This is a genomic window from Legionella waltersii (assembly GCF_001468085.1).
GTDB lineage: Bacteria > Pseudomonadota > Gammaproteobacteria > Legionellales > Legionellaceae > Legionella > Legionella waltersii.
This window is the reverse complement of record NZ_LNZB01000011.1, coordinates 1-48,469: the sequence shown is the minus strand read 5'-3', so window position 1 is coordinate 48,469 and position 48,469 is coordinate 1. Positions and strand designations below refer to the sequence as shown.

The window sequence follows — 48,469 nt, the reverse complement described above, 5'->3', positions numbered from 1 at the left end:
CCCTCTCCCCAACCCTCTCCCGCGAAAAGCAGCATCATACTATTCAAATTCCTTGCGCGGGAGAGGGGGCAGATTGGAGTAAATGAAAAAATAGGTGTACAGAGTATAGTACACAAAAAACTTTAGGGACGTTGCCTAATATTTCCACAGCTTTTGTTCTTTCCAAATTTTTAAGGCACTGCTAGAGCCATTATCTTTTGCCATGCCAATCCAATATTTTGCTTTGGAAAAACTCTTACTTACTCCCTCACCATCCAGATACATATAACCTAAATTAATCTGAGCAACGTCTAATCCTTGCTCCGCTGCCTTTTGATACCAAAAAAGCGCCTTTTTTAAATTCTTTTTAACACCCTCTCCTTTGTAATACATGACGGCTAAATTATTTTGAGATAAGTCAAACCCTTGTTCAGCAGCTTTTTGGTACCAGTAAAACGCTTGCTTATAATTTTGTTGAACCCCCATACCATTGTTATACATAATGGCTAAATTATGTTGGGCACTCGCTAAGCCTTGTTCTGCTGCCTTTAAAAACAAAGATTCGGCCATGGAATAATCGACCTTGACTCCCTGCCCTTTCATATACAACAAGCCTAAGTTATTTTGCGCTTCATCGTAACCTTGATCAGCCCCTTTTTTTAACCAAAAAAACGCTTTTTTATAATCAAGTACTTCTTTATTGTTTAAATACAAAATGCCTAAATTGCCTTGCGACATGGCATAGTTTTTATCCGCTGCTTTTTCATAAAGATAAATTGCCTTTTTAAGATCCTTTGGAAGCCCTAATCCATGCTCATAAATATATCCCAAGTTATTTTGGGCTTTTACCCCACCTTGGGCAGCCGCTTTTTTATACCAATAAATGGCTTTTTCTGTATTTTGAATCGGCAGCTCAGCATTCATATACAGTACTCCAAGATTAGTTTGTGCGAGAAGAGAGCCCTCATTCGCTGCTTTGGTATACCAACTTATAGCAGTGTTCAGATCTTTAGATACTCCATTGCCCTGCTCGTAAATAACACCTAGATTGTTTTGGGCATCCAAATCACCTTGTTCCGCTGCTTTAGTAAACCAGTTTATTGCTTGTTTCATGTCTTTGGGAATTCCATTCCCCTTCATGTACATGAAGGCCATATTGTATTGACCTTCTGAATTTCCAGCCTCAGCTGACTTCTTATACCATGCAAATGCTTTGGATAGATCCTTCTCAACACCTAATCCATTTTCATACAAAATTCCAAGATTATTATCTGCAATAGGAAGCCCTAATTCAGAGGCTTTTGTGAACCATTTCATCGCCATTTTAGGGTCTTTGGGCAGACCTTTTCCATTCAGGTATAAAACTCCTAAATTATTTTGAGCTTCTGGAAAACCACTATCCGCTGATTTCTGATACCAATATGCCGCTTTCTGAGGATCCTTAGCTACGCCATCGCCCTTTTCATATTGAACGCCCAATAGAAATTGAGACTCTGCATCGCCTTGATCGGCTTTATCCTGAGCATTGAGTTGCTGCTCAGGTGTGCGAAGAGTATCAAAATCTGTAGCTAATGTCTGTGATGGGGCAAAGAGCACTACGATGGATAGATACAGGAAATATAAATGAGACATGCTATCTCCCTGGGACATTATTCAATTATAGTACAATTTATTTACATCAGCCCTGAACGATTAGTTTGATCATCATCGAGGAACACAAGAAGATCGATGTAGCCGCTTTCGTCATGGCAATAGTGGAATAGTAGTGGCGGAATGTTTTTCGAAAGTCATGGACAAACTGGATGATGGTTTGTAGCTATATCCAGCAAGTAGTACAACACTGTTTAAATTTGACTTAATCTAACTGGCAGTCTTTTACATCCCCAATGCCCCACTGGTCCTTTGAACACCCCAGCGATTTGAGTTTGGCAATTTAAGCAATGGCCAGTATCGTCCAAACGGTAACTTAAAATCGTATACCAATCACGCACAATGACTGGCAAATTGCAATTTGGGCAATAGGTACTGCTTCCAGTTGTATCATGAACATTTCCAGTATACACGTAGTGTAAACCAGCTCGCAGAGCAATTTCTCTCGCCCTTTGTAAACTGCTGAAAGGTGTTGGTGGCTTATCCATCATTTTCCAGTCTGGGTGAAAAGCCGAAAAATGCAAAGGGACGTCTGGACCTAGATTTGTCATGATCCATTCGCACATGTTCTCAAACTCTTGATCAGAATCATTTTCATCAGGAATCACTAAGTTTGTTAGTTCAAACCAAACATTCGTTTCATTTTTCAAATAAATCAAAGTGTCTAATACTGGCTGTAAGTGAGAACCTGTAATTTTATAATAAAATTCTTCGGTAAATGCTTTCAAATCGATATTCGCAGCATCCATATAAGCGTACAACTCTTTACGCGGCTCAGGATTGATATAACCAGCGGAAACAGCGACTGAATAAATACCCTTTGCGTGACACTCCTTTGCTACATCAATCGCATATTCCATAAAAATGACAGGATCATTGTAAGTGTAAGCAACACTTAAGCAGTGCAATTCACTCGCTGCTTTCGCAATGTCTTTTGGTAAAGCCGAATCTGCTAAGGTATCAATATCTTTTGACTTACTGATATCCCAGTTCTGACAAAATTTACAGGCTAAATTACAACCTGCTGTACCAAACGATAAAACTGGACTTCCGGGTAAAAAGTGGTTTAATGGTTTTTTTTCAATGGGATCAATGCAATAGCCGCTTGATCGTCCGTAAGTGGTTAACTTGATTTGATGATCAAGATTAGCTCTGACAAAACACAGACCACGTTGTCCCTCCCGCAATTTACAATTACGTGGGCAAACGTCACATTGTATTCGTCCATCTTCAAGCGGATGCCAATACTTGGTTGGAATTGTATCAAACATCGTAATACTCTTAAGTACAACTTAGTCTATATTTATAAGTATAGTCCGTACTGCAGTAATGGAGATAGTCATTGAATGTTCATCAAGCGGCGGTAGCGGGATATTTTTATCCATCCGATCCAGCTTTATTAAAAAAAACCATCCAGGATCTAATCAATAACGCCCCTGTCTACACACCTATTCCTAAAGCCATCATAGTACCTCATGCTGGTTATGTTTATTCTGGCCCTATCGCAGCAACAAGTTATGCTTCTCTAGCCTCTAAAAAAAATAGTATTAAAAAAATTGTGATCTTAGGCCCCGCACACACCCTGTATTTTAAAGGAATTGCTTATGATCCTGTTGATGAGTTTGCAACTCCTTTGGGTCTTGTAGATCAAGATAACGAATTATTACAACGGATTACCGATCTACCCTTTGTTCATTCATTAGCTGAAGCACATCAGAGAGAACATTGTTTAGAAGTTCAATTACCCTTTTGTCAAATGATTTTTGAACAATTCAAAGTACTGCCTTTGGTGGTCGGCGATACAAAACCACAAGAAGTAGCCGAGGTTCTGAGGAGAGTTTGGGGAGATGAAGAAACGCTGATCATCATTAGCACTGACTTAAGTCATTATTTACCTTATGAGATTGCTTGTTTGGAAGATAAGAAAACCTGTTTCTCAATCGATACCTTAAACTATGAAGCCATACTGCATGAGGGTGCCTGTGGTTATTTTCCTTTACGTGGTTTTTTGCACTATGCGCGTCAACATAATATTGTTGGCCGGTTATTGGATTTAAGAAACTCGGGAGATACAGCCGGTGATAAAGACAGAGTGGTAGGATACGCTGCTTTTCATTTTTATGATAAATTGAGCGTTAAAGATCACTGTGCAGAAGAGCTCAAAAAAATAGCCAAAGATAGCATTCGTTTAAAAACTGAAGAAAATAAGTTACTACGGATTAATTACAAAGAATACCACCCATTCTTGCAACTCAGGCTTCCCACTTTTGTTACTCTTAAAAAGCACGGCATGCTTCGAGGATGCATGGGGAGTTTGGTCGCAAAAGACTTGCTAGCTGACAATGTCATCAATAACTCATTGCGAGCCGCATTCTCTGATCCTCGTTTTCCTCAAGTTGAAGCGAAGGAACTCAATGACATATCATTAAGCATTTCCTTATTGAGTCCTCTAGCAGAGCTAAGTTTTACAAATGAAGAAGAATTGAAATCCCAAATACGCCAAGGAATTGACGGATTAATCTTGATCTGTGGCGCCTATCAAGCCACCTTTTTACCCAGTGTTTGGGAATCAATTGCGTCAAAAGAAGAGTTTTTAAGTCATTTGAAAGTGAAAATGGGGCTTAGCCCTGATTTTTGGTCTTCAGAAATGAAGGCCATGCGCTATACCGCAGAATACATTGAATAAAATGGGCATATTATATGCTTGTAATAATTAATTTGGCACAAGGATGTTAAGGTATAATAATGAACAATTCATTCCTATTAAATGAAACCACTCTGAGACGAGTCCCTCATTTTTTAGTTTTAATTATTATCTTGCTTTTGGGTCTCCCTTATCTAGGTATCAACTGGGGCTTAGATTTTGGTAATGTCAAAAACATTATCAGCCCCAAAAGCGCAACTAATACATTGCTGTTTGAATCACAAATCCGTGGTTATTTTCGTCAATCCTTGTTGCAATGGTCTGGTTTTTCTCTAGCGGCAGTAACCGTATTACTTGCCTTCACACAATTTAGGTTAAGCAATAATAAAATTGCCTTGATTATTGGTCTATCAGTATTGTTTTCTGGATCTGTTGAGGCATTACACTCGCTAACAATTGATAGTCTTTCTTTAACTTACAATGAAAAAAATAATTTAGACGCCTTAGTTTGGATTTTCGCTAACAGCATCAGTGGCCTGATTTTAATCATCGGACTCGTGTTAATGATGAACTCTAAAAGTGATCAAACTTTAAACTTGGGAACGTTTATTTTGTTGACCATTTTTTTAGTCTTAACTGCCGTCACTTTGATTTACTATGCTGCTGGTGTGATTGAACTACCTCAAATGCTTTTTCAAGACGCTTATTTATCAAGGCCTTATGAGCTCATTTCGATCTTTATCTACCTGATAGTGATGATCATTATTTACCCTAAAACGTATACATTTCATCCCAATATTTTATCCGATTGCATCTTTTACATGGCATTAACTCAAGTAGTGCTCTCCATCTATATCATGCTTTTGTCGAATACACCCTACGACAGTGCCTTTAACATAGCCTATTTTTTAAAAGTGTTGGCCTATTTTATTCCCTGCACCTGCTTTGTTATTAATTACGTACTGTCCTACTCTGCTGTACTTAATGCTCAGAAAAAACTAAAAATAAAGCAGGATGAACTGCAATACATTGCCTCCCATGACTCTTTAACCAATTTATTTAACCGTAGAGAGTTTGAAGAATTATTGGATAAATCCATAGCCAATGCCCTTAGAAACAGCTCGTCTTTAGCCTTGTTACTTATTGATTTAGATAATTTTAAAGCCATTAATGATACGTTTGGACATATCCATGGAGATGAACTTTTAAAACAATTTTCAAATCGTCTAAAACTATTAGTCCGCAAAGGGGATTTAGTATCAAGAGTTGGAGGAGATGAGTTCACTCTAATTTCACAAAGCTTAAAAACCGCTTCGAACGCCCGCCATTTAGCGGAAAGAATTTTAAATGAGATCAATACCCCTTACACAATTAATGGAAAACTGATCACTGTAACAGTCAGCATAGGTATATCCATCTTCCCCGTTGATGGCAGTACCACGGAAGATTTATTAAGAAAAGCAGATTTGGCGATGTATAAGTCTAAAGACAGTGGCAAAAACAACTATCATTTTTACACCGAGCAATTGGGTTATCTGCAACACAGAGAGTCGGAGCTTGAAAGTCATTTACGTATAGCCCTACATAATGATGAATTTACTCTTTATTTCCAACCTCAATATAATTTAATCACTTCGGAAGTAGTTGGTGCCGAGATTCTTTTAAGGTGGACGAATGAGACTTTGGGCACTGTTAGTCCTGGCGAGTTTATACCCGTAGCTGAAAGCACAGGACTCATCGTTGATCTAGGTCAGTGGGTTATAAAAAGGTCTTGTGAACAAATTAGACAATGGATTGATAAATTCAATTCTAAATTAACCTTTTCCATCAATATTTCACCAATACAATTAGCGAACAACCAATTTCTTAGAGCCTTAGAGCAAACAATTAATGATTACGATATCCCATCTGGATATATTGAACTCGAAATAACTGAAAATTTGCTAATTGGTGACAACTCTGAAATATCTAAAGTGCTCAACTCCATATCAGACATGGGAGTTAGATTGTCTTTAGATGATTTTGGAATAGAATATTCCTCTTTAAATCGACTCAATTCTCTCCCCATTGATTGTCTTAAGATCGATAAGAGCTTTATTGCAGACATTCAGAACGACCACGAAAAAGTCGTTATTATTGATATCATTATTAAATTAGCCCAAGAGTTAGGAATGAGAATTATTGCTGAAGGAATAGAAACCCTACAACAATTGAAGTACCTCGTGTCCAAAAAGTGCCATTATGGACAAGGTTTCTTATTCAGTAAGCCATTGCCACATGAAGAATTTGTTAAGCTAGTCTATGAGAGTAAAAAGCTCACTGAAGTGAGTAACAAAGATTAATGCTTGGGACTAATCTCTAAAGTTCTCAAATTGCAAAGGTAGCTCAATATCCGATTTTTTAAGTAGAGCAATAACTTCTTGCAAATCATCTCGCTTTTTACCACTTACTCTTACTTTGTCGCCCTGGATAGACGTTTGAACTTTTGCCTTGGATTCTTTAATGAATTTCACAAGGTCTTTAGCAGCAGGTTGGTCAATTCCTTGTTTAAACGTCATGTTTAATGAATAAAATTTGCCACTGTGAATAGGCTTGTCTTCGATCTCAACCCCTAGGGTGCTGACATTCCTTTTTGAACAATGATTTCGAAACAAGTCTTCTAGCTGTCTAACTTGAAAATCGGATTCAGATCGCAATGTTACCGTTAATTCTTTTAACTCAATAGTTGCTTCAACACCTCGGAAATCAAATCGCGTTCCAACTTCACGTACAGAGTTATCAACCGCATGACGTAACTCTACTTCATCCATTTTAGAAACAATATCAAAAGAAGGCATAAGAATTCCCAGAATTAAATGAATAATTTACCAAAAAACTGGGAAATACAAAAGATTTGTTCAACTATTGCTTAATAAGTCAAACAGTGTTATCAAATAATTGGAGCAATAATTACCTAATTGGTTAGGGATGTTATTAGTCGACAGCAAAAAAACCTATTGTCAACAGGATGTGACCCTTATGTTTTTTTGTTTTCTCAAGGAGTGAGAAGTATGGGAAGAGAAAAAAGGGAATTTGTAGCAACTTACCGACCGATGCCAGACACCAGACGTTTCTTGTTGTATTCTGAAAGTTGTTATACACAGGAAGAGTTAAGTTTTAGGGAATGGGTGTTAAAAACCCGTGCTAGCTCAGGCATTCATTCGGATTATTTAGTAAATCCAAGCTCTTGGTTCGCTAGTGATGATCAGGCTTTAATTAACGTCTACGAAGGTTCATGGTTTTTTTCCAATGCATACCGACCTCGACATGGTCTAACTCAAGAGGATTTTCATGTGCGTCCTATAGATAGCCAACGCATGGAATGGCCTCCTATTTATGATTTAATGCAAAACGTGGGCGATTATTTACTGTTGCGAACACAAGATCTATCAAGTGACCATCTAAACCATCCTATGAATTATGTCCTACTTGATGTGAATAATATGTTGAAGGGATTGAGCCAAAATCCAAACATTCAGCAAGTTAAAGAACAATTGGAGCTGATCACACGCTACGTTCGAACTGTAGAAAAGAACATCTCTCCCCTGGTTGGGTCAGATCGCCTATTTCTAGCCAATTTTCGACAGGTGGTGGATAGTAAAATACAACCTCACCTAGATTACAAATTGGAAACCCAATTGTTGCGAGACAAGTTAGGTGAGTTATCTAAAGAAATTCGAAGACTGTCAACCGAGCGCAATCGCGTGCTCCATTTCGCTCTTAACCAGAATAAAGTAAATCCCCATCCTTATGAGTACCAAATGCAAAGAATCGACGACAAATCGGCCTATCCCACCCAAGCAGCAAAGGAATGTGCATCTAAATCCACTGATTTAACAACGAACCCAATACCGTCCTTATTTCTTTCCTCAAAGCAACTAAAAGATTGTAAGGATTTCAAATTAATTTCCAGTAGCGACAAAGTGCTTGATCATTATGGTAAAGCAGTATCCGATCTCAATGAACTTGAGCGATTTCAAAAGGTCATTCAAGATATCTCTGATCTTCTAGGTCAAGCTGGTGAAGTCTATACTGTTTATCAATTCAAAAGACAAATGCTTACTTTGCTCAACGAAATCAATCTCTTTATAGGGGACTCCTCCGTGCATATTAATGAAATCATTGAGGAAAACACCCAAGCCTATCATAAAGCGATAAGAGATGAGCAAGATCTATCTCTTTTTAAAAAGTGGTTTAGTAACGAACAAGAGAAATTAAACACCTACATTAAAAACCAAGATACACTTTCTCAGTATCCTTCAACTACCTCTGACCTATCTAAAACCCAAGGCAAGCTAACATCAAAAGTCAATGACGTAGTTAACCATTTATCAAATCCCAAAATCGCAGGTTCATCCTTTGAAACCATTACGGGACAAACACAAGAACTCAATAAACTCATAGGTTCAATGCACAATTGGATTAGCACCCAACATGAATTGAAGGGACTGCCTAGCCCTCCTACACCAGCTCAAATTGCACCCCCAATAACTCCCGCCATACAAAGCGGGTATACTGCCAGTGTTGAACCTGTGCATTATCCTTCTTTATTTAATAGTACACCAACCAATACAACCCTAACCTGTGCTTCTGATAATGGAATTTGTACAGATAAAACCATAGATACCAGCACTGCTCAAAATTCAAACATCTATCTTGGTTTATTGGCCTTAATCCCAGTGGGAGTCCTTTTGTTTATTCTTGTGTATAAACTAACTCAAAAAAAGGATGAATCAGAGGATCAACCCATCACACCTTCCGACAATGGAAGTAAAACCCAATTCAATCAGTTAAAAATAGAGTTTGATGATCTATTGACTCAGATACAACGAATCGATGCACAAGCATTTGAAGACAGTCATTCCGAGTTAAGTTATATTGTGGAGGAATATGAAGAGTTAATCTCTAAAACCAAGTCTGATATATACAATACCTCTGCATTAGAATCAGCTTTAATAGACTTGCAAGACTATTACGAAACAGTCAATAAATCATCAAATCCAGCGCAATCTGGAAGTAATCACTAGGGTATGTGGTCATTTGAGTTGATGCGTTGAATGAGTAATAGGCTTGTCATCTACCGCAAGGCGACTGGAGAGAGAGCTGATGGTTCTTAATAGGTTAGCTGGTTTAATAATGGGGGTTAGAGAGGAAGCGCGACGACAACTTGATATGAAACCTAATAGTTCACCTCTAAGAGCTTAATCGCGCTTATAGGACAATAGGTCATTATCCCAAGGGATTAAACACAGCATAAGCCTCATCGGATACGCTTTGTGGATAAATTAAGCTCATTAGGTAATTCATCGATAGATAAACCACAAGAAAATTACTAACCAATTGATTTATAACGATATTTAAAATATCAGGAACTAATTGTCTTTTGGGTTATCCACAATTTCTGTGAATAACTTTGTGAATAGCTTGTAAAAGTTCCAATAAAATCAGTGCAAAAGCCAAATGCTACTTTCCTTACCAAGCTGATTCATGACCTCATTTAGCTCAGGACTTCTAAATAACTGCCTTCAATTTCCCTTTCGCCCCAGGAATGGGGAGAAGGTGCCCGAAGGGAGGAAAAGGGGTTGATTGTTTGAAGTTATCTAGTTTATGTGGTGCACTTGGTGCTTGAAATGCTTACGAAAAACACCCAATCTCTTCGTTAAAAAACATTGAATTCCAAAAAATAAATCGATTGTCATCCTCTTCGTTCTGTTTTAAATTATACAAATTACAAACAAATCATTGGCAAGGAGCAGGTATAACAAATGAAAAGACTACTCTTAATTTCCTTGATCAGCTCAGCATTAATCTCTAACTCCAATGCTGGAGGTATGGGGGACTCCAATTTGTCCGTTAATCCCTTTTTCTCCCTTGAAGGTGGATACGCTTGGAATTCAATTGATGGATACAATTATTCCATTACAGGAAGTAATACATCGCTCACATCAACAGAAAAAAACGATGGGTTTGCCGCTCGCTTAGCAGCAGGCATGATCAGTATGTGGGATGATCAATTTGGTTTAACTGGTGAGGTTGCTTGGGGTTACTATGGTAAATCGTCTTATTCCCCAACAACAGGGACCGGTATCGCAGCTGCCCCAGTTAACTTAACAATAAGCAATACATTGACTGGGTTTGATGCCCTTTTCGGAATAAGTTATATCCAAACCTATTTCACATTGTCGGGCAAGGTTGGCGCAATGATTCAAAACATGTCAACCAAAAGCAACGCCTCCATTGCCCCATTTGGCTTTCCTTTGATTGATACCCTAGAAATTAAAACAAATAAAGCCGCCGTACTTCCAGAAATTAAATTAGGCGCAGCCTATAACATTAATGAAAACTTGGCCATTACTGGTTCCTATCTAGTCGCCTTTGGGGCAAGTCCTAAAACAACAGGGAATTTGAATTTAGGTACTTTAAGAGCAAGCTTAAACGTTAACGATCAAAATCCTACAGTTAATGCTGCTTTGTTCGGTGTTCAGTATACTGCTTAACACCATCCAGCCTTTTCTTTCTACGAAAGAAAAGGCATCTCACCACCTGCATCAAGACACACCCGCCATAAAATCCCTTAAAAGAAGAATCACTTCATCATCTTCTGTTTGAGAAAAATCATCATACCAAAGACCTACCGCTGAGAAATCGATTGGTGTTAATAAACAAACGTAGTCATCCACCAACTTTGTCAGAACTGAACTCGTATCAAGTGGAGCAACCGGCACAGCAATAATTATTTTTTTTGGATTTTCTTGACGCACGGCCATAACTGCAGCACGCATGCTTGCTCCAGTAGCTATGCCATCATCGACTAAAATGACGATTTTATCCCTAATCAAAGGAAATGGATTATCTCCACGGTACGTTTTATTCCGCCTTATCAGCTCTTTTTCTTCTTTTGCAATTACGGAATCAATTTGCTCGCTTGTCAACCAAAACAGCTGTTTTAATAAATCTTTGTTATAAACCTTTACACCATTGCTCGCTAATGCACCAAATGCAAGCTCTTCATGGCCAGGGACTCCAAGTTTCCTTACTATCATTACATCCAGAGATGCATGCAGCTCCTTTGCTATCATTGCTGCAACAGGCACCCCTCCTCGAGGCAACGCTAAAACGATTACATCGTTGCGATTTGCGTAATGTTTTAGTTTCTCACTCAGTAATTGACCTGCTTGATAGCGATTCTGAAATCTTTCCATTGCTCTTGAACCCTAATTTCATCTAAATTTGACCCACTCCTTTTTTAGAGAGCGCTCTTAAAAAGACTTATTATTTAATAATAGTAGTACAAAATAAAACGAGCTTATGTTGCATATGCTCGTACAGTGAGCCCAACAAGTCAGCATGCTTTTGTAATTATTATCTACACCCTTAGGGTCATGGCTCGGTTGGCCAGAGGTAAATAAGAGATCGATGGAGAGGAGGAGGAAAACGCAAACACCAAAATGGTCTATGCAAACACTTTGTGATCATATTTCACCCATATTCTGTAATTTGATCCTATACTTACTCTGTGTGTTAGAAAAACAGTAAAACAACAAAAGGAGGATACCATGAATACACGTTCTATGTGTTCAGGGTTGTTAAAAATGGTAGTAATGTCCGGTTTGTTCTTTATGGCGCTAAGCATGACATCCGTAGCTAATGCTGCTGGAGGTTGTGGCGAAGGATATCATCCAGCAATATACAATGGTACTTGTGTTCCAAACCACCCAGGACCATTTGCAACCCCTGCCCCTTATCATCCAGGCTGCTGGAGAAATATGTGGGGGCAATTACGTTGTTACTAAAAATACAACTCTCGTTTCCTTACAGCTACTGCAAGATTTATCTATACAAATACTAGCTGTGGCCGTAAGGAAGCCAATTAGTTAAACCCACAGAACTGAGGATGAATACTAACCTTGTTCGATTTGCTTATGGACGTAAGCAGGGTAATAAAAATAAAAGGGTAAAATTTTTACAAACAAATACACAAAACTTGGAATAGCCAAGACAATGGTTAATGCCTTTAATGCCTTGTGACTTCCTGTTAACGCGACGATGACCCAAGGTAATATCAAAGCTACAAGAATGAGCAGTCTCATGCCCCATACCTGCAATACTAGTTTTTTATTGTTCAATGCAAACTGGATAGACTCCCAAGCCTTGTGCCATGATATCTCAGAATCATAGACACACAAAATAGGCGTAAATACTGCTAAGAGATAAATCACCAGAGCAGCTAATTTAAAAGGCAGAAACAATGAGCCCAAAAACTCAAGTAGAAGTATTCCAAGGAGAATAGGCCCCATGGCAATTGCCATAGGCTTTGAATGTCTTATGTGCTTAAAAGCTGTATTTTCATCAAATTCATTTCCTGCTAACTGATCTTTAATTAATCGATAGAGTCCATCTAAAAAAGGAAATAGTGCAAAAAATACAAGTGATGAAACCAACAACATATATGGATAATTAATAAAAGCATGATCAAAGCTTATCCATCCTTTCAAAAACAAACTCAAAGGAAGAATTGCCCCCAAAATAATAAGAACAGCGAGTGGAGCTAAAAAAAGATAACTCAAAGGCCACCAGAGTGTGGAACGACATTGTGCATACGAAACCCATGCTTCTTTAGACCACGGAAAATAGTTGAGTAATTTCATAATGCCTTTCATTTTTAATAAAGCTTTAATTTAGCATGAATCGAATTGCTGTTAAAGTTGGCTGACTGAATCCTTGATTTGTTGGGTATTCCAAGTTGAGTTCCATTTCATTTAAAAAAATTCAAACTGTTCAAAATAATATCATAACAACAGAGGTATATCAATGTTGAGTGCATTGATCTGTATAAATCAAATCCATTATTTTAAGTCGCTGAATTTAGTAAACGCTGAATTAGTATTCACAGAGTTATCCACAGAAATTGTGGATAAGTGAATCCTCTATTTTAATTGGACTAATAATTAGAAACCCATATATTATGCGGAATTGCAAGAGGTACAAATAAATTTTTCAATTTTCAAAAATGGGAGTGACAAACAATATCCACAGGGATTTTAGAAGAGAAGGTAAAAATTCGTTTTTAATATTATCCAAAAAAATAGTTAAAAAAAAGACTTGATTTTGAATTTTTTAAATGAATCAACTTGTAGGGAGATCTATCTCAGCCAAACAAAGATTGACTAAACCCATCAGCTCACTTATTTTAATAATTATCTCTATATGAATTCATAAGATTCTATGTCAGAAAATACCGAACAACGCTCTTCAGGCTTTTTACCATTAGATATATCACTTCTTGTCACGATGGTTCAGAATAACCTGCAACTAATAAGTATCGCTGACAACAAAGCCAGTTTTTTATTGGGTACTAATTTCTTAATGCTAATTGCTTTAGTCAATTATACGGCGACACACACTTTCCATGCTCTATTATTTGTACCCGTCTTTTTACTCGGTGCCATCATTACAAGCTCTATTCTAGTTTTAAGTCCTGTATACGTTAAAAGTTCTGATTCAGACATCAGTAATAAGTTATTTTTTGGTTGGGTTGCTAAACAGGAATACACAAAGTATAAAGGCACTTATTTTAATATCCTCAAAGATGAAAAGGAAGTATACAATTTACTGTTAACGGACTATTACCAAACTTGTCATATACTGTCTAAAAAATTCTTATTCTTAAAATTAAGCTATAGATTGAGCTTCTCCTTTGTTTTATTATTTATATTTATTTTCCTCTACCTAGCCTCTAGGTAAGCGCTAAAAATTCAATAAAAAAATGAATACCTTCCGTTTGATTCTCTTTAATAAACATGCAATTATCATTGCTTTTTAAAGCCATGAGAATTGTCAATGCAATCAGTTAAACGCGTTTTTTATACCTTTTTTTTATTCATTGTTAGTTTTAGTGTCAATGCCTATAGTCCCACACAACAATTAGTTAGCTATGTTTCCTTAGGAAACTTTTCACAGCATACTGCTGAATTAGCCTTAAAAAAAATGCCTCCACTGGATACACTCCATGTCCATCATGATCTGCAACTTTACAAAATCAATTATCAAACCCCCGCACCTGATGGCAGTATATCCATTGCTTCTGGCTTAGTAGCTATGCCTATTTCCCCTACTAAACCCGTAAGCATAGTCAGCTACCATCACGGAACACGCTTTGAAAAAAAGGATGTGCCCTCAAGAAACAATGAAAAAAACCACATGTATCTTGCAGCATTAGGCAGCAGTGCAGGCTTTATGATCGTGATGCCTGACTATCTTGGATTAGGAGATAATGACTTGCCTATCCACCCCTATGTGCAAGCAGATACCCTTGCAAGCAGTAGTGTGAATATGTTGTTAGCTGCTAAAGAATTAGCAAGCGCTCTTCGTTATCCAGTAAACGATAAGTTATATCTTACTGGATATTCAGAAGGAGGCTTCACCACCATGGTCATGTTTGAGTTGCTTGCTAACGATTTTCCAGACATACCGATTACAGCAGTTGCTGCGGGGTCTGCCCCTTTCGACTGGAAGGAAACCATGAATTTTGTAATGCTTGAACCAGGCCCTCGTGCTACAGCCTATTTGGCTTATTTCTTTTATTCTCTGCAAACATATAGGCATTACTGGGCAAACTTTGATGAAATATTTACTCCTCCCTTCAACACCCAAATTCCAAGTCTTTTAGATGGACTTCACAGTACTTCAGATATTCTCAAAGCACTTCCACAAGATCCTAAATTCATATTTCAATCCAGTTTTTTTGATGGAATCATTAACGAAAAGGATAAAAACACAGACAGTCTAAAAATGAACTTTAATCATTATGGTTTTATTCCAACTGCACCATTATTATTGGTAGGGACTAAAGGCGATAAAGATGTGCCTTATGCAGGTGCTGAAATGGCCTATGAGGTATTCAAACAACACAGTGATTTTGTATGGATTAAATCAGTAAGTAATACTCTTGACCATGTTCAAGCTCATCCATTTGTGCTAAAAGAACAGCTTGAATTTTTTCAACAATACGAAAATCAACAATGGACTAGATAAGGGTAAAATTGAGAATACTATCCAGACAGCATAAAAAGTTAATTTTTGTCACCCTTTTAGTTGGAGTGGGCTCCGGCCTACTCGGAATGTCACTTGCCTTACTTCTCCACTATTTACAACATATTGCTTATGGCTACAGTCCCCTGCAAATCATAAGTAATGAAAGTTTCCTAGAAGGTGTAAGCGCATCATCTCCAGAAAGAAGGGTCCTTATTTTAACACTATGTGGCTTAATTGCTGGATTTGGATGGTGGGTTGTTTATCGGTATGGGAAACCCCTTGTTAGCATTGCAAATGCCATAAGAACCAAACAACCAATGCCTTTTTTAAGTACAACAGCTCATGCGCTTTTACAAATTATTACCATTGCACTGGGCTCTCCACTTGGCAGAGAGGTCGCCCCACGTGAAGTTAGTGCACTGTTCTCCAGCTGGGTATCCGTAAAATTTGGCCTAAGTCCCATGGAATGCAAAATTATGCTGGCTTGTGGCGCAGGCGCAGGTTTAGCTGCTGTCTATAATGTTCCATTAGGTGGTGCATTATTTGTACTTGAAGTATTGCTTTGCACCTACAATCGAAACATAGTACTAATGGCTTTAACTTCCTCAGCCATTGCTGTTTTAGTGTCTTGGTGGGGTTTAGGAAATGAAACCATCTACACCCCCCCAGAGTTTAACTTAAATGCTTCATTGATAGTGTGGGCAATCATAGCTAGCCCAATCATAGGTTTTTTTGCCTTTTGGTTTAGTTATATTGCTAATCTTCAAAGAAAAAGAGCCTTACGCGATTGGACAATGATCCCATGCTGCATCATTAATTTTTGTCTTATTGGGGTCCTAGCAATATACTTCCCGGAGCTCCTTGGAAATGGTAAAAGCCCAGCACAAATAGAGTTTACACATGCGCTAAGCATCTGTATGAGTGCTTTAGTGTTTATATTAAGAACCCTGATTGTATGGACTAGTTTTCGTGTAGGTGCGCAAGGAGGATTATTAACGCCTTCTTTAGCCAATGGAGCCCTACTTGGGATCGTCTTAGGAGGTATTTGGAATGCATTTCTACCGCCAGCCCCACTAACAGGTTTTGCAATCATTGGTGCCAGCTCGTTTCTTGCTGCAGCCCAAAAAATGCCTTTAACTGCGATTATTTTGATATTTGAGTTTACTCGAATTAATTTTGTGTTTTTAATACCCATCCTATTGGCTGTAGCTGGCGCAGTGTTTAGCCATCAAGTGACTCAAAGAATTTGCATTAGGACTAGATGATGAATGGCGATTTTTTATTAAATATTTTTATTTTCCTTGCTACTGCAAGCATTATGGTACCTATCGCTAGTCGATTTCGCTTAGGTTCAGTCATTGGTTACCTTCTTGTTGGCGTTCTCATAGGGCCTTATGGATTAAAATTAATAGGCAATCCACATCAAATTATGAATTTTGCAGAGTTTGGTGTGATTATGATGCTTTTTTTAATCGGCTTAGAGTTGGAACCCAAAACCTTGTGGAAATTAAGAAAGCTCATAATCGGCTTAGGTGGCTTACAAGTTATTTTAACGACAGGCTTGTTAACCTCTATTGGCATGTTCATGGGTTATGCCTGGAAAACCAGCTTAGCAATTAGCATGGCCTTGTCTCTATCATCAACAGCCCTAGTTTTACAAATGTTACAAGAAAAAAATCTTCTCAAAACAGTTGAAGGTGAAACTGCCTTTGCCGTTCTGTTATTCCAAGACATTGCAGTAATCCCCATATTAATTATTTTGCCCTTATTAGGCAGCCACAACATGTCTGTTAATATCGATACTCACATGGCTGCATCTATCTCTAATTTGCCTAATTGGATGCATGCTTTACTTGTTACAGGAATCATTGGTGCAGTGATACTAATTGGCCATTACGCTTCTCGACATTTGTTTTTAATCATTGCAAAAACAAACATTCGAGAAGTATTCACAGCTTTTTCGCTTGCTTTAGTTGTTGGAATCGCTCTTTTAATGGAAAAAGTCGGTGTTTCACCTGCATTAGGTGCTTTTATTGCAGGTACTGTACTAGCTAACTCGCAATACAAACGAACTGTAGAGGCGGATATACAGCCATTTAAAGGACTCTTGCTTGGATTGTTCTTTATCTCCGTAGGCATGGGTATAAACTTTAATTTATTTTATAAAGACATGAGCTTTATCATCCCCGCAGTATTTGGATTGGTAGCAATCAAAGTCTTCGTTCTCGTCATGCTAGGCCTACTTTTTAAACTTACTAAAATTCAAGCAATTGGCTTTGCAACTGCAATATCTCAAGGCGGAGAATTTGCCTTTGTCCTTTTTCAATATGCGAGTATGTCAAAGGTAATTAGCCCTGAATTAAGCGGTCTATATACCTTGATTGTTGCATTATCAATGCTTACTACCCCGTTTTTAATACTGATCTACCAACAATACTTAATCCCTAGATTAATGAGCAAATTACCAGAACATAGCTATGACTCCATTCATGATCATAGCGACATAATCATCGCCGGTTATGGTCGCTTTGGCCAAATTATAGGACGCTTTCTGACTGGTGAAAAACTAAAGGTAACTGTATTGGAAAAAAATCCCGATCAAATCGAATTATTAAGGAAGTTTGGCTACACCGGTTACTTTGGTGATGCAAACCGTCTTGATTTATTGACGAGTGCAGGAGCTGCGCATGCTAAAATGCTAGTAGTCACTATGGGTAACCCAGAAGCTAGTCTTGAAATTGTAAAGCTAGCCAAACAAGAATTTCCAAACTTAACCATTTATGCTAGAGCCAGAAACAGACGCCATGCCTATGAATTGCATAAACTAGGTGTCCACTATTTCAAAAGAGAATTGTTCGACTCTTCGTTAACCATGACCAAGGAAATATTGAAAGGTCTTGGCTATAAAGATGCGGATGTTGAGAAAAAAGCGTCAGCGTTTCAAAAATATGACGAAGAAATATTGTACAAATCTTTCGAATTTTTTGATAAAGAAGCCGATTTAATTAGCTTTTCTAGACAAGCCAAAGGAGAGTTAGAGAGCATTTTACAAAACAGCAAGTAAACAACGCATTTCATGATAACGGTCTATACTTTGCAATAATAAACATAAAAAATGGCTTCATGATGATCAAATTATTGCAAGAAGCTTTATGCCATACCCTATTAGGGAAAGAAGAAGTTATACGCTTAGGTATAAGCTGCTTATTAGCGAATGGACACTTATTACTTGAAGACATTCCAGGAATGGGAAAAACAACGTTTAGCCATGCTTTAGCGCAACTGACTGGAATGCAATACAGACGTATTCAATTCACCAGCGATCTATTACCGAGCGATCTTCTAGGTGTTTCCATTTATGATCAACAACTCAAAGCCTTCTGTTTTCACAAAGGACCTCTATTTTCTCAGCTTATTTTGGCAGATGAAATCAATAGAGCGACACCCAAAACTCAAAGTGCTCTTCTTGAGGCTATGGAAGAAAAACAGGTCACTACTGAAACAGGAACCGAAAAGCTTCCCCAACCATTTTTTGTCATCGCCACTCAAAACCCCTCCTATCACACAGGTACTTACCCGCTTCCTGAATCACAATTGGATAGATTTCTGATGCGCCTGGTGATCGGCTATCCCCCACCCAATGCCGAGCGTGAATTGCTTAAAAAGCCTAATTTAAACAGTCATCTGACCGAATTAAAATCAATCATTACCCCCATTCAATTGGCTGAATGGCAAAAGGATTGTCAGAAAATCATGGTTTCGGACCTAATTCTTGATTATGTACAATCCCTATTAGCCGCAAGTAGAAACCAAGGCTGGTTTGTTCATGGCTTAAGCCCCAGAGCTGGCATGGGATTAATCCGTGCCGCACAAGCTTTTGCTAAGACAGATGAACGAAATTTTGTCCGCCCAGATGACATCCAAGCCGTCATGCCAGCAGTAGTCAACCATCGCCTGGTTATCAAGAAAACACAAACCCAAATCAGTCCTAGTGAATTGCTTATGAATGAAGTTGAGGTTCCAGTGTGATTAAATCCATAACAAAAAGAACAAGAGCCATTTGGGATAATTGGGTGAGTCGTCGAATCCCTAAAAAAACCCCCCAAGTACTCGGCTCTCATAACATTTATATTTTACCTTCAGGATTCGGATGGATATATGGCCTAGTAGTGCTCTCCTTTTTCTCTGGTGCGATTAATTATCAAATTAGTACTATTTTTCTAATGACCTTTTTATTAGCCGTTGTCGCATTGGTTAGCGCCTGGGAAGCTCACGCTAATTTAAAAAACCTATCTTTTCAGCTGGTTTCAATTGAAGACAGTTACCAAAACACGCCAGCTCAACTTACTATTCTCATTAAAGCAAATCGAAAAATTCATTTTGGGTTGGAATTTAAATTGGCTCAACAAGACAGTACTCGACTTGAATCGATTCCACAAGAAGGCATTCAATTTGTTCTACCTATTATGACAAGTGAACGGGGATGCTTTCATCTCCCCCGGATTACTGTCTCTAGTTTATATCCTTTTGGCATTTTTAAAGTATGGGGATATGTTCAATTTGATATCCAATATTATGTCTATCCGCAACCTATTAATCCTGGGTTTTGGCCACCACCTATGATGAACCAGGATAATAAAAACAGTCTTTCCCCTGGAGATAATGAATTCTATGATTTGCGTCAAGTGGAATCACCCTGGGAACAACCTAATTTAATTGCTTGGAAGATCGCAGCTAAGGAACAAGGTTGGTATGTTAAGCAAATGGATAATGCTGTAGGTACCCAGTGGCAATTTTCATTAAAGTGCCTAACAAACCTAGACTTAGAACAACAACTACAACACTTAAGTTATTGGCTCAATGAAGCTGAAACAAACCAGCAGCAATATAGTTTGCAACTAAATAGCTCTTCACGTCCTTTAGGTCGTGGACCTGAACACCTACAACAGTGCTTACGACAGTTAGCGAGCTATCAATGAACCCCCAACTCTCTCATCAACAACTCATGATTATTATTAGGCATGCGTTGATGGTTTTGCTGATTTGCTATTTGCCGCATTTATTTATGGCACCTTGGTGGATATTTTTATTGGTCGTTTTGGCTGTTTGTTATAAGCTGACAGCAGATTATTTTGCTTATCCATTAATCAGCAAATGGGTAAGAATTGGCCTTGTATTCACTTGTACAGTTTTATTAAAGGTCCAGTATGGCTCTATAGTATCCAGTGGTTTCTTTATTGGGTTTTTATTGACCTTTATTGCTTTGAAAGTGATTGAAACACATACTATTCGCGACATTAAAGTACTTATCTTATGTAACTTTTATCTTGTTTTTGCCTCTCTGATCGTCATTCAAGAGTTATGGATTATGATTTACGTCCTAGTAAGTGTCTTAGCGAACCTGTCATTAATGCTTAAGCTTTGTGCTCCCCAAGCCTCTCTTAATCAGCTTGGGACGAGCAGTTTAAAGCAAGTCATCATTGCTGTTCCACTGACTTTTGTATTGTTTTATGTCTTTCCTAGGTTAGCAAGTCCATTATGGCAAGTTCCTTCCTTAATTCAAGCCAAAACAGGATTTAGTGAAACAATGAATCCTGGATCGATTGGAAGCTTATTTGATGATGACAGTATCGCATTTAGAGTCTTATTTAAAGATACTCCCATCACTAATGGTTATTGGAAGGGCCTCATTTTTTCTTTTTACAATGGAACTACTTGGAGCCCGTCCTCGCAGGTTAGCTCAACCTTCCCACTCTTAAAAGAATTGATCAATAATGAAAGTGCTGATTATGAAGTGCTCATGGAGCCCAATCAGAAAAAGTGGTTGTTTTATTTAGATTACCCCAAATACGCCTATCCAAAACTGTTGTTTTCATCAGACATTGGTTTAGTCAGTCAATCAAAAGGGTTCATTAACCAACGATTTTCCTATAGCATAGTGACTGCGTCTGAACCGATTAAACCTCCAACAGCACAGGATTTGAAATTAAATACGCAATTACCTAAATACCTTAATCCACAAATTATCCAATGGGCCAAAGAGAACTTTGCGAAAACAGAGAACGATCCCAATCGTTTTATAGCATTTCTAAAAGACTATATTCATCATGAAGAGTTCTGGTATACCCTTAATCCACCTAGAGTGTCAAATCAGTCAAACCAAATCGATGAATTTTGGTTTTCCTCCAAAAAAGGATTCTGTGAGCACTATGCTAGTGCAGTTACGGTTATTTTACGTTCAGCAGGAATACCTGCTCGCGTGGTAGTAGGTTATCAAGGAGGAGAATGGAATCCTTTCGCAAAATACCTGACCATTAAACAGAAAAATGCCCATGCTTGGCTTGAGTATTGGACAAACAATCAAGGATGGCAACGCTTTGATCCAACAGCGTACATCTCTCCTACACGAATTGATAAACAACTTCTCACAAATAGTGCAGAACAAAGAACCTATTTGAATGTATCGACCATGAGTTGGTGGCAACGAACGAAACTGATGTTGGAGTCGATTCATTTCTTTGTTGAACGTTGGTTCTTATTTTACAACTTAGATGCTCAGCGAGATTTATTGGACAACCTTGGACTAAGCCAGTGGGGATTTAGCCAACTGTTACAAATGGCCGCCTATTCTCTTGTTGTTTTTATCATTCTTGTGGCTTTTTTATACTGGTGGCAACAACGCAAATGCGAAGATCCCCTACAAACGCAATATCGTCTTTTAAAAAAAGAACTTCATCGATTTCATGTCTACGGCCTTCCATCAACTACTTTAAAAGCAGCCTGCTCACAATTGCAAACCAATGCACCTAATCTAAGTGCAATTATTGAGTCATTTCTTAATAAATACGAAGATCTAAGACTATGCCAATCAACCGGTGATCAGTACAAAAACACTAAAGAAACAGTAGCCTTGTTTAAAGTGTTTAGAAGACAACTGGCTCACGTCAAAGTGAAAGCAAAAGTTTCCAGAAAAGTGATTTAATGATTAAATGAGCTACTTTTCATTTATGACATAATTAATACAATGCTTAATCTAAATAACCTATCCATATCAAGCTTTTTAACCAATTATTGGCAAAAAAAGCCGCTTGTCATTCGCCAAGCATTTCCTGGTTTTAACAATCCTATTTCTCCGGATGAACTCGCAGGTCTTGCTCTTGAAGAAGAGATAGAAAGCCGACTTGTCTGGGAAACCCCGAATCAATCCCCGCAATGGCATTTAAAAAGAGGACCATTTACGGATAAAGATTTTAGTTCACTTCCTAACGCCTATTGGACTTTGTTAGTACAAGGGGTAGATCGAGTTATCCCAGAAGTATATGCTTTATTGGATCATTTCAATTTCCTACCCCAATGGCGTGTCGATGATGTCATGATAAGTTTCGCTACATTATTTGGAGGAGTAGGCCCGCATTACGATAACTACGATGTATTCCTCTATCAGGCACAAGGTAAGCGATTATGGTCTTTAACTTCCCAACAATGTACACCGGAAAACTACATTCCTGAATTAGAACTTCGGATCATGAGAGAGTTTGCTGTTGAGGAAGAAATTCTATTGGAAGAAGGTGATATGCTCTACCTACCCCCACATATAGGACATTATGGAATTGCTCAATCGGATGAATGCATGACATACTCCTTTGGATACAGAAGCTATCAAGGACAAGAATTATGGGATAGCTTGGGGGATTACTTGTCAGAAAAGGGAGCGTTCAAAACGCTATACCATGACCCTGATTGGTCTGATCTAAAGAATACCTCAGAAATACCTCAAACCGCATGGAATAATGCAAAGCACTTAATTCAGCAAATATTGGACGATGAAAGCACACTTAAATCATGGTTTGCAGGGTTTGTGACACGACTGGATCAGAGCGCTGAACAACACCTCCCCTACCCATTAGAAAAACCCCCTTCACTTGATAAGTTCATTGAAAAGATGAAAAAAGGGAAAGGACTAATGCGTGATTCTGCATGCCGAATAGCCTATATAAAGGACAAACAGGGCTCCATCCAAAACTGTTCGATTAACGGCTGTGAATGGGATGTTGCAGATGTATCTGACGAATTGATCTCATTAATCGCGAACCATCGCTTTATTGCTATTGCAGATCTTATCACTTTCTTAGAACCTAAACCCAATCGTGAATTTCTTTATGAATTGGGGAAATTGCAATGGCTGCAACTCATGTAAAAATAGATCTGTTGGGCTAAAGCCTAACAGACAATACAAAATACAATTTAAGTTAGAGGATCATTATTCAATGGACAAAAGCTTAATTTCTATTTATTGTTTCTGGTTGCAAACATTAACTTAAGACTTACGAATAAACCCGAGGTCGAGGCAAAAGACATTTTTAATGAGGGCGTTTAGACGGACTAAAGGACCGAATTAACCATGCTTTTAACGAAGAGATTGTAGTGTTTCGTAAGTCCTGTAACTGATAGGATCAAGGATGATGACATTATTTCGAGGCGTATGGAGTGCCCTATTTTGTTTTTTACTTGCTTTAGATGCCTTTGCTGGAGAAACCATTAAAATAACGGTTCATTCGAATGAAAAGAATGTTGTGGCAATAGGTTTCACGGTGAACGGTCTCAATTATGGGTCCTTAGGCAACTCCTATTCAACAAGAGGTCCAAAAAATAAAACGTATTTGTTTGGAATTAGAAAAGATTCCATTTTTGGTGAAAGTGTATCTTGCGGCAGTCTCAGCTTAGAGAAAGACAGCTCAATCACACTTGTTTACCAAGATAACCTCTGTGTAAGTATTTTGGATTAAACAATTCTCTCAAATCACGAGTAAAACTATAATGAGTCAGATCATAAAGATACACCATTAGTCGATTCGATTTTTTCAGAATCATGTAGTATATTTAAATTACACAACCTGACAAGGACAAGTCATGAAAAAAACAATATTGGCCTTAGTTGTTATTTGTTCATCACTGGCATTAAGTAGCTGCGGATCCACCTGTTGTTCCAATAGTTATGAATATACCAATTACGATTCTGGATGCTGTGGGGCTGCTAATTATTCGTCTATTTGGTATTAATACTTAGATAATTAGACCATGAAAAATAAATACTTTCTTGGGGTATCTCCAGAAGGGTTCCACCACATTGCCTACACGGAATGGGGAGTCAAGGATCCCCAAGCTCCTACAGTGCTTTGCATACATGGCTACTCGCGAAATGGCCGCGACTTTGATCACATAGCTAACCACCTAAGCTCTAAAGGAAGGCATGTACTATGCCCAGACATTGTTGGACGCGGTGATAGCTCATGGTTTCACAACCCTAGTAATTATAATTTCACGCAATATACTCAAGATATGGCGTGTATGATTTCGAGATCCGAATCACAAAACATCGATTTGATAGGGACCTCTATGGGAGGGATTATTGGAATGATGCTGGCGTCACTACCAAATTCCCCAATACGACGACTTGTCTTAAATGACGTTGGACCGCAAATTCCAATTCATGGACTAAAGCGATTATCAAAATACATTGGAAAGGATCCTGAGTTTAAGAGTCTAGAAGAAGCCAAGCAGCTTTTTAAAATCAATTACAGTGGTTTTGGAATTACTAAGGAATCTGATTGGGATGACTTTACTTTACATACTGTAGAACAAAAGGGACCGAATCGTTTTGTATCCAAAATGGACCCTGCTGTAAAAAACCCCAAATCCACATTGCATTTAATTGCGGACTTTCTGCATCACCCACATAAAACATTAGAAGGTATCTTGTACGATATTGATTTATGGTATCTATGGAAGCAGCTAAAATGCCCTGTTCTAGTTGTTCACGGAGTTTATTCTGATATATTGACTCCAGAAATTATCAAACAAATGCAAAGAACACATAACAACATCAGCGTGCTTTCTATAGACGATGCTGGCCATGCTCCGGCATTAATTGACAAGAGCCAACATGAGTATATAGAACGTTGGCTAAACTCTTAAATGTCACTGTCTAGTTTGAATGCTCTTATGAATTTACGTTTTATCAAGTCCACATCAACTTTATGGCTAAATAAAGTCAGAAGCGCTCCAGCAAGTATTAATACAATTCCTATAACATTCCATGACTTCAGCTCCTCTCCCAAAAGCAAAACACCAAAAATAACCACAAAAACGGGCTCTAACACAGACAGAATTGACGCCTTTTCTGAACTAATGTATTTCAGACTATGAATGAGAAGAACAATTGGAATTATTGTAGCGATAATGGCGATGCCAAATAAATTATACCAAACGCTGAGCGATCCAGGTATCGCAAAGCTGTTACTAAAAATCGACACAAAAAAACTAGTTGTCATGCAACCTAAAGAAACCATGAAGGTGGATATAGTAGGGTTTAGTTGATTATTCTTGGTTGATATCATGTAAAAAGCGTAAAATAATGCAGAAATTAACCCAAGGCCTATACCTAATAAATTAAAAGCCACATCACCAGTATCAATTAAAAAGATCATACCTACTAAAATAAATACCGTAGCTAGATAATAAACAGCAGGAATTCGTTGTCCATAAATGAAGTAATTGAGTAGCATAATCATAACTGGGTAGGTAAAGAAAATCACCATCGATAATCCAGAACCTATGTATAAAGAAGCAAAGAAATACAACAAAGTAGAAATACCGTAATATAAAGCTCCAGTTAAGAACGCTATAAACAACGAGCGATAGCTTTCCTTGATGTGTTTTAATTGGGGAAGTAAAATAACAAAAACAAGCAAGCTTGCAATTAAAAATCGCCAAAACAACATATTACTGGCTGACATGTTGCCATTGATTGCATTTAAACCAAAATACCCAATGAACCCATATAAAAATCCGGATAAAATAGCATATATGGAACCGCGGTTCTCATGGGAGTTCATAATACAAGCACTCTGGGTTTAATCATTGTTGCAATTTAAGGCGTCAATAGAAACCTTCATCGAAGACTTTTATTGTACCACTTTTACCATAATAAGAAAATTAGGTTATGAATTTATTTTACTATCTGTTTATTTATAGAGCTAATCGAATGCCGTTATTGACAAGCTGATGCGCAAACTGTATTCTTGGCAGCACAAAACACTGGACTATTTATACACAGATGCTTCGTTTTTTGGTCTTCTTTTTCTGCTTAATAAGCGTATCATCCATTGCATACTCACAATCCGATGATTGTAATCAACATCAATGCATTGCAGTCATTGATGCGGGTAGTTCTGGATCAAGAGTGCATTTATACTCCTATGATCTTGATGAAACAAATACACCTACCCATATCCATGAATTTTGGAGCAAAAAAATAAAACCAGGGTTTGCTACTATTGAACCGAATAAAAACTCCATAGATGCTTACCTTACAACACTTCTTTCAAGCGCCCCTGTTGAGGATTTACCAGTCTATTTCTACGCTACTGCTGGAATGAGGTTGTTACCCCAATCGAAACAACAACAGTACTACAATGAATTAAATCGATGGTTTCACCAACAATCTAAATGGCGGCTCATCTCTGCAAAAACCATTACCGGAAATGAAGAAGCATTATTTGGCTGGCTAGCTGTAAATTACAGCGTTGGTGCTCTTAATTCGAATTCAGACTCAGCAATTGGCGTTATGGATATGGGAGGAGCTTCTGTTCAAATTGTGTTCCCCATTCAATACAACCCCAAAATCAATAAGAACTACCAGATTGCTCTTGAACTCTATGGAAAACGATACACTCTTTTTGTTCATAGCTTCCTAGGCTTGGGGCAAAATGAAATGTCACATCAGTTTCTCAACTCCGCTTCTTGCTTCTCAGATAATTACCCATTACCTGATGGAGAGACTGGTCAAGGTGATGCGAGCTCTTGTGAGCTTGAGATATCTTCCTTGTTAAATGGGGTGCATAAGGTTAACAAGCAAATACAACCCTTACTCAATAGCAATCCTGTTGACCGTTGGTATGGAATTGGAGGGTTTACCTACTTCGCAAACAGTAAAGTATTTGAATTCGATAAAACACAATTAACAAATCAAAGTCTTATTACTCAAGCGGATAACCAAATTTGCCATCAGCAATGGGACGCGCTTAGCTCGAAATTCCCAAGTGAAGAACTCCTGTATGAGTATTGTCTATTGTCTTCATACTATTATGCCTTGATGGTTGATGGTTATGGCATTTCTTCAGAGCAAGCGATCAACTATCTTCCTCAAGAGCAAAACCTGGACTGGACAATTGGAGTTGTCTTACATCCGATACAATGACTATAAATCAACGTAACAAAAATCGTCTTTATTCAGCTCTGTAGGTGTTTTATAAAAAGCACATAAGGCTTGACGAAATAATTGAGCTCTTTTCGGTAACCCGCGTTCACAATACGATAAAACTTGCGCATGCACGGCTTTTTTGAAAGGCTCAGAATCAGTCTCTTCCCCAGATAAATTATCTATGCTGATTCTAAAACGATATCCTGAAGCCTTGGACAAGATCCATTCCAGTGCTTGGGGCTTTACCTCGACTTTCTGAAACAAAGCTTGTTGCTCTGCATTTCTGCCGTCAGGGGTGTACCAATATCCAAAGTCAACTAATTGCCTTCTCTCTTCCCCAGCAATTAACCAGTGCGAACATTCATGCAGAGCGCTGCTAAAGAAGCCATGCGCAAAGTAAATTCCATGATAGGGTCGCTGTTCATCAGCTGGCAAGTAAATAGGTTCGTCGCCTCCTTTTAGCAAACGAGTGTTGTATGGAGTTGAAAAACACTGATCAAATAGGGTAATTAAATCTTGATAATGATGCACGATAGTTACTACGCTTTACCTAGTCGATAATGATTGTATTCATGTTGCAGAGCCTCTTTTAGCTTATCTTCATTCTCTGTGCTTATTCTGTCAATAAGATTCAATGCATGCCTGATGAACATGAATTTAGCCTTTGAGGTCTTGAGAGTTAGGGTTTCATCAGAAGCACCTTGATTTGAGCTATATAACAGAACCTCTCTCTTTGTTAAACCATTCCAACAGTACTCGGGTTTATCTTCAGGAGGAATAAAGCGTTTGCCTTTGACCATAGTTCGCATCACTTTATAATAAGTATTAATTTCTTTATAAGTCAGATCAAAGCTTATTTCATGCTTATAAATATCTAACTCTGGATTTCTCGGTGCACTTGGATAATGGAGCTTTGCTAGATTCAACTCTGTAGCATCTGGATATTTATTAGCATCCTCCAATTGCTTATCCCTGATATCCAAATGCCTGTTATTCCTAGTAAAAGTAGTGATACCAAAAGCACAACCCACTAATCCACATATCAATGCTAATGAAGCGGAAATGGCTACTATAACTAGCGTTGGAAGCGCTGCCCAAATTGCTGCCCCCAGAAGCACGATGATTGAGCAAGCAAATAGCATGCTTAAACCCAGGTTGAGCCAGTTCCCAAAAACATGATTTTTAAAAGGTCTAAATCCATAGCTATAAGGGGCTATGGCAAAATAGTAGACGGCTCCTCGCCCTAGACTATATAACCAAAAATTTCTGAATTTTCTGCTTTCGTTTTGTAGTTCAGGAGAAAGCGAGGTAAATTCAGTATCAGCAAATGCCGCATAGTTTAAAAAATGATCGAAATAGGAGCTGGGCCCCCTCTTATTCGCTGGTGGATTAACATGCAATAGGACCCAGTCTTTCTTCCATACACCAAAACTAGACACAAAATCATTTCCTTGTTGTTGAATAACAACGATAGGCTTTTGTGTAAGTGTATCCCATCCATCATAGGGCACTCTACTGTTCGTATCATGGAGCCCAGCAGGATTGAGCGCGTCTACTCTTGTTGCATAATTACCAAGATCATTAGCAAACAGCAAACTTAGTGATCCTCCCAAACTTACTCCACAAACATGAATTTTTGCATGTTGGCTTAATACCCATTCGAGAATTCGTTGTCTGCCAGTTACATACAACGAATACCCAACCGTTTCAAATCCTTTCATATCCGTTGTAACTTGCGGTAAAAATCCTTGTCCGGCAGGATAAGTTGTTCCCATAAAAATCAAATGGGGTTGGGCTTTTAAATGATTTATTGGCTCTAGTCCATAAGCAAAAACCCTATCATAATCTTTATAAATTAGCTCATCTTTTCCATTATGATCAGTTAGCTCAATAGGTTTTACAAAATACTCAACCATGACCCACTGTTCATCAATGTATTGCGGTATACTAATCGATTCATAGGGAGTAATGTCCCCCATGGGTAGAATAGATAAGCAATTGCTTAAATAGAGTTGAATTTGTTCATGTTGTTGCGGGGTAAATTGCTTACCTTGGAATTGGGTAAACAGATGATTAAACCCCTCTTGAAAAGCAAAGCGAAACTCTTTGAGTAACTCGGGATTACGCTCTAAAAATACTGCTCGGAGCAATTCTAAATTCACTAATTTGCTCCAGGACGTATTCCACCCCATCATCAGAAGACTTAAAGCATTACGAACATGTGCTTTATAGGTATTGTGACTCCAATTGGAATTTGTTTCATCTGCGGAATCTGCAAAAAAATGAAGATTCAAACCCCCTTTAAAACTGTGTTTTGCACCCACGATACAACCTCTACAAGTCCAACGCTAAATGTTCCAGACCAATTCTCTAATTTCGAGCAAATCCAATGTAATTCCCAGCCAATCCTTCAAGCTTCGACAAGCTTTTTGATACATCAGGAATGGTGTATTTAATTTTTCTCTTTAACGGGATAGCTACAAAATGCCATTCCTGATGGGCGGTTGTCGTTGTGATTGATATTGAAGCTGATGCTATCATATAATCACATTCCTTCATAACTTGGGCTATTGTTTCTAAATTTGGTTTTACTTCTTTGTTAAAAGTCACTGAAACAGCAATCCCATTCCTTGAAGGTAGCCACTTTTCAATTTTATAACCGAAAATCATCAGTGTCACTGAGAGAAAGGTTAATGAAATGGCAGAAACGTAAAAACCAACACCCACAAGAATTCCTATAGCCGAGGCAGCCCAAATCGATGCTGATGTAGTGAGTCCCCTAATGGAAAACTCCTCTCTCATGATAACACCAGCACCAAGAAAACCGATTCCAGTGACTATCCCTTGAATGACTCGGGTGATATCAGGAGCCGCTGAGATCCCACCTTGGTTACTACCAAACCAATAACTGGGGTACCCAGCAATAACAACGACTGCGGTTGAAGCCATACACACTAAGCCATACGTTCGCATTCCTGCAGCATGCCCATGGAAATAGCGTTCATAGCCAACTATCATTCCAAGACACAGAGAGCCTAATAAATTAAGAAAAATAATGATATTGGCTTCTAAGTTTGCGCTCGTCCAATAGCCTAAGAGGTGTTCTAATGATAAAAAAACCATAAGTGATTCCCTGCTTTATCCATTCTCTTGCTGCAGAGACTTAACCACAGAAGGCCTTGACAGCATTCTATCCATGAATGCATGTAAATGAGTGAGCTCCGATAAATCGAGTTTGAAATATTGAGCCCATCGGACCATTACGAACAAATAAGCATCAGGAAGACCAAATTGCTCACCCATTAAATAAGAGCCTTTGGCCAATTGACTGTTGACGTACTTAAAACGCGTCATGATCAAAGGAGTAAGCACTTTCATTTTTAGTTCATCAGAAGCACTGGGGTTAAAAAACATTCCTAAGGTTTTGTGCATTTCAGTAGAAATATAATTCAGCCATTCTAGGGTATGGTATCTCTTAATATTGCCTACTGAGGGAAGTAATGTTTGACCGGATGTTGTATCAGCCAGGTATTGTAGGATGACTTGATTCTCTGTAAGAACATCTCCATCATTCAATACAACTGTAGGAACTGCTCCTTTCGGATTTATTTCTAAAAAGTTTGCACCACTGGCTGTTTTTTTATTTCTTAAATCCACTTCTTCTTCTTGAAAAGCAACACCCAGTTCATTAAGAATAATGCGAACAACCAAAGAACAAGAACCTTTATAATAATACAGTTTCACGGTGACTCCTTTCTAAGATTAAAGTAAGTGGCAACTACCATGCTTGAATTTTTATTAAAATTCAAGGGGGTAATTAACATTATCTATTCATCTGTTCAATTGAGGCAGATCTTGCTCTAACTCTTCAATCATTGTCATCGTTGCTGATTTTCTAGTAAAAAAACTGTCCCAAATATACGTTTTTCTTAATGTTTCAATTTCAGGTCTATGTGACCTTTTCCAATCATGAATGTTATTAAGTAATTCATTGATTGATGGCTTACGCTCAGCGCCAATAATCTGTTGATACAACTCTTTTAAGTGATTAAATTTAGACGCTGTTATTGAGGAATAAGGATCTATTAACAGCAATCTCTCCATTCTAGAAAACAATTTATCTGCAACCATTCTTTGGGCTCTGTTCAACTCAGAATATGAATTGGGTGGTGTCGGAAGCACATAAAACGGGATGCTTTTGCTAGGCACGCCATAATCCAACTGCGTATTGTTGAGTAAGTTAACAAAGAAATACGAAGACACCATGGATTGCTGGGGTAGCTTAATGACACTTTCAATGAGTTTGATAGCACCATGCCTACAGGTATTTCCTAGGCTAAGCTCACAGTAGCATCGATCAGCTCTATCTAAATCATTACGAGGTGCATAATGAACTCTGGATGTTTTCACAAACTCAACTTTAGAGCCATCTTGTTTAGTGGGTTTATAAACCTGATATTTTTTTTCTTCAGTTTGTAATAATTCTAAAGTTCTTACAAATTCAATGTATTGTGACAAGGTGATGTCATAGGCCTCATAGGAGATGGGCTTTTGTGCTTTGTCATGATCATCGGTACCCTCATCCCTCACTTTTGCTGGGGCTTTGTCTATAATGGTGTCTTTGATCGCTGAGCAAACATCAAAACAGGATCTGTCCTTTTTTTTAGGTAGAGCAGCCACTTTACCCACTCTACACAGCAAATGAGTTACCTTATCTCCATTGTATGAGCCAAGCATCACAAATGAATGCGGTCCGTCTTTGCAAATGGCGATAAAGAATCGATCGGTATTTGTATCAATCGTAATTGGCATAAAATACAACCTTTTTAATGGTTAACACAACGCAATTCGGGATAGACTTTCATGATTTTTTTGTAAAGAGTCAAATCTAAATCAAAGATATGATTTCCCATTTTTGAACCTGGTTTTCCGTCCCCGCCTTTACTGTTTAAAGCCGCCACGACTGATACGTCATTACAGGCGCTCCAAATGTACATGACTCGATAGCCTAAAGTACTTCCTTGATACACCCAAAAGCGATTATTCGATTTCTTGTCGAAGGCATATCCCACCCCAAGTCCAAATCCACCGGGGTCATTTTCAGTCACGTTCGAGATCGGCAAACCTGTATTCATTGAAACAACGGATTTCATTTCACTTAAAGCTTGTTCGCGATATTCTGGTTGGATGAGCAAACCATGATAAAGCAGCTGAACCCATCGAGCGACATCTTCCGTATTGGCTACTATAGCTCCTGCCCCAGCAGCCCAGGATAAATCACTATCTATAATATCCACTACGTTTTTAGCACCCTCATCGTAGTAATACCCATGTGCTTTTCGATCTTTAATGGCATGACCGACATTCACACCATTTGGACCTGCAGGGTAATAAGTATTTTGTAAGAAATTCGTTTTATCAAAGATTCGTTTCTTGAGTTGGTTCTCAAAAGTATCTTGGGTTGCTTTTTCTATCACCAAAGCAGCAAGAATGTAATTTGAATTCGAGTATTCATAGAGAGAAGGTCGATCCGTTTCGATGGCTTTTTCTGGATGAGCATACGTTAATAGCTCTTCATCTGTCCAAACTTTGCCTAAGTTATGTTCCATTTGCATCCAAAACTCAGAATTATCGGAGTAGTTGGGTATCCCACTTGTCATGTTTAAAAGATGTCGAATCGTTACTTTTGACCAGTTTTCATAGTGAGGTAACCATTTACCAAGAGGATCATCCAACGACAAAACACCTTCAGATTGCAGCTGCAACAAAATCAATGCCGTAAATGATTTTGTGATACTTCCGATATCAAACAAATTATTTGTGGTTATTTTTTGATCCAAAGGGGGCTGACCCATTGTTCCTTTTACAAAATTCAAAACCTCTTCAGAGTCATTATTTTCGGAATGTGGCACACGAATGGAAACAGCTAGGGCAGTAAATTTCTCTTCGTCCTGATACTCTTTAAAATACCTCTTCATTTCCTTTTGTATTTTTAAAGCAAGCTCATTCTTTGTGCTCGATGCATGGGTTGCGGAGATCAATGCACTAAGAAACAGTATAGAAATGAAAGTAAGTAGACGTGAACACACAAACATGACAATAATTACTCAAAATATAAAATAAAAATGCAATTTTAACGGATTTTTAGGTTTAAATCTAGACAATATTACATTCTTTGGATTTTGAGTGTTCAGGAGTATGTCTTTGTGAATAAGAGTAGGAGTGTCTACTGAGAGTTTATCCGCTCCCTTACGGTCGCGGCTCGGATTTGATCGGCGTACTTGGCATTATGTCCTCGCAACCCTATAACAATTAAACCGCAACCTTAGAGAGTGGCTCGAATTTGATCGGCGCACTTGGCAATATGTCCTCGCAACCCTATAACAATTAAACTGCAACCCTTAGTGAGTAGCTCGGATTTGATCAGTGCACTTGGCAATATGTCCTCGCAACCCTATAACAATTAAACCGCAACCCTTAGTGAGTGGCTCGGATTTGATCAGTGCACTTGGCAATATGTCCTCGCAACCCTATAACAATTAAACCGCAACCTTAGTGAGTGGCTCGGATTTGATCGGCGCACTTGGCAATATGTCCTCGCAACCCTATAACAATTAAACCGCAACCCTTAGTGAGTGGCTCGGATTTGATCGGCACACTTGGCAATATGTCCTCGCAACCCTATAAAAACCGAGCCGCGACCGTAAGGGAGCGGATAAAATGCCAAATTAAACCGCATTTGCCCTTGTGCGAATCATTTCTAATGCCTTTTCAATACGATTGATAGATCGGCCCTTACCAATCAACATGAGTGTCAGATCAATCGAGGGTGACATACCTGATCCAGTAACAGCCACTCTTAAAGGCTGAGCAATTTTGCCTAAATTAATGTCAAATTGAGCACTAACATCATTGATTGACTCTTGAATAGGATCAGCCTTCCACTCTGCCAACTCTTTTAATCGATCCAACAAAACGGATAAAGGCTCAAGGATCACTGGACGTAAATGCTTTTTGACTGCATCGTCGTTGTATTCGATCTCATCATTAAAAAAGTACAAACTCATTTGGCAAATTTCAGCTAGGGTTTTAGCACGCTCTGCTTGTATAACCACTAACTCTTTAAGATTTGGGCCCTTTGTCCAATCGATGCCTTGCTGTTCAAAATGCCATTGTAAAGCCTTTGCAACTTCTTCAGGAGAATCATTTTTCTGATAATGCTGATTTAACCAATACAATTTATCGTAATTAAAGCTAGATACGCCTCGACTTACGTTTTTTAAATCGAAACTTTCAATCATTTCTTCCAAGCTGAAAATCTCTTGATCACCATTGGACCAGCCCAATCTAACGAGGTAATTCAATAGAGCATGAGGCAATACCCCCATCTCCTTGAATTGCAGTACACTCACTGCCCCATGCCTTTTAGAAAGACGTTTGCCATCATCACCCAGTATCATCGGTAAATGAGCAAAAACAGGAACTGGTGCCCCTAGGGCCTTAAATAAATTAATCTGTCTGGGGGTATTATTGATGTGATCGTCTCCACGAATCACATGAGTAATAGCCATATCCCAATCGTCAACCACTACCGCAAAATTATAGGTTGGGTGACCATCCGAACGCATAATTATCAGATCATCCAGCTCAGAATTTGCCACATGAATTTCACCATAAACTTGATCATGGAAAGAAACAACTCCCTCATGAGGATTTTTAAACCGTATTACGAAAGGCTCATTGGTTTCAGTGATTTCTTTACCCCGGCAATGCCCATCATATCGTGGCTTTTCTTTAGCTGCTAACTGGGCCTCTCTGAGTGACTCCAGCCTTTCTTTGCTGCATTGACAACGATAGGCCTTTCCTTCTGATAATAACTGCTGAATAATCTCATTGTATCGAGGGTAACGATCGGTTTGATAAACTGGACCTTCATCACACGTCAAACCAAGCCATGACATACCATCCAGAATAGCCTGTACAGACTCTTCTGTTGAACGCTCCCTATCGGTATCTTCAATTCGTAGTACAAATTGGCCCTTGTGATGTTTAGCATAGAGCCAAGAAAATAATGCTGTTCTTACTCCACCTACATGTAAAAAACCAGTTGGGCTTGGAGCAAAGCGAGTTCTGACAGTCATAGAATCTACCATTGTAAGGAGTAAAAAACTGGGTATATAATATCGCAGTTTGCTCATATCGCAAAGACATTGCACTAGTCACTAAGGGAGTTATGTTGAAAAGTATTGGTATCAAATATCAACTTCGAATTACCACCCTTATACCGGCTTTCTTAGTTGCCCTTCTTTTTGCATTTTTCTACAACGTTCAATTTGGGAAAGATCTTGAGCAATATATGTCTAGATTAGGAGAGGCCTACATTAGACAGTTATTACCAGCTGCCCAGTATGCCATGCTAAAAAATGATTACCGTACTCTACAAGGACTGATTAATGCTTCAACCATAAACCCTGAAGTTAAAGCCCTGGCTTTCTATAATTCTGATGGACAGTTAATCGCCTATCGTGGAGGAAAGCATTCATTGCATAAACCGTTCAATCCACCTGACTATACTGGAGACTACATTGAAAGTAAGCAAATAAACCCTTTCACCATTAACTTCATAGCTCCAATTACTTTACCAAAATTTAACTTATATTCGCGTCCTGAAATGCGAAACTTGCCCACACTGTCTTCATTTCAAGCCGATGATATTCTCGGGTGGTTATCAATTGATATTGACACACAGTCCATGTTGCTCAAACGGTATCAAATGATGATTATAACCATTTTTATCACCTTGTTAGGTTTGTTAATGGGACTAACGATTCATTATTTCCTATCTAAACAAATCTATTTACCAATTGCTCGTCTACGCCGTAGCATGAAGCAAATAACAAGCAATGAGTTTGAAACTGAAATCAAAGTATCCAGTCCCGGTGAATTAGGCATTATTGAAAAAGGATGCCAACACCTTCAGCACCAGTATTTAAATACCGTTCGCGATTTGAATCACCATATCGAAGTAGCAACAGCCGATTTACAACAAAGTTTGGAACTTCTTGAAGAAAAAAACATCGAGCTGTCTCTAGAAAAAAAGAAGACTGAAGAAAAGAGCAGGCAAAAGTCTGAATTCATTGCCAACATGAGTCATGAGATTCGTACGCCTATGAATGGAGTGATAGGATTTACCAACGTACTGTTAGAAACAAAACTCGACCCCTTACAACTGGATTACGTAAAAACCATTAAGACTTCAGCCCAAGATTTGTTGAGTATCATTAACGATATACTAGACTTCTCAAAAATGGATGCCGGTAAACTCAATTTAGATTGCATACCAGTAGATATACGTGGCTGCGTCGATGAAGTTTTATCACTGGCATCGCCTAATGCCCATAAAAAGGGAATTGATTTGATCCCTATTACCGACGTTGATGTTCCCAAAACAGTGCTCGGAGATCCATTAAGGATTAAACAAATTATTAGTAACTTAGTCACCAATGCCATTAAATTCACTGACCATGGTTACGTGTTAGTCAGAACCAAAATTGAACAAGAAACCGATAAAGATTATACCCTTCTCATATCCATTAGTGATACAGGGATAGGAATTTCACAAGAAGATCAAAATAAACTGTTTACGGCATTCAATCAGGCCGATACCAGCATTACACGTCGCTATGGTGGTTCAGGTCTTGGCTTAGTCATCTGTAAAAAGCTATGTGAGCAAATGCATGGTCGGATTAGCCTTAGCAGCGAGGTAAACAAAGGTTCAACCTTTAATGCACGTATTAAAGTTGAGAAATTGATGGCTTATGAAATTGAGAAGAATCAAATTCATCGATTTTCTCATCTAAAAATTATTTGTTTTGATGATCACTCTTTGCACTTGGAAGCCCTATGCAATGGTCTTGGGTTTTGGGGTATTGAATGCGTTAAAGTGAATTCGTTTACCAACATCTCAAGCACCATTAATAAGCACAAGGAATGCACCATTGTGTTTATGAATGTTAATCAAGGTTGTGAGCAACAAGCTGTCGAGCTCATTAAAAAACATCCAACCATGCCGTTTGTGTTGATTTCAAAATGGCCTATTAACAATTATTCTGCATTAGGCGCTCGTGGTTTCTTATACAAACCCATCAGCATTCAGAAACTCCAAGATCTTATAGAGTCAATCAATAATGAGAAAAAACCAGAAGATCACAGTGCACATGAGCTAGACGGATTGAGAGAACAACTACGATATGTTCACCCTCATTTGTTGATTGCTGAAGACAATCCCGTCAACAAAATGCTGATAACCTCTTTATTAAAAGAACAAGCGAACATCACCGCAGTCGATGATGGAGAAATGGCTGTTAAAGCCTGTGAAGAAACAAAGTTTGATGTCATTCTTCTTGATCTACAAATGCCTAAATTAGATGGGTTGCAAGCATCAAAATCCATACGTCAAAGTTCATTAATGAATAAACACACGCCTATTGTCCTCATCACAGCAAGCAGTAATGACTTAAATAATGCAGAGATGAAGCAATCCGGCATTGATCTTTACCTGCAAAAACCAGTAGAAGAAAAGCAATTGTTAATTCAAATTTTGCGCATCATTAACAAATCCACCCATGCGGCTATTGACTGGGAGTTATGTGTTCAAAAGGTCTCAGGGAATCAAGCATTGGCTGAAGAATTTCTGGCAAAATTTATTGAAGAGCTTTATAAGGCAAGAGATGAATTTATTCAATTAATGCATGATAAAAACATTCATAGTCTTGCGGATGCTGCTCACAAGCTTCATGGAGCATGCTGTTTTTGTGGAGTCCCAGTTCTGCAAAAAAAAGTAACCCAATTTGAAAAACTAGCTAAACGAACCAGTCATATTGATCACTTAAATGAAGCTTTCGCTGAATTAATTCAAAGCATTGATGCTGTAATTAACGAGTATGAAAATCAGTATTCACACTAATTTTGGAGATAAAATGGCAGTTAAAAATGCAATCTACGCACAATCAGGTGGTGTAACAGCCGTTATCAATGCCTCTGCTTGTGGAGTAATCCAAACCGCCAAGCAATATCCTGATCATATTGGCCGAGTTTATGCCGCAAAAAATGGCATTATTGGAGCATTGAACGAAGAGTTAATTGACACCTATCTAGAAAGTGATGAAGCCATTGCCAAATTAATGCAAACTCCTTCTGGTGCCTTTGGGTCCTGCCGCCATAAACTGAAAAATGACGGGGAAGAATATCAACGATTAATAGAGGTGTTCAAAGCACACAATATCGGTTATTTTTTTTATAACGGTGGTGGTGACTCTCAAGATACTGCCTATAAGGTATCACAATTAGGTAGTACTATGGGTTATCCAATCACTTGCATTGGAATACCTAAAACAGTAGATAATGATCTACCCTTCACAGATAATTGCCCAGGCTTTGGTTCAGTTGCTAAGTACATTGCAATTTCAACCAAAGAAGCTGGTTTTGACGTTGCTTCTATGGCAGCTACCTCAACGAAAGTGTTTATCCTAGAAGCCATGGGAAGACATGCTGGATGGATTGCTGCAGCAAGTGGGCTTGCAAGTCAAAATCCAAGTGAACCACCCCATGTCATTTTACTTCCCGAGGTACTCTTTGATCCACAAGCTTTTCTGAATAAGGTAAAGCATTGTGTTGAAACTTATGGGTATTGTGTTGTTGTGGTTTCTGAGGGGATACGCAATAAAGAAGGTAAGTTTTTGAGCGAAGCAGGTCTTAGAGACGCATTTGGACATGCGCAATTAGGGGGAGTTGCACCAATCATAGCCCAGTTAATTAAATCCGAACTCGGCTACAAATACCATTGGGCTGTCGCAGATTACCTGCAACGTGCTGCGAGACACATCGCATCTCAGGTGGATTTAGATCAAGCCTATGCTTTAGGTAAAGCAGCTGTTGAATACGCGGTTAAAGGTGAAAATGCCATCATGCCTATCGTCATTCGAGAGCAAGATGAGCCTTATCAATGGTCAATTGGCAAAGTTGCTTTGTCTGAAGTTGCCAACCAAGAAAAAGCCATGCCTAAAGAATATATAGCCGCTGATGGAATGGGAATTACAGAGGCTTGCAAACGCTACCTCTTACCCCTAATTCAAGGAGAAGCGTATCCAAGCTATCACAATGGTTTACCGAACTACGTAAAATTGCAAAACAAACTGGTCGACAAAAAACTTGATTAAGGCCTACAACTTGCAGGACGGTACTTACTTATCAAAGTGCCTCCTGTACAGTCCCAAGTGTAAATCTGCCCAGCAGCATCAATCACAGGAACCAATGTAATAGATCCATTTCCAGCGGCCAGTGTATAATTGATGGTAATCACTCCTTGGTTTCCAATTGTAATTGAAGCAACATTAACAGTTGGAGCAGGAGTGACATAGCCTGTCTGAGCTTGATTAGCAGGAAGAGCCCCTTCGAATAAACTGGTTTCTGCAACTGCTAATTTAGCTGAAGCAGCCATTGTAAGACCCTCTGTTACTCTCGCCCGGATAGTGTAGTCTTGATAAGCAGGAATTGCTATCGCTGCCAAGATACCAATGATTGCTACTACAATCATTAGCTCAATGAGAGTAAATCCGCGGACTTGCATATCATTTCCTACTGAACTATCTAATGATATCCACGCAATTCATGTGCCAACTTTTGAGGCTTGAACATGTGGCTTTTTGACGCATTAACAAATCCAGAGAAAATCAGGACTTACAAAAAAACCCAAGGTCGAGGCAAAAGACAATGTTAATGAGGGAGTTTAGATGGACTAAATGACTGAATTAAAAATCTCTTTAACGAAAAGATAGGGCTATTTAGTAAGCCATGAAAATTAAAAACCGCCCTTCCGGGCGGTTTTTTTTAGCCTATCCGTCTATTATCTGCAACTAGCTGGTCTGTATTTATCCAACAAAGTACCGCCAGTACAATCCCAAGTGACGTCACCGTTAGCTTGGAGAGTTGGGGCCATAACAATGGTACCCCCGCCTGCAGCAGCAGTATAAGTAATGGTTATTTGACCGTTACCAGTTCCGTCAACAGCGATACTTTGCACGTTAGCTGTAGCAGCTGGAGACACGTATCCAGTAGCAGCTTGGTTTGCAGGTAATGCGTTGTTGGTGATGGCTGTTTCAGATACAGCTAGTTTCGCAGAGTCAGCTAATTGTAAACCCTCTGTTACACGAGCTCTAATGGTATAGTCTTGATAAGCTGGTATAGCTATTGCAGCTAAAATACCGATAATAGCTACCACGATCATCAATTCAATTAATGTAAAACCTTTCTGTTTCATTGTCTTCTCCGAAGTTAACCGACAGATTACATCATGCAAACATAATGCCAAGTTCCTGGATACACGATTAAATGAATGACTCAATTGATTTTATGGTCTATAAATCGTCTTTTCAGGGGTTATTTTAAATTTTTAGCTTATAAATAGTGTTGTTCAGCCATTTAGGAATTCATAAAAACAAGATTGACTGACGTTTTTTGTCACATTTTGACATTTTATTGCCATGACAAATCCACAGCATGTCGTTATAATGACTTCACACCTTATATCATGAGAAATACATTATGTCGCGCAAAGAGAGGATTGAGCAAAAACTAAAAGCAGAACTAATGCCCGAATTTCTGAGTGTAGAAGATGAATCCCAATTTCATCATGTTCCCAAAGATGCAGAAACCCACTTTAAAGTGATTGCTGTATCAGCAACATTTAATGACTCAACTCGCGTCAATAGACATCGACTTGTAAACCAAATGCTATCGAATGAGTTCAAAATTGGACTTCATGCTCTTAGTTTGCATTTGTACACCTCGCAAGAGTGGCAAACACAAAAAGAGGCTGTTCTTAAATCCCCGACTTGCAAAGATGGGTACAAAAATAAATAAAAACTGTTCTCTTTTCTATCTATTTCACCCTATAATATTGTTTTTTCTTAACATAATTGATATGAATGAAAACATGGTCCGCTGAAAAAATCTCTGTACTTGCCTTAGTCTTACTTATCACAGGGGCCATTGATAGCATTAGGAACCTACCTGGAACAGCGTTATTTGGATCCACGTTAATATTCTTCTTTATCTTCTCAGCCATTATTTTTTTAATACCCGTCGCATTAATTGCAGCAGAGCTGTCTTCAACATGGGCCGATGAAGAAGGTGGCATTTACAGCTGGGTTAAGCATGCTTTTGGCGAGAATGTGGCTTTTTTTACTATTTGGCTACAATGGATAAACACTTTAGTTTGGTACCCAACGATATTATCTTTTATAGCGGGTACTGTTGCATACCTGATTAATCCTGAGCTTTCTCAAAATAAGTATTACCTTATCTCGGTAATTCTAACTATTTTTTGGTCGCTCACTCTAATAGGGCTTTCTGGTTTGAGAGCTTCTGCTGCTTTTGCAGGATTTTGCGCGGTGATTGGCATGATAATCCCCATGGGGTTTATTATCTTACTGTCATTCATCTGGATATTTAATGGGCACCCACTGGCCATTGACATGAGTTGGTCACATCTGCTTCCACAATGGAAGGATAGCCAATCATGGGTATCTTTAACTGCCATCATGACATCCTTTTTAGGGATGGAGCTTGCTGCAGTCCATGTTAGAAATGTCAATAACCCTCAAAGTAATTTTCCCAAAGCCATGTTTTTATCGGTATTGCTTATTTTATTCACCATGATTTTTGGCTCACTAGCCATTGCTTTTATCCTTCCAAAAGAAAAGATAAGCCTCGTAGACGGTGTTATGAGAGCCTTTGATAATTTCCTCCATGCTTATAATTTAAGCTGGATGTTGCCTTTACTCGTATTTTTATTACTTCTTGGCTCATTGGGAAGCATGATCAACTGGATAATCTCACCTGCTAAAGGTTTACTGATGGCAGCTAAGAATAACTTTCTTCCTGCCTCACTTTGTCACGTGAATCAGAAAGGAATCGCTTCACGTATTTTAATTTTGCAAGCCATTGTCGTCACCCTATTATGCAGTGGCTTCCTTTTATTCCCTAGCGTTAATGCAATTTACTGGCTATTTACTGCTCTGAGCACAGAATTATACATGATGATGTATGTCATGATGTTTATTGCAGCTTGGGTACTTAAGACCAAATTCAAAGATGTACATAGGCCATTTGCAATTCCTGGAGGGAAATTTGGATATCGATTAACCTGTATTCTTGGGTTAATTGGTTGTGCAGTCACTTTAACCGTTGGATTCATTCCACCTGTTGATAGCATCAATCTTGGTAGCCCTAGAGTCTTCCAACTGGTCTTTTCCTTAGGCATTGTTTTAATGTTAATTCCCGCTTTTATTATCTATTTGCGAAAAATTTATACTTCAAATAAAAACAGCCTAAAAGCAAAGGCTGAATGAGTGCTTTTAGAGAAAGTTAAGTTGAAATAGCTGGTTCCTTATCCGTTCCCTCACGGCTGAGGAATCGACTCTAATTATAGTGCTCCAACTTATCTCTTCTCTGATGGTCAGTAAGCATAGGTCTGGGGCTTCGCCAAATGGCGCTGCCTTAAGCAGTGTCATTCGTGAAAGTGGATAGTCCCGTATCCGCTTGCTGACGCGCGCGGCTCGGTTTACTTCCTGCTGTGACTAGGATTTGATTCAGATAGCAAAGAATGAACCGAGCCGCGCGCGTCAGCAAGCGGACCGATGCTGGCCGTATAGATGAAATTAATAACACCGCTTAAGGCAGCGCCATTAGGTGCTTCGCCCGACCTTTGGTATAAATGCCCCTTATAAAAAATGAGTCGAGCCCCTGACGAAGCGGATAACCACTCAGGAATACAGGATAATCTATATAACAAGTTGCTTTGCAATTTCTAAATCTTCTAAGGTATTAATGTCTTGTAATGGTTCTTCACAAGCAACTTCTACCTTTATTGGAAACCCCGCCCATAACACCCGCAATTGTTCCAAAGCCTCACATTGCTCCAATGCACAACTTGACCAACTTACAAAATCCAATAAAAATGCAGCACGATAGGCATACAGCCCAATATGTTTATAGGCATGTGCAAATGATTGTTTTTCATCTCGATGGAATGGGATTGGGCATCTTGAAAAATAGAGCGCATGCTCATCCTGAGTACGCACAACTTTCACAACATTTGGATTATTGAGAGTGTCTAAACCAGTAATAGGCCAACATAATGTTGCGACAGGTGCTTTAGTGGTATGCAAACTAGCCGCTACCTGCTGAATTAAAGCAGGTCGAATAAAAGGTTCATCGCCCTGAACATTTACAATCAGATCATCAGCTTGATAATCCCCTTTGGCAACAACCTCTGCAATTCTATCTGTGCCTGTAGGATGATCTGCTGAAGTCATCATCACTTTTGCTCCAAAATCCTTGGCGTGATTAGCTATGGATTCATGATCTGTTGCAATAGCGATGGACTTTGGGTTGGTGAGCTGGGCCTGTTTATAGACTCTTTCTAATACAGATAAGCCATTCAGATCCTGAAGCAACTTACCAGGAAACCGACTTGAGCCAAATCTTGCAGGAATAATGATATGGAAATCTGCACTCATAATTTATCTTTTTCTTCTAAAGGAATCACACGTGCTTCATGTTCAAGCATCACCGGAATATCGTCTTTAATCGAAAAGGCAAGTCTATCAAATTTACAAATCAATTCTTTTTCTTTAAAAATTAATTTTCCCTTACATAAAGGGCAAACTAAAATTTCAGCCAATTTTTTATCCACCTGAAGCTCCTTGAGTTACCTGATTTCGGATATATGTGGGTTGAGCCTTATCTACGGAAATCTCCTCCAATGATAAATGTTCTGCCAAACTAATCATAGATGTCGCTTGAGGAAAAACAGTCAATTTCTCAATGACTTTATTTCGCAAGTGGTCTGAAAACTCATTCCAATAGAGGTCTATCCCTACTCCTGCAATAACAAATTGCTTCTCATCAACAGTTTGAATGCAACTGACGTGATTAACAGCTTCGGAAGCGCCATAACTACCTGTAGGAAAATAGCTCCAATACACTTCCTGCATTCGTGCATCTATGATCGATAACACACCTAGTTTATCATCCTGTTTTATTTCTCGAACGGACCAGGCAATACTTGCTAATGTGCTAACAGGTATTAGCCCTATATCATTAGAGTAAGCCAGCCCCTTGGCAATACTACACGCAATCCGCAGCCCAGTAAAACTCCCAGGCCCACACCCGAAAATAATTCGATCTAACTGACTTTTCGGCATTTCGGCACGAGCCAATAATCGTTCGATCATTGGTAAGATGAATTGCGCATGCGTTCTTTGGTTATCTTGCTCTTCAGAAATAAGTTCGTTGCCTATTTTCAAAGCCACACTGGCTTTTTCAGTTGAGGTATCAATGGCTAAGGATTTCATGATTCATGAAACTCATTGTAAAAAGCAACATTCTAGCACAAAATCAAAGGTAACTGCGTAGAATTCAAGCTAAGCAAAACCCACAGCCCTATGCTGTCTTGATAAGAACCATCTTAAAATTAAACCATACAAAGGAATAAAAGAAAGCAGGCTTATTAAAATTTTAAAAAACAAATCCACGGTCGCTATTTCTAGCCAATGATCAGCAAGAAATGGATTGACACTGTGATAGAACGCCACAGCAAAAAAAACAAACGTATCTAAGGTGTTACCCAATAAGGTGGAAGCTCCGGGAGCTACCCACCAAGCTGCGACTCGTCGCAATCGATTGAATACAGTAATGTCAAGTAACTGTCCCAGAGCATAAGCCAGCAAACTTGCAAATGCCACGCGCAATGAGACATTATCAACACTGAAAAACTCACCATGTGTCATCCAAGAAGAAATAATCCACGAGCACAACATTCCTGGGATTAATGCTAAACAAATTATTTTTCTTGCTATTTTTGCATGGAGCAGTCTTGTTGTTAAATCAGTGACAATAAAAATCAATGGATAGGTAAATGCCCCCCAAGTGGTGTGGAATCCAAACAGCGTAAAGGGATACTGCACTAAGACATTACTGCTCACAATTAAGATTAAATGCAATAAGACCAAACGCACTGCAATTAAATTCAAAGCATACTCCACTCAACAGTTACAAAGAATGACGCGGCTAATTGTACAAAAAACAACGACTCTGCGACAAGTGACAAGTGACAATCCCTATTTTAATCGTTAACTCCAGCCTACTCTCTACTATTGCCTGTCCAGTACCTTATAAATAACAGAATTAACCTTAAAACGACTGTCTTTGCTCAGACTATTCGCCACCGCCAGAAACAGTGAATTATCCATTTTAAATACATGCGCGCTTACCCCACCAAAAGTTGGAATAGTATCAACCTCAACCCATTTGTCATTATTCCATTGGTATAAAGGAGACTCTAAATTTGTTTTAGGCGTCTCTCGACCTCCTGTAATGAAATTGATCCGCATCAAATAGTGTTTGTTATTGTACTGAAAATGGGTGAAATTACGCCCCCCCGCCCCTTCAAGCACCTGCTCTTTCTGAAATTGCTTCCCATCCCATTTATAAAGAACTGAGTCTGTTAACAGATTAGCAAAAGCGAGGTAATGTTCATTTTGAATCGTGAAGAACTCAAATGCTCGCCCACCTCCCCCGAGAAAATCCTGATAACTCTTAAATTGATTTCCTTCCCAGCGATATAAAGTGGATTTATTTAAGTTATCTGCAAATGCCAAAAAAAAGGCATCATCAATCTGAAATGCTTTAAAAGAATATCCCCACGACGAAGAGATTGTTTGAAAAAGCACAAATTTCTGACCGTCCCATTCATATATCTTTGAATTGGTTTCATCAGTGGGCTTTGTTTCATTGGGTGGAAGAACTCCATTTGCCAACGCTAAAAAATGCCGTTTACCGATGGAAAAAGAATAGGCTTGTTTAGCTGCATAGGTGTATATTTGTTGAATCGGGTAAAAATAGCGACCATCCCAGCGATAAATCATCGAATACGTTTTAAAATTAAAAGGAGGCTTAGGTCCAGAGTGAATACTGGCTATCGCTAAATAAGACTGATCTCCGATTGAAAAAAAACGAGCTCCTTCATTCCCATGACTCGGTATACGCTGATGTTCAACAAACGCTCCATTTTCCCTTTTAAATATCACTACATCAACATCTGCATCCCCACCCACCATACTAGGTGCCGTATTAGGTATATCCTTAGCCAATTGTGCAACAGCCAAATAATGTTCATTATTCAAAGTAAATGGAGTAACTTCTCGCGCTCCAGTAGTATTCAGATACTCTACAGGCTGTAACAATTGTCCAGCAACTAGTTCTTTAAAAAAATTCAATAGTATAAACACCATCAGGAGTTTGGTAGAGTTCATTGTGAATTATCCATTAGTTTTCTTGTACGAATGAGATTGACCAAAAACGCCAATCTCATCATAATTAATACACTTAAATCAATATCTTAAAGGGATTTCATGAGTAAAAATCTAATGATAGTCAAAATCATTCTTTGTCTCTTATTATTTAACATGAAGTCCTTGTATGCGGATAGCACAGAACCTTACACAACCCCAACCCCCTTCATGGAACTCTATTTTGACTTTACCGGAAAAGGCGAGCCTGATTTCCCAAAAGGAAAATCAACCATTTCGGATTACCTCATTCAATCTGAAAAATCTAAACAAGGAGAGAATATATACGATGGCCCTCTAATCCTGTTTTTGGACTCTTCAATATACATTTATGACAGTCATAAAAAACTGTTGTATTCAAAATTATTAAGAACCAATCGCTCCAGTGGTTTCTTTGAGATGACGGCCATTTCACATATAGGACCGGCCTTGTCCTACTTAGCAAAAATCAAAGAAAATGGTGATCCTTCATGGAAACCAGCTATGGTTGGCTTGTTGGAAGACATCAAACAAGTAAAAGCGCTCAATGCTCTCACCGAAAATAATTGGCTTGATCGTGCCAATATTAAATCTTGGCAACCTCATAAAGAGCAAATACGAGCCATGGTCGATTACGCAACCTCTATGTCGGGCAACTACATCGTTACCGTACTCAATGGCGCTCCATTTGACTTAAGCGCTCTGCAACAGAACTTCTTAAACGGTAATAAAGAGTTTCCAATTCCTTATAATTCAGTGATGGTTGCTACCTTTATGCTCACGGCCATCAACAGCATGAGCGAGATTCATGATGGAGTTGCCAATCTCAACCTAGACTGGTCAAAAGCAATGGTCATTGTACGCAACGTAGCAGGTGGCAATGTTTCTGCGGGATTAACTGCAGGAACGAACTGGATGGTTCCTTTCGTGAATGCTTTATCAAACAGCCAAATTCCATCCGATAGAGTGATCATCGCTCCCTATGCCCAGGTTCTTCCAGAAGTAGGCAAAGATCCACTTGCTGATTCAGCCTACCAATATTACGCCTATGCTGTCTGGGGTAGTATTTATAACCGCAGCAAAATAGCTCAATCCGTATTTACACAAATCAATACAATCTACCTACCAGGTCGCCCAGCTATTCCAGGAGACTATGGGTATACCAAATCCTCAGATATTGGCGATTTTTTGATACGATTAAAGTACTCTTTGCTGGACCCACGCGAAATGTTATCCAATACAGTCGGTTTTTGGGTGGCTGGCGAAATGCAAAACAAGAATTGGGACGTTGAGAAAATTGAAATTCCTGGACTAACCACAGGATTTCCTAAAGGAGTTAGCAAATACCCAGATAAAAACCCTGTAATCGCTTTGAAATAATCACAGGACTTCTAAATAACTCCCAACATCTAATTGATATTTGGAGTAAAATTTATCTGATTTTCGATCAAGCTCATGCCGAACTCAGCT

General features: G+C 38.7%; 42 protein-coding genes. 22 read left to right on the top strand and 20 right to left on the bottom strand.

Annotated features, from left to right (window positions below):
• Window positions 1–135 precede the first annotated feature (135 nt).
• Complete coding sequence (locus tag Lwal_RS03200; protein WP_058479482.1) at window positions 136–1,611, bottom strand: tetratricopeptide repeat protein; 1,476 nt, start codon at window positions 1,609–1,611, stop codon at window positions 136–138.
• Between the two features lie 212 nt (window positions 1,612–1,823).
• Window positions 1,824–2,900 (bottom strand): AmmeMemoRadiSam system radical SAM enzyme, encoded by a 1,077-nt coding sequence (gene amrS, locus Lwal_RS03195; protein ID WP_058479481.1) that lies wholly within the window; start codon window positions 2,898–2,900, stop codon window positions 1,824–1,826.
• A 71-nt stretch (window positions 2,901–2,971) separates the two neighbouring features.
• Here amrS and amrB point away from each other — a divergent pair, with 71 nt between their 5' ends.
• Both amrB and Lwal_RS03185 read left to right on the top strand, forming a co-directional pair.
• Window positions 2,972–4,315: an AmmeMemoRadiSam system protein B gene (amrB, locus tag Lwal_RS03190; RefSeq protein ID WP_058479480.1), complete on the top strand. Its 1,344-nt coding sequence runs from the start codon at window positions 2,972–2,974 to the stop codon at window positions 4,313–4,315.
• A 59-nt stretch (window positions 4,316–4,374) separates the two neighbouring features.
• On the top strand, window positions 4,375–6,615 hold the full coding sequence (locus tag Lwal_RS03185) for a bifunctional diguanylate cyclase/phosphodiesterase (protein ID WP_058479479.1): 2,241 nt from the start codon (window positions 4,375–4,377) through the stop codon (window positions 6,613–6,615).
• A 9-nt stretch (window positions 6,616–6,624) separates the two neighbouring features.
• Here the strand turns inward: Lwal_RS03185 and Lwal_RS03180 are convergent, their stop codons facing one another.
• On the bottom strand, window positions 6,625–7,110 hold the full coding sequence (locus Lwal_RS03180) for a YajQ family cyclic di-GMP-binding protein (RefSeq protein ID WP_058479478.1): 486 nt from the start codon (window positions 7,108–7,110) through the stop codon (window positions 6,625–6,627).
• A gap of 213 nt (window positions 7,111–7,323) precedes the next feature.
• Here Lwal_RS03180 and Lwal_RS03175 point away from each other — a divergent pair, with 213 nt between their 5' ends.
• Window positions 7,324–9,339, top strand: coding sequence for a hypothetical protein (locus tag Lwal_RS03175; RefSeq protein WP_058479477.1), 2,016 nt, complete (start codon window positions 7,324–7,326; stop codon window positions 9,337–9,339).
• A 738-nt stretch (window positions 9,340–10,077) separates the two neighbouring features.
• Window positions 10,078–10,809, top strand: a complete 732-nt coding sequence (locus tag Lwal_RS03170; protein ID WP_058479476.1) for an autotransporter outer membrane beta-barrel domain-containing protein — start codon at window positions 10,078–10,080, stop codon at window positions 10,807–10,809.
• 51 nt (window positions 10,810–10,860) lie between these two features.
• Here Lwal_RS03170 and Lwal_RS03165 read toward each other — a convergent pair whose 3' ends face one another.
• Complete coding sequence (locus tag Lwal_RS03165) at window positions 10,861–11,514, bottom strand: phosphoribosyltransferase (protein WP_058479475.1); 654 nt, start codon at window positions 11,512–11,514, stop codon at window positions 10,861–10,863.
• Window positions 11,515–11,868: 354 nt separating this feature from the next.
• On the opposite strand from Lwal_RS03165, the gene Lwal_RS03160 reads away from it, so the two are divergent.
• A complete protein-coding gene (locus Lwal_RS03160) occupies window positions 11,869–12,105 on the top strand; it encodes a hypothetical protein (protein ID WP_058479474.1) in 237 nt (78 codons plus the stop codon).
• Between the two features lie 108 nt (window positions 12,106–12,213).
• Here Lwal_RS03160 and Lwal_RS03155 read toward each other — a convergent pair whose 3' ends face one another.
• Window positions 12,214–12,960, bottom strand: a complete 747-nt coding sequence (locus Lwal_RS03155) for a hypothetical protein (RefSeq protein WP_058479473.1) — start codon at window positions 12,958–12,960, stop codon at window positions 12,214–12,216.
• A gap of 577 nt (window positions 12,961–13,537) precedes the next feature.
• On the opposite strand from Lwal_RS03155, the gene Lwal_RS03150 reads away from it, so the two are divergent.
• From Lwal_RS03150 to Lwal_RS03105, 11 genes are all read left to right on the top strand, one after another.
• A complete protein-coding gene (locus tag Lwal_RS03150) occupies window positions 13,538–14,056 on the top strand; it encodes a Pycsar system effector family protein (protein ID WP_058479472.1) in 519 nt (172 codons plus the stop codon).
• 96 nt (window positions 14,057–14,152) lie between these two features.
• Window positions 14,153–15,346, top strand: a complete 1,194-nt coding sequence (locus tag Lwal_RS03145; RefSeq protein ID WP_058479471.1) for an alpha/beta hydrolase family protein — start codon at window positions 14,153–14,155, stop codon at window positions 15,344–15,346.
• Between the two features lie 8 nt (window positions 15,347–15,354).
• Complete coding sequence (locus tag Lwal_RS03140; protein WP_058479470.1) at window positions 15,355–16,611, top strand: chloride channel protein; 1,257 nt, start codon at window positions 15,355–15,357, stop codon at window positions 16,609–16,611.
• Complete coding sequence (locus Lwal_RS03135) at window positions 16,611–18,410, top strand: monovalent cation:proton antiporter-2 (CPA2) family protein (protein ID WP_058479469.1); 1,800 nt, start codon at window positions 16,611–16,613, stop codon at window positions 18,408–18,410. The genes Lwal_RS03140 and Lwal_RS03135 overlap by 1 nt, the downstream gene beginning before the upstream one ends.
• 62 nt (window positions 18,411–18,472) lie before the next feature.
• The gene (locus tag Lwal_RS03130) at window positions 18,473–19,375 is read left to right on the top strand and encodes an AAA family ATPase (protein WP_058479468.1); all 903 of its coding nucleotides are present in this window, start codon (window positions 18,473–18,475) and stop codon (window positions 19,373–19,375) included.
• On the top strand, window positions 19,372–20,325 hold the full coding sequence (locus Lwal_RS03125; RefSeq protein ID WP_058479467.1) for a hypothetical protein: 954 nt from the start codon (window positions 19,372–19,374) through the stop codon (window positions 20,323–20,325). The genes Lwal_RS03130 and Lwal_RS03125 overlap by 4 nt, the downstream gene beginning before the upstream one ends.
• A complete protein-coding gene (locus Lwal_RS03120; protein WP_058479466.1) occupies window positions 20,322–22,328 on the top strand; it encodes a transglutaminase TgpA family protein in 2,007 nt (668 codons plus the stop codon). The genes Lwal_RS03125 and Lwal_RS03120 overlap by 4 nt, the downstream gene beginning before the upstream one ends.
• A 42-nt stretch (window positions 22,329–22,370) precedes the next feature.
• The gene (locus tag Lwal_RS03115) at window positions 22,371–23,543 is read left to right on the top strand and encodes a JmjC domain-containing protein (RefSeq protein ID WP_058479465.1); all 1,173 of its coding nucleotides are present in this window, start codon (window positions 22,371–22,373) and stop codon (window positions 23,541–23,543) included.
• Window positions 23,544–23,805: 262 nt separating this feature from the next.
• Window positions 23,806–24,132, top strand: coding sequence for a hypothetical protein (locus Lwal_RS03110; protein WP_058479464.1), 327 nt, complete (start codon window positions 23,806–23,808; stop codon window positions 24,130–24,132).
• Between the two features lie 124 nt (window positions 24,133–24,256).
• The gene (locus tag Lwal_RS17615; protein WP_165481853.1) at window positions 24,257–24,406 is read left to right on the top strand and encodes a hypothetical protein; all 150 of its coding nucleotides are present in this window, start codon (window positions 24,257–24,259) and stop codon (window positions 24,404–24,406) included.
• An 18-nt stretch (window positions 24,407–24,424) separates the two neighbouring features.
• Complete coding sequence (locus Lwal_RS03105) at window positions 24,425–25,321, top strand: alpha/beta fold hydrolase (RefSeq protein WP_058479463.1); 897 nt, start codon at window positions 24,425–24,427, stop codon at window positions 25,319–25,321.
• On the opposite strand, the gene Lwal_RS03100 is transcribed toward Lwal_RS03105, so the two are convergent.
• Window positions 25,318–26,241 carry a DMT family transporter gene (locus tag Lwal_RS03100; protein ID WP_083500026.1) on the bottom strand — a complete coding sequence of 308 codons (924 nt, stop codon included), beginning with the start codon at window positions 26,239–26,241 and terminating at the stop codon, window positions 25,318–25,320. The two genes, Lwal_RS03105 and Lwal_RS03100, sit on opposite strands and share 4 nt — an antisense overlap.
• 221 nt (window positions 26,242–26,462) lie before the next feature.
• Between Lwal_RS03100 and Lwal_RS03095 the strand changes: the two genes are divergently transcribed.
• Window positions 26,463–27,605, top strand: a complete 1,143-nt coding sequence (locus tag Lwal_RS03095; protein ID WP_058479461.1) for an acetate and sugar kinases/Hsc70/actin family protein — start codon at window positions 26,463–26,465, stop codon at window positions 27,603–27,605.
• On the opposite strand, the gene Lwal_RS03090 is transcribed toward Lwal_RS03095, so the two are convergent.
• From Lwal_RS03090 to gltX, 7 genes are all read right to left on the bottom strand, one after another.
• Entirely contained in the window at window positions 27,606–28,139 is a 534-nt protein-coding gene (locus Lwal_RS03090) for an elongation factor P hydroxylase (protein ID WP_058479460.1), read from the bottom strand.
• Window positions 28,140–28,147: 8 nt separating this feature from the next.
• Window positions 28,148–29,932 carry an alpha/beta hydrolase family protein gene (locus tag Lwal_RS03085; protein ID WP_065235639.1) on the bottom strand — a complete coding sequence of 595 codons (1,785 nt, stop codon included), beginning with the start codon at window positions 29,930–29,932 and terminating at the stop codon, window positions 28,148–28,150.
• 46 nt (window positions 29,933–29,978) lie between these two features.
• Complete coding sequence (locus Lwal_RS03080) at window positions 29,979–30,731, bottom strand: MgtC/SapB family protein (protein WP_058479458.1); 753 nt, start codon at window positions 30,729–30,731, stop codon at window positions 29,979–29,981.
• Window positions 30,732–30,746: 15 nt separating this feature from the next.
• Window positions 30,747–31,352 (bottom strand): glutathione transferase GstA, encoded by a 606-nt coding sequence (gstA, locus tag Lwal_RS03075; RefSeq protein WP_058479457.1) that lies wholly within the window; start codon window positions 31,350–31,352, stop codon window positions 30,747–30,749.
• A gap of 87 nt (window positions 31,353–31,439) precedes the next feature.
• The gene (locus Lwal_RS03070; RefSeq protein WP_058479456.1) at window positions 31,440–32,420 is read right to left on the bottom strand and encodes a hypothetical protein; all 981 of its coding nucleotides are present in this window, start codon (window positions 32,418–32,420) and stop codon (window positions 31,440–31,442) included.
• A 14-nt stretch (window positions 32,421–32,434) separates the two neighbouring features.
• A complete protein-coding gene (locus Lwal_RS03065; protein ID WP_058479455.1) occupies window positions 32,435–33,703 on the bottom strand; it encodes a serine hydrolase domain-containing protein in 1,269 nt (422 codons plus the stop codon).
• A 633-nt stretch (window positions 33,704–34,336) separates the two neighbouring features.
• Window positions 34,337–35,749, bottom strand: coding sequence for a glutamate--tRNA ligase (gltX, locus tag Lwal_RS03060; RefSeq protein ID WP_058479454.1), 1,413 nt, complete (start codon window positions 35,747–35,749; stop codon window positions 34,337–34,339).
• A gap of 92 nt (window positions 35,750–35,841) precedes the next feature.
• Here gltX and letS point away from each other — a divergent pair, with 92 nt between their 5' ends.
• Both letS and Lwal_RS03050 read left to right on the top strand, forming a co-directional pair.
• Window positions 35,842–38,574 (top strand): two-component system sensor histidine kinase LetS, encoded by a 2,733-nt coding sequence (gene letS / locus Lwal_RS03055; protein ID WP_083500025.1) that lies wholly within the window; start codon window positions 35,842–35,844, stop codon window positions 38,572–38,574.
• A gap of 13 nt (window positions 38,575–38,587) precedes the next feature.
• Window positions 38,588–39,826: a 6-phosphofructokinase gene (locus tag Lwal_RS03050; RefSeq protein WP_058479483.1), complete on the top strand. Its 1,239-nt coding sequence runs from the start codon at window positions 38,588–38,590 to the stop codon at window positions 39,824–39,826.
• Here the strand turns inward: Lwal_RS03050 and Lwal_RS03045 are convergent.
• Window positions 39,823–40,236: a pilin gene (locus Lwal_RS03045; protein WP_058479453.1), complete on the bottom strand. Its 414-nt coding sequence runs from the start codon at window positions 40,234–40,236 to the stop codon at window positions 39,823–39,825. The two genes, Lwal_RS03050 and Lwal_RS03045, sit on opposite strands and share 4 nt — an antisense overlap.
• Window positions 40,237–40,512: 276 nt before the next feature.
• Entirely contained in the window at window positions 40,513–40,926 is a 414-nt protein-coding gene (locus tag Lwal_RS03040) for a pilin (protein ID WP_058479452.1), read from the bottom strand.
• 284 nt (window positions 40,927–41,210) lie between these two features.
• On the opposite strand from Lwal_RS03040, the gene Lwal_RS03035 reads away from it, so the two are divergent.
• Entirely contained in the window at window positions 41,211–41,528 is a 318-nt protein-coding gene (locus tag Lwal_RS03035) for a BolA family protein (protein ID WP_058479451.1), read from the top strand.
• A gap of 65 nt (window positions 41,529–41,593) precedes the next feature.
• Window positions 41,594–43,018, top strand: a complete 1,425-nt coding sequence (locus Lwal_RS03030; RefSeq protein ID WP_058479450.1) for an APC family permease — start codon at window positions 41,594–41,596, stop codon at window positions 43,016–43,018.
• Window positions 43,019–43,450: 432 nt separating this feature from the next.
• On the opposite strand, the gene kdsB is transcribed toward Lwal_RS03030, so the two are convergent.
• The 5 genes from kdsB to Lwal_RS03005 all read right to left on the bottom strand — a co-directional run bounded on the left by kdsB (window position 43,451) and on the right by Lwal_RS03005 (window position 46,984).
• Window positions 43,451–44,188, bottom strand: coding sequence for a 3-deoxy-manno-octulosonate cytidylyltransferase (gene kdsB / locus Lwal_RS03025; RefSeq protein ID WP_058479449.1), 738 nt, complete (start codon window positions 44,186–44,188; stop codon window positions 43,451–43,453).
• A complete protein-coding gene (locus tag Lwal_RS03020; protein ID WP_058479448.1) occupies window positions 44,185–44,364 on the bottom strand; it encodes a Trm112 family protein in 180 nt (59 codons plus the stop codon). The genes kdsB and Lwal_RS03020 overlap by 4 nt, the downstream gene beginning before the upstream one ends.
• Entirely contained in the window at window positions 44,357–45,028 is a 672-nt protein-coding gene (tsaB, locus tag Lwal_RS03015) for a tRNA (adenosine(37)-N6)-threonylcarbamoyltransferase complex dimerization subunit type 1 TsaB (RefSeq protein WP_231951048.1), read from the bottom strand. The genes Lwal_RS03020 and tsaB overlap by 8 nt, the downstream gene beginning before the upstream one ends.
• Window positions 45,029–45,094: 66 nt before the next feature.
• A complete protein-coding gene (locus Lwal_RS03010) occupies window positions 45,095–45,703 on the bottom strand; it encodes a 7-cyano-7-deazaguanine/7-aminomethyl-7-deazaguanine transporter (protein ID WP_231951028.1) in 609 nt (202 codons plus the stop codon).
• A gap of 120 nt (window positions 45,704–45,823) precedes the next feature.
• A complete protein-coding gene (locus tag Lwal_RS03005; protein ID WP_058479445.1) occupies window positions 45,824–46,984 on the bottom strand; it encodes a hypothetical protein in 1,161 nt (386 codons plus the stop codon).
• Window positions 46,985–47,083: 99 nt separating this feature from the next.
• Here Lwal_RS03005 and Lwal_RS03000 point away from each other — a divergent pair, with 99 nt between their 5' ends.
• Window positions 47,084–48,379: a DUF5624 domain-containing protein gene (locus Lwal_RS03000; RefSeq protein ID WP_058479444.1), complete on the top strand. Its 1,296-nt coding sequence runs from the start codon at window positions 47,084–47,086 to the stop codon at window positions 48,377–48,379.
• Window positions 48,380–48,469: the final 90 nt, after the last annotated feature.

Bases quoted from the DNA above. Each gene is read 5' to 3' on its own strand.
- Lwal_RS03065 (WP_058479455.1), bottom strand. From the start codon at position 33,703: ATGTTTGTGTGTTCACGTCTACTTACTTTCATTTCTATACTGTTTCTT.
- Lwal_RS03050 (WP_058479483.1), top strand. From the start codon at position 38,588: ATGGCAGTTAAAAATGCAATCTACGCACAATCAGGTGGTGTAACAGCC.
- Lwal_RS03155 (WP_058479473.1), bottom strand. From the start codon at position 12,960: ATGAAATTACTCAACTATTTTCCGTGGTCTAAAGAAGCATGGGTTTCG.
- Lwal_RS03100 (WP_083500026.1), bottom strand. From the start codon at position 26,241: ATGAACTCCCATGAGAACCGCGGTTCCATATATGCTATTTTATCCGGA.
- Lwal_RS03040 (WP_058479452.1), bottom strand. From the start codon at position 40,926: ATGAAACAGAAAGGTTTTACATTAATTGAATTGATGATCGTGGTAGCT.
- Lwal_RS03135 (WP_058479469.1), top strand. From the start codon at position 16,611: ATGAATGGCGATTTTTTATTAAATATTTTTATTTTCCTTGCTACTGCA.
- amrS (WP_058479481.1), bottom strand. From the start codon at position 2,900: ATGTTTGATACAATTCCAACCAAGTATTGGCATCCGCTTGAAGATGGA.
- Lwal_RS03005 (WP_058479445.1), bottom strand. From the start codon at position 46,984: ATGAACTCTACCAAACTCCTGATGGTGTTTATACTATTGAATTTTTTT.
- Lwal_RS03115 (WP_058479465.1), top strand. From the start codon at position 22,371: ATGCTTAATCTAAATAACCTATCCATATCAAGCTTTTTAACCAATTAT.
- Lwal_RS03165 (WP_058479475.1), bottom strand. From the start codon at position 11,514: ATGGAAAGATTTCAGAATCGCTATCAAGCAGGTCAATTACTGAGTGAG.
- Lwal_RS03145 (WP_058479471.1), top strand. From the start codon at position 14,153: ATGCAATCAGTTAAACGCGTTTTTTATACCTTTTTTTTATTCATTGTT.
- Lwal_RS03070 (WP_058479456.1), bottom strand. From the start codon at position 32,420: ATGCCAATTACGATTGATACAAATACCGATCGATTCTTTATCGCCATT.
- Lwal_RS03150 (WP_058479472.1), top strand. From the start codon at position 13,538: ATGTCAGAAAATACCGAACAACGCTCTTCAGGCTTTTTACCATTAGAT.
- Lwal_RS03120 (WP_058479466.1), top strand. From the start codon at position 20,322: ATGAACCCCCAACTCTCTCATCAACAACTCATGATTATTATTAGGCAT.
- Lwal_RS03030 (WP_058479450.1), top strand. From the start codon at position 41,594: ATGAAAACATGGTCCGCTGAAAAAATCTCTGTACTTGCCTTAGTCTTA.
- Lwal_RS03130 (WP_058479468.1), top strand. From the start codon at position 18,473: ATGATCAAATTATTGCAAGAAGCTTTATGCCATACCCTATTAGGGAAA.
- kdsB (WP_058479449.1), bottom strand. From the start codon at position 44,188: ATGAGTGCAGATTTCCATATCATTATTCCTGCAAGATTTGGCTCAAGT.
- Lwal_RS03045 (WP_058479453.1), bottom strand. From the start codon at position 40,236: ATGCAAGTCCGCGGATTTACTCTCATTGAGCTAATGATTGTAGTAGCA.
- Lwal_RS17615 (WP_165481853.1), top strand. From the start codon at position 24,257: ATGAAAAAAACAATATTGGCCTTAGTTGTTATTTGTTCATCACTGGCA.
- letS (WP_083500025.1), top strand. From the start codon at position 35,842: ATGTTGAAAAGTATTGGTATCAAATATCAACTTCGAATTACCACCCTT.
- Lwal_RS03175 (WP_058479477.1), top strand. From the start codon at position 7,324: ATGGGAAGAGAAAAAAGGGAATTTGTAGCAACTTACCGACCGATGCCA.
- Lwal_RS03185 (WP_058479479.1), top strand. From the start codon at position 4,375: ATGAACAATTCATTCCTATTAAATGAAACCACTCTGAGACGAGTCCCT.
- Lwal_RS03035 (WP_058479451.1), top strand. From the start codon at position 41,211: ATGTCGCGCAAAGAGAGGATTGAGCAAAAACTAAAAGCAGAACTAATG.
- Lwal_RS03170 (WP_058479476.1), top strand. From the start codon at position 10,078: ATGAAAAGACTACTCTTAATTTCCTTGATCAGCTCAGCATTAATCTCT.
- Lwal_RS03110 (WP_058479464.1), top strand. From the start codon at position 23,806: ATGATGACATTATTTCGAGGCGTATGGAGTGCCCTATTTTGTTTTTTA.
- Lwal_RS03180 (WP_058479478.1), bottom strand. From the start codon at position 7,110: ATGCCTTCTTTTGATATTGTTTCTAAAATGGATGAAGTAGAGTTACGT.
- Lwal_RS03000 (WP_058479444.1), top strand. From the start codon at position 47,084: ATGAGTAAAAATCTAATGATAGTCAAAATCATTCTTTGTCTCTTATTA.
- Lwal_RS03095 (WP_058479461.1), top strand. From the start codon at position 26,463: ATGCTTCGTTTTTTGGTCTTCTTTTTCTGCTTAATAAGCGTATCATCC.
- Lwal_RS03200 (WP_058479482.1), bottom strand. From the start codon at position 1,611: ATGTCTCATTTATATTTCCTGTATCTATCCATCGTAGTGCTCTTTGCC.
- gltX (WP_058479454.1), bottom strand. From the start codon at position 35,749: ATGACTGTCAGAACTCGCTTTGCTCCAAGCCCAACTGGTTTTTTACAT.
- Lwal_RS03080 (WP_058479458.1), bottom strand. From the start codon at position 30,731: ATGGTTTTTTTATCATTAGAACACCTCTTAGGCTATTGGACGAGCGCA.
- Lwal_RS03105 (WP_058479463.1), top strand. From the start codon at position 24,425: ATGAAAAATAAATACTTTCTTGGGGTATCTCCAGAAGGGTTCCACCAC.
- Lwal_RS03160 (WP_058479474.1), top strand. From the start codon at position 11,869: ATGAATACACGTTCTATGTGTTCAGGGTTGTTAAAAATGGTAGTAATG.